55 protein-coding genes, 1 pseudogene and 1 riboswitch (1 of these 57 running past the window's edge) are annotated in these 57,671 nt (G+C 41.4%); of the genes and pseudogenes, 12 read left to right on the forward strand and 44 right to left on the reverse strand.

What is annotated here, in order from left to right; translation table 11 throughout:
* Window positions 1–49 precede the first annotated feature (49 nt).
* From ACYQ5K_RS01190 to ACYQ5K_RS01235, 10 genes are all read right to left on the reverse strand, one after another.
* Window positions 50–187, reverse strand: coding sequence for a hypothetical protein (locus ACYQ5K_RS01190; RefSeq protein ID WP_173688329.1), 138 nt, complete (start codon window positions 185–187; stop codon window positions 50–52).
* Window positions 188–443: 256 nt separating this feature from the next.
* Window positions 444–1,409, reverse strand: a complete 966-nt coding sequence (locus ACYQ5K_RS01195) for an ABC transporter permease (RefSeq protein WP_173688330.1) — start codon at window positions 1,407–1,409, stop codon at window positions 444–446.
* 11 nt (window positions 1,410–1,420) lie between these two features.
* Window positions 1,421–2,929 (reverse strand): sugar ABC transporter ATP-binding protein, encoded by a 1,509-nt coding sequence (locus tag ACYQ5K_RS01200; protein ID WP_117557295.1) that lies wholly within the window; start codon window positions 2,927–2,929, stop codon window positions 1,421–1,423.
* Between the two features lie 97 nt (window positions 2,930–3,026).
* Window positions 3,027–4,103: a substrate-binding domain-containing protein gene (locus tag ACYQ5K_RS01205; RefSeq protein WP_173688331.1), complete on the reverse strand. Its 1,077-nt coding sequence runs from the start codon at window positions 4,101–4,103 to the stop codon at window positions 3,027–3,029.
* Between the two features lie 69 nt (window positions 4,104–4,172).
* The gene (locus tag ACYQ5K_RS01210; RefSeq protein WP_173688332.1) at window positions 4,173–4,613 is read right to left on the reverse strand and encodes an RbsD/FucU family protein; all 441 of its coding nucleotides are present in this window, start codon (window positions 4,611–4,613) and stop codon (window positions 4,173–4,175) included.
* Between the two features lie 32 nt (window positions 4,614–4,645).
* Window positions 4,646–5,569 carry a ribokinase gene (gene rbsK / locus ACYQ5K_RS01215; protein ID WP_173688333.1) on the reverse strand — a complete coding sequence of 308 codons (924 nt, stop codon included), beginning with the start codon at window positions 5,567–5,569 and terminating at the stop codon, window positions 4,646–4,648.
* 360 nt (window positions 5,570–5,929) lie between these two features.
* A complete protein-coding gene (locus ACYQ5K_RS01220) occupies window positions 5,930–6,955 on the reverse strand; it encodes a LacI family DNA-binding transcriptional regulator (protein WP_173688334.1) in 1,026 nt (341 codons plus the stop codon).
* Window positions 6,956–7,252: 297 nt separating this feature from the next.
* Window positions 7,253–7,903: a deoxyribose-phosphate aldolase gene (gene deoC, locus ACYQ5K_RS01225; protein WP_173688335.1), complete on the reverse strand. Its 651-nt coding sequence runs from the start codon at window positions 7,901–7,903 to the stop codon at window positions 7,253–7,255.
* A gap of 96 nt (window positions 7,904–7,999) precedes the next feature.
* A complete protein-coding gene (locus ACYQ5K_RS01230) occupies window positions 8,000–8,959 on the reverse strand; it encodes a sugar-binding transcriptional regulator (RefSeq protein ID WP_173688336.1) in 960 nt (319 codons plus the stop codon).
* 239 nt (window positions 8,960–9,198) lie between these two features.
* Window positions 9,199–10,893 carry a carbon starvation CstA family protein gene (locus tag ACYQ5K_RS01235; protein ID WP_195231353.1) on the reverse strand — a complete coding sequence of 565 codons (1,695 nt, stop codon included), beginning with the start codon at window positions 10,891–10,893 and terminating at the stop codon, window positions 9,199–9,201.
* A gap of 300 nt (window positions 10,894–11,193) precedes the next feature.
* A riboswitch (TPP riboswitch) is annotated at window positions 11,194–11,298 on the forward strand.
* Between the two features lie 257 nt (window positions 11,299–11,555).
* On the opposite strand from ACYQ5K_RS01235, the gene thiS reads away from it, so the two are divergent.
* The 5 genes from thiS to ACYQ5K_RS01260 are packed head-to-tail and all read left to right on the forward strand — an operon-like array spanning window position 11,556 to window position 14,987.
* Window positions 11,556–11,753 carry a sulfur carrier protein ThiS gene (gene thiS, locus ACYQ5K_RS01240; protein WP_008368609.1) on the forward strand — a complete coding sequence of 66 codons (198 nt, stop codon included), beginning with the start codon at window positions 11,556–11,558 and terminating at the stop codon, window positions 11,751–11,753.
* 6 nt (window positions 11,754–11,759) lie between these two features.
* A complete protein-coding gene (gene thiF / locus ACYQ5K_RS01245) occupies window positions 11,760–12,401 on the forward strand; it encodes a sulfur carrier protein ThiS adenylyltransferase ThiF (protein ID WP_195231351.1) in 642 nt (213 codons plus the stop codon).
* Window positions 12,402–12,427: 26 nt separating this feature from the next.
* Window positions 12,428–13,204 (forward strand): thiazole synthase, encoded by a 777-nt coding sequence (locus ACYQ5K_RS01250; RefSeq protein WP_173689254.1) that lies wholly within the window; start codon window positions 12,428–12,430, stop codon window positions 13,202–13,204.
* A 12-nt stretch (window positions 13,205–13,216) separates the two neighbouring features.
* Complete coding sequence (thiH, locus tag ACYQ5K_RS01255; RefSeq protein WP_459777179.1) at window positions 13,217–14,431, forward strand: 2-iminoacetate synthase ThiH; 1,215 nt, start codon at window positions 13,217–13,219, stop codon at window positions 14,429–14,431.
* The gene (locus ACYQ5K_RS01260; RefSeq protein ID WP_459777180.1) at window positions 14,424–14,987 is read left to right on the forward strand and encodes a thiamine phosphate synthase; all 564 of its coding nucleotides are present in this window, start codon (window positions 14,424–14,426) and stop codon (window positions 14,985–14,987) included. The genes thiH and ACYQ5K_RS01260 overlap by 8 nt, the downstream gene beginning before the upstream one ends.
* A gap of 80 nt (window positions 14,988–15,067) precedes the next feature.
* Here the strand turns inward: ACYQ5K_RS01260 and ACYQ5K_RS01265 are convergent, their stop codons facing one another.
* The 5 genes from ACYQ5K_RS01265 to ACYQ5K_RS01285 all read right to left on the reverse strand — a co-directional run bounded on the left by ACYQ5K_RS01265 (window position 15,068) and on the right by ACYQ5K_RS01285 (window position 22,277).
* Window positions 15,068–15,997: an ABC transporter ATP-binding protein gene (locus tag ACYQ5K_RS01265; protein WP_173689251.1), complete on the reverse strand. Its 930-nt coding sequence runs from the start codon at window positions 15,995–15,997 to the stop codon at window positions 15,068–15,070.
* Entirely contained in the window at window positions 15,969–17,666 is a 1,698-nt protein-coding gene (locus ACYQ5K_RS01270) for an ABC transporter permease (RefSeq protein ID WP_173689250.1), read from the reverse strand. The genes ACYQ5K_RS01265 and ACYQ5K_RS01270 overlap by 29 nt, the downstream gene beginning before the upstream one ends.
* Complete coding sequence (locus ACYQ5K_RS01275) at window positions 17,656–18,729, reverse strand: ABC transporter substrate-binding protein (RefSeq protein WP_420315003.1); 1,074 nt, start codon at window positions 18,727–18,729, stop codon at window positions 17,656–17,658. The genes ACYQ5K_RS01270 and ACYQ5K_RS01275 overlap by 11 nt, the downstream gene beginning before the upstream one ends.
* 251 nt (window positions 18,730–18,980) lie before the next feature.
* Window positions 18,981–20,390, reverse strand: a complete 1,410-nt coding sequence (mgtE, locus tag ACYQ5K_RS01280; RefSeq protein ID WP_459777181.1) for a magnesium transporter — start codon at window positions 20,388–20,390, stop codon at window positions 18,981–18,983.
* A 402-nt stretch (window positions 20,391–20,792) separates the two neighbouring features.
* Window positions 20,793–22,277: a C69 family dipeptidase gene (locus ACYQ5K_RS01285; protein WP_459777182.1), complete on the reverse strand. Its 1,485-nt coding sequence runs from the start codon at window positions 22,275–22,277 to the stop codon at window positions 20,793–20,795.
* Between the two features lie 184 nt (window positions 22,278–22,461).
* Here ACYQ5K_RS01285 and ACYQ5K_RS01290 point away from each other — a divergent pair, with 184 nt between their 5' ends.
* Window positions 22,462–24,996 (forward strand): ATP-binding protein, encoded by a 2,535-nt coding sequence (locus ACYQ5K_RS01290; RefSeq protein WP_459777183.1) that lies wholly within the window; start codon window positions 22,462–22,464, stop codon window positions 24,994–24,996.
* A gap of 115 nt (window positions 24,997–25,111) precedes the next feature.
* On the opposite strand, the gene ACYQ5K_RS01295 is transcribed toward ACYQ5K_RS01290, so the two are convergent.
* From ACYQ5K_RS01295 to ACYQ5K_RS01320, 6 genes are all read right to left on the reverse strand, one after another.
* On the reverse strand, window positions 25,112–25,615 hold the full coding sequence (locus ACYQ5K_RS01295; protein WP_459777184.1) for an NUDIX hydrolase: 504 nt from the start codon (window positions 25,613–25,615) through the stop codon (window positions 25,112–25,114).
* Between the two features lie 121 nt (window positions 25,616–25,736).
* Entirely contained in the window at window positions 25,737–26,243 is a 507-nt protein-coding gene (locus tag ACYQ5K_RS01300) for a hypothetical protein (protein WP_173689244.1), read from the reverse strand.
* Between the two features lie 20 nt (window positions 26,244–26,263).
* The gene (locus ACYQ5K_RS01305; protein WP_459777185.1) at window positions 26,264–27,094 is read right to left on the reverse strand and encodes a class C sortase; all 831 of its coding nucleotides are present in this window, start codon (window positions 27,092–27,094) and stop codon (window positions 26,264–26,266) included.
* Entirely contained in the window at window positions 27,091–28,599 is a 1,509-nt protein-coding gene (locus ACYQ5K_RS01310) for a SpaA isopeptide-forming pilin-related protein (protein WP_459777186.1), read from the reverse strand. The genes ACYQ5K_RS01305 and ACYQ5K_RS01310 overlap by 4 nt, the downstream gene beginning before the upstream one ends.
* A 275-nt stretch (window positions 28,600–28,874) precedes the next feature.
* The gene (locus ACYQ5K_RS01315; RefSeq protein ID WP_459777187.1) at window positions 28,875–29,327 is read right to left on the reverse strand and encodes a hypothetical protein; all 453 of its coding nucleotides are present in this window, start codon (window positions 29,325–29,327) and stop codon (window positions 28,875–28,877) included.
* A gap of 122 nt (window positions 29,328–29,449) precedes the next feature.
* Complete coding sequence (locus tag ACYQ5K_RS01320) at window positions 29,450–29,944, reverse strand: NUDIX hydrolase (protein WP_459777188.1); 495 nt, start codon at window positions 29,942–29,944, stop codon at window positions 29,450–29,452.
* A gap of 423 nt (window positions 29,945–30,367) precedes the next feature.
* On the opposite strand from ACYQ5K_RS01320, the gene ACYQ5K_RS01325 reads away from it, so the two are divergent.
* Window positions 30,368–33,241: an HD domain-containing phosphohydrolase gene (locus ACYQ5K_RS01325; protein ID WP_459777189.1), complete on the forward strand. Its 2,874-nt coding sequence runs from the start codon at window positions 30,368–30,370 to the stop codon at window positions 33,239–33,241.
* 457 nt (window positions 33,242–33,698) lie between these two features.
* The gene (locus ACYQ5K_RS01330; RefSeq protein ID WP_195231331.1) at window positions 33,699–34,145 is read left to right on the forward strand and encodes a hypothetical protein; all 447 of its coding nucleotides are present in this window, start codon (window positions 33,699–33,701) and stop codon (window positions 34,143–34,145) included.
* 133 nt (window positions 34,146–34,278) lie between these two features.
* Here the strand turns inward: ACYQ5K_RS01330 and ACYQ5K_RS01335 are convergent, their stop codons facing one another.
* Complete coding sequence (locus tag ACYQ5K_RS01335) at window positions 34,279–35,448, reverse strand: iron-containing alcohol dehydrogenase (protein ID WP_459777190.1); 1,170 nt, start codon at window positions 35,446–35,448, stop codon at window positions 34,279–34,281.
* Between the two features lie 481 nt (window positions 35,449–35,929).
* On the opposite strand from ACYQ5K_RS01335, the gene thrH reads away from it, so the two are divergent.
* Entirely contained in the window at window positions 35,930–36,532 is a 603-nt protein-coding gene (gene thrH / locus ACYQ5K_RS01340) for a bifunctional phosphoserine phosphatase/homoserine phosphotransferase ThrH (RefSeq protein WP_008368697.1), read from the forward strand.
* A gap of 132 nt (window positions 36,533–36,664) precedes the next feature.
* Here the strand turns inward: thrH and ACYQ5K_RS01345 are convergent.
* The 5 genes and pseudogenes from ACYQ5K_RS01345 to ACYQ5K_RS01365 all read right to left on the reverse strand — a co-directional run.
* A pseudogene (locus ACYQ5K_RS01345) lies at window positions 36,665–36,910 on the reverse strand (BadF/BadG/BcrA/BcrD ATPase family protein); the annotation flags it as partial.
* Between the two features lie 65 nt (window positions 36,911–36,975).
* The gene (locus ACYQ5K_RS01350; RefSeq protein WP_459777191.1) at window positions 36,976–37,161 is read right to left on the reverse strand and encodes a hypothetical protein; all 186 of its coding nucleotides are present in this window, start codon (window positions 37,159–37,161) and stop codon (window positions 36,976–36,978) included.
* Between the two features lie 116 nt (window positions 37,162–37,277).
* Entirely contained in the window at window positions 37,278–37,901 is a 624-nt protein-coding gene (locus tag ACYQ5K_RS01355) for a hypothetical protein (protein WP_459777192.1), read from the reverse strand.
* Between the two features lie 55 nt (window positions 37,902–37,956).
* Window positions 37,957–38,358 (reverse strand): ATPase, encoded by a 402-nt coding sequence (locus tag ACYQ5K_RS01360; RefSeq protein WP_459777193.1) that lies wholly within the window; start codon window positions 38,356–38,358, stop codon window positions 37,957–37,959.
* The gene (locus ACYQ5K_RS01365; protein WP_459777194.1) at window positions 38,348–38,800 is read right to left on the reverse strand and encodes a DUF4869 domain-containing protein; all 453 of its coding nucleotides are present in this window, start codon (window positions 38,798–38,800) and stop codon (window positions 38,348–38,350) included. The genes ACYQ5K_RS01360 and ACYQ5K_RS01365 overlap by 11 nt, the downstream gene beginning before the upstream one ends.
* 290 nt (window positions 38,801–39,090) lie before the next feature.
* Between ACYQ5K_RS01365 and istA the strand changes: the two genes are divergently transcribed.
* Together istA and istB are read left to right on the forward strand one after the other, a co-directional pair.
* Window positions 39,091–40,635, forward strand: coding sequence for an IS21 family transposase (istA, locus tag ACYQ5K_RS01370; protein WP_459777195.1), 1,545 nt, complete (start codon window positions 39,091–39,093; stop codon window positions 40,633–40,635).
* A complete protein-coding gene (gene istB, locus ACYQ5K_RS01375; protein WP_173689643.1) occupies window positions 40,632–41,408 on the forward strand; it encodes an IS21-like element helper ATPase IstB in 777 nt (258 codons plus the stop codon). Before istA ends, istB begins: the two co-directional genes overlap by 4 nt.
* 26 nt (window positions 41,409–41,434) lie before the next feature.
* Here the strand turns inward: istB and ACYQ5K_RS01380 are convergent, their stop codons facing one another.
* The gene (locus ACYQ5K_RS01380; RefSeq protein ID WP_459777196.1) at window positions 41,435–41,755 is read right to left on the reverse strand and encodes a hypothetical protein; all 321 of its coding nucleotides are present in this window, start codon (window positions 41,753–41,755) and stop codon (window positions 41,435–41,437) included.
* Window positions 41,752–42,012: a hypothetical protein gene (locus ACYQ5K_RS01385; protein WP_459777197.1), complete on the reverse strand. Its 261-nt coding sequence runs from the start codon at window positions 42,010–42,012 to the stop codon at window positions 41,752–41,754. Before ACYQ5K_RS01385 ends, ACYQ5K_RS01380 begins: the two co-directional genes overlap by 4 nt.
* 126 nt (window positions 42,013–42,138) lie before the next feature.
* Between ACYQ5K_RS01385 and ACYQ5K_RS01390 the strand changes: the two genes are divergently transcribed.
* A complete protein-coding gene (locus tag ACYQ5K_RS01390) occupies window positions 42,139–42,498 on the forward strand; it encodes a helix-turn-helix domain-containing protein (protein WP_459777198.1) in 360 nt (119 codons plus the stop codon).
* A gap of 132 nt (window positions 42,499–42,630) precedes the next feature.
* Here the strand turns inward: ACYQ5K_RS01390 and ACYQ5K_RS01395 are convergent, their stop codons facing one another.
* The 15 genes from ACYQ5K_RS01395 to ACYQ5K_RS01465 form a co-directional block, all read right to left on the reverse strand.
* Window positions 42,631–43,620 carry an SseB family protein gene (locus tag ACYQ5K_RS01395; RefSeq protein ID WP_459777199.1) on the reverse strand — a complete coding sequence of 330 codons (990 nt, stop codon included), beginning with the start codon at window positions 43,618–43,620 and terminating at the stop codon, window positions 42,631–42,633.
* 65 nt (window positions 43,621–43,685) lie between these two features.
* Complete coding sequence (locus ACYQ5K_RS01400) at window positions 43,686–45,305, reverse strand: OmpA family protein (RefSeq protein WP_459777200.1); 1,620 nt, start codon at window positions 45,303–45,305, stop codon at window positions 43,686–43,688.
* 23 nt (window positions 45,306–45,328) lie between these two features.
* Window positions 45,329–46,114 carry a hypothetical protein gene (locus ACYQ5K_RS01405; RefSeq protein WP_459777201.1) on the reverse strand — a complete coding sequence of 262 codons (786 nt, stop codon included), beginning with the start codon at window positions 46,112–46,114 and terminating at the stop codon, window positions 45,329–45,331.
* Between the two features lie 61 nt (window positions 46,115–46,175).
* The gene (locus tag ACYQ5K_RS01410; protein WP_459777202.1) at window positions 46,176–47,525 is read right to left on the reverse strand and encodes a serine/threonine-protein kinase; all 1,350 of its coding nucleotides are present in this window, start codon (window positions 47,523–47,525) and stop codon (window positions 46,176–46,178) included.
* 17 nt (window positions 47,526–47,542) lie between these two features.
* The gene (locus ACYQ5K_RS01415) at window positions 47,543–48,232 is read right to left on the reverse strand and encodes a PP2C family protein-serine/threonine phosphatase (protein WP_172676438.1); all 690 of its coding nucleotides are present in this window, start codon (window positions 48,230–48,232) and stop codon (window positions 47,543–47,545) included.
* A gap of 124 nt (window positions 48,233–48,356) precedes the next feature.
* Window positions 48,357–48,647: a DUF4176 domain-containing protein gene (locus ACYQ5K_RS01420; protein ID WP_459777203.1), complete on the reverse strand. Its 291-nt coding sequence runs from the start codon at window positions 48,645–48,647 to the stop codon at window positions 48,357–48,359.
* 19 nt (window positions 48,648–48,666) lie between these two features.
* A complete protein-coding gene (locus ACYQ5K_RS01425; protein ID WP_459777204.1) occupies window positions 48,667–49,803 on the reverse strand; it encodes a WXG100 family type VII secretion target in 1,137 nt (378 codons plus the stop codon).
* A 16-nt stretch (window positions 49,804–49,819) separates the two neighbouring features.
* The gene (locus ACYQ5K_RS01430) at window positions 49,820–50,257 is read right to left on the reverse strand and encodes a hypothetical protein (RefSeq protein ID WP_044998517.1); all 438 of its coding nucleotides are present in this window, start codon (window positions 50,255–50,257) and stop codon (window positions 49,820–49,822) included.
* An 11-nt stretch (window positions 50,258–50,268) separates the two neighbouring features.
* Window positions 50,269–50,562: a WXG100 family type VII secretion target gene (locus tag ACYQ5K_RS01435; RefSeq protein WP_270202972.1), complete on the reverse strand. Its 294-nt coding sequence runs from the start codon at window positions 50,560–50,562 to the stop codon at window positions 50,269–50,271.
* Window positions 50,563–50,578: 16 nt separating this feature from the next.
* A complete protein-coding gene (locus tag ACYQ5K_RS01440) occupies window positions 50,579–50,899 on the reverse strand; it encodes a hypothetical protein (protein ID WP_008368736.1) in 321 nt (106 codons plus the stop codon).
* A gap of 4 nt (window positions 50,900–50,903) precedes the next feature.
* Window positions 50,904–51,539 (reverse strand): hypothetical protein, encoded by a 636-nt coding sequence (locus ACYQ5K_RS01445; RefSeq protein ID WP_459777205.1) that lies wholly within the window; start codon window positions 51,537–51,539, stop codon window positions 50,904–50,906.
* A 71-nt stretch (window positions 51,540–51,610) separates the two neighbouring features.
* Window positions 51,611–51,898, reverse strand: a complete 288-nt coding sequence (locus ACYQ5K_RS01450; RefSeq protein WP_044998562.1) for a WXG100 family type VII secretion target — start codon at window positions 51,896–51,898, stop codon at window positions 51,611–51,613.
* 111 nt (window positions 51,899–52,009) lie between these two features.
* On the reverse strand, window positions 52,010–52,267 hold the full coding sequence (locus ACYQ5K_RS01455; RefSeq protein ID WP_459777206.1) for an EsaB/YukD family protein: 258 nt from the start codon (window positions 52,265–52,267) through the stop codon (window positions 52,010–52,012).
* A 12-nt stretch (window positions 52,268–52,279) separates the two neighbouring features.
* Window positions 52,280–56,854 (reverse strand): type VII secretion protein EssC, encoded by a 4,575-nt coding sequence (essC, locus tag ACYQ5K_RS01460; RefSeq protein WP_459777207.1) that lies wholly within the window; start codon window positions 56,852–56,854, stop codon window positions 52,280–52,282.
* Between the two features lie 47 nt (window positions 56,855–56,901).
* Window positions 56,902–57,671: the 3' portion of an NBR1-Ig-like domain-containing protein gene (locus tag ACYQ5K_RS01465; RefSeq protein WP_459777208.1), read on the reverse strand. Its footprint extends 496 nt past the window's final position; 770 of the gene's 1,266 nt are visible here — the last part of the coding sequence; its start codon lies beyond the right edge, outside the window — the gene reads right to left on this strand; it ends in the stop codon at window positions 56,902–56,904.

Genomic DNA, 57,671 nt, shown 5'->3' on the forward strand with positions numbered 1-57,671 from the left:
GTTCCTATTTGAGTTCTTTTCATTTTTTCTAAAAAATCTTTTTTCTTTTTTACTTTTCTTCTTTCTTTATCCCAGCCTTCTCCAGAATCCCGTTCCATATCTGCTCCCGCTTTTTCTCCCGTTCTGCCTTTCCGTCATTCCACTTCTGTATAAATGCCATCTGTTCCAGATCATCTCGTTCTTCCATAAACAGCCTCTCTTTCTTACATTTATTCAGATCAATTATTTCCTGTACCTGACTATTATATGCATGTCCACAATAATTCTTTCCAAATTTATACCTGATTTCAAGTCTGTCACATCAAACGCATGCCTGCCAATAACACTGACTATGATATTCATTTCTCATAATGTAAAATAGAATGTGCTTCAGAATTTCCTATGGAACAAAAAGGAGCCACCCCAAAAGGGCAGCCCCATGAAAAAAGTTTTCTCGTATTTAATTATGCTTTCTTTCTGTTTTTCAGCATATCCATTGTTACAGCAAAGATGATCAGGACACCACTTGTAATTTCAAGTACGTGTGTATTTAATCCGAACTGTACACCGGCGTTGTTGATAAGTACCATCAGAATTGTACCAAGCACTGTACCTGTAACGGTTCCTTTACCACCTGCTAATGATGCACCACCGATTACTGCTGCTGCGATTGCGTTCATATCGTATCCTTCACCACCGGTTGGAAGAGCACTCTGGACACGGGCTGCAAGCATGATACCTGCGATACCATAGAGGAGACCAGCTCCTGCGTATGTAGCGTAGAACATTTTTCTTACTTTGATACCACTTAATTTTGCAACTTCGACACCACTACCAAGTACATAGAGGCTGCGTCCGAAGATTGCATATTTCAGGATGAACCAGATAATAATTGCTACGATTGCCCAGATAATTGCCAGAACCGGAAGTACTCCGAATACGTTTGTATTTCCCATGCTCAGGATTCTCTGATCGATACCTGTAACTGTAAGTGCGTTACTGATGATTTTTACAAAACCACGAACGATTGTCTGCATACCAAGTGTTGCGATCATTGGCGGAACCTGTAAATCATAAATGATAATTCCGTTCAGGAAACCAACTGCAATTGCAATAATAACTGCAATAAGTAATGTAATCCACATGTTCATGTGTGTATCTCTCTGCAGTAATGCGAGAACCATACAAGAAAGTCCTGTGATAGCACCACCACTGATATCGATTCCGCCTGTGATAATGATCATAGTCTGTGCAGCAGCCATAACACCGATGATTGCGCACTGTTTCATTAAGTTTGTTACATTATAGAGTGTACAGAAGTTATCTGTAAAAAATGATGCACCAACAAAAAGAATGACAATGATCAGACCTAATGTAAATTCTGTTTGCTGGAATATACTTGTCTTTTTGATTTTATTTTCCTTAGCCATAATAATCCTCCTTAGCCCTCAACAGATGCTTTCTTCAAGACATCTTCTTCCTTCAGTACTTTTATTTCATCGTAATTGAATTCTCCTGTAATTCTTCCCTGTGCCATTACGAACAGACGATCTGATAATCCCATAACTTCAGGCAGATAAGAAGAAATTAAAATGATACCTTTGCCCTGTGCAGTGAGCTCTTCCATAATCTTGTAGATCTCTTCCTTTGCTCCTACATCGACACCAACTGTCGGCTCATCAAAAATCAGAATATCTGGATTTCTGCAAAGCAGTTTTGCGATAACGACTTTCTGCTGGTTACCACCTGACAGGTTACCTGAAAGCTGCATAACACTCGGTGTTTTTACGCGGACATCTTTTGAATATTTTTCCGCTCTTTCTGTTTCTTTCTTCAGAGAAATGATTCCGCCTTTGCTGATCATTTCATAAGAGTTCATATTGATATTAGTCTTGATTGGAAGGGCAAGGGCAAGTCCGTCTGCACGTCTGTCCTCTGTCAGGAATCCAATACCATTTTTTAACGCTCCTGCCGGATCCTTGATCTCAACTTTTTTACCTTTTACATAGACATCTCCGCTTAATCTCTTTTCTACACCACAGAGGGCTCTCATGATCTCGCTTCGTCCTGCACCTACAAGTCCTGCAAAACCAATAATTTCGCCTGCATGCAGATTAAAATTGATATTTCTGAAATGCTTACTGTCTGAAAAATTCTCAACTCTGAGGATTTCTTTTCCCGGTTTCTGACGTTTGATATTGTAAATATCAGAAAGTTCACGTCCTACCATCATCTTGATCAGGGAGTCTTTTGTAACTTCCTCGATCGGTTTTGTTTCAATATAAGTTCCATCTTTCAGGATTGTAACACTGTCGCAGATATCCAGGACTTCTTCCAGACGATGTGAAATATAAATAATACTTACACCTTTAGATTTCAGTTCATCAATGAACTTATACAGCGTTTCAACCTTTTCGTTCTCCAGAAGAGCTGTCGGCTCATCGAAGATTACTATTCTCAAATCATCGCTTACAGAAATTTTACTGATTGTTACCATTGCCTGCATAGCAATCGGCAGACTCGAAATTTTCTGGCGAGGATCAACATTCATCCCAAATTTATCGATAATTTTCTGACTGTCATCATACATCTTTTTCCAGTCAACCATGCCTAATTTTGTTCTTGGCTGTCTGCCAAGGAAATAGTTCTCAGCAATGCTGAGGTCCGGCGCAATGTTTACATGCTGATAGTTCGCATATACTCCATGACTCTGCGCTTCAAGTGCGCTGGTATTTTCAATCCAGTCGCCATTGTAATTCATTAAAACTTTTCCTTCGTCCGGTCTTTCAACACCCATGATGCATTTTATCAACGTAGACTTTCCGGCACCGTTTTCACCGCAGAGTGCTCTCGCTTCACCGGCTTTGATCTCGAAACTTACGTTATTAAGTGCTGTTACACCAGGATAGAATTTACTGATATTTTGAATTTTTAAAATCGTGTCCTGCATAACCCATACCTCTTCTATAAGTAAGGGGCGATGTAAACCGCCCCTTACATCAATCCTTTATTCTTATTATTAAAGTGTAACTACTGTTCTCTAAAGACTATTTCTGAAGTCTTGTAGGATCAAGCAGATCCTGCATATCGCTGTCGTCCATGTTGTCTTTTGTGATAACAACTGGTGGGCAGTTAACCTGTTTCTTAGATTCAGGGTTCTTTCCATCGATCAGTGTACGAAGTGCATTTTCCATACATTTGTATCCCTGAGCGTATGCATCCTGAACGATGATTGCATCTAAGACACCATTTTTCAGAGCCTGGATTTCGATATCATCTGAGTCAACTGCTACGTTGATGAATTTGTCGCCTACATTAGAATCTGCAACTGCGTTGCACACACCATCACCTGTGATGTTGTTTCCTGAATACATACCGATCAGCTTGTCGCCGTATGTAGAAATAATGTTTTCTGCATTCTTCTGAGCTGTTTCAACATCGTTACCATTGTAATATGTATCTGTCAGTTCAAGATCTGGTGCGATTTCTGCGATTTTCTTTCTAAATCCATCGATTCTGTGGTTAAGAGCTTCATTTTCAACGTTTGTGTTCATACCAAGGACACCGCTTGTAACACCTTTGGCATCCATAGCGTCCTTGAATGCTTCTGCTGCCATTTCACCGATTGTATCATTTGAGCAGTAGTAGAATTCATTGTAGTAATCTTCATTTGCACCGTCATCGCCAGTTCCGATACCGCAGTTTACGAAGTTCAGAACGATTCCTGCATTTGTAGCTTCCTGAGCCTTCGGTACAGTTGCATCAATTGCAAGTGTAGCTGTAACGATTGCATCTGGCTGTTTTCCGATACACTGTTCAAATGTTGTTACATAGTCTTCTGTCTGGCTTTCTTCAGCTGGTCCGACAACTTCGTAATCAACTGTGATTCCTTCGCTCTCTTCGATATCTTTCATAGCGTTCTCAATACCGATTCCAACATATGTCCAGAACTGGGATGCTGTAGAAGGTGTTAAATAAATTACGTGATAAGATTTCTTATCTGATCCCCCATTGCTTGATGATTTGTCATCAGAAGATCCTGATGATTTTCCGCCTGAGCAAGCTGCTAATGAAAGTGTCATTGCGCCGACCAGTAACATTGATACTACCTTTTTCATTTTCATAACTTTTTTCCTCCTTAATGTTTCTTATATAAGTTACACTTTAAAACGTTTCGTTCTCACGTGCTTTATTTACATAACCCCTTTTTGTAACATAAAGCATCCATATGGTCTTGTCTCGCTTGTACAAACTGTAAGAACAGCTTTTCCTGCTTTTTCATAGAATTTTGTACGTTCGATTGGTCCTGCACAGTTCTCATAACCATTTCTCTTTGCTGCTTCGATCGCTTCATCCCATGTATCGCACTGTTCCATCTCAACTCCTGAATCAGCATCCGGAACCATGTACTCTAATGGCGTTGCGCAGTATTCTGTATCCAACGGCATAAGTTTTAAGATTGCATCGATCATTTCCGGTGCTGTGTTGCCTTTTGCCTGAATGCTTACTGCATTTGGTGATTTTGAATACGGCGGATAAAAATGATCTGCGATAACAAGAATGTCACCGTGTCCCATGTCTGCCAGTGCTTTCAATAAATCTGATCCAATAATTTCTGGTATTCCTTTTAACATCTTTCTTCCTCCTTCTATTTATAAATTCCTTCTTATTCGTGTTCTGCAAGGAATTTATCAATCTCTTCTCTTGTCGGCATAGCCGGTGTTGTTCCAAGTCTCTGTACGGAGAGTGCTGCAAGTCCATTTGCAAATCTTACTGCTTCCCAGAGTTCTTTTCCTTCGGAAAGTGCTGCAAGAAGTCCTCCGTTAAATGCATCTCCTGCACCGGTTGTATCGATTGCATCTACTTTGTATGCCGGTACGATGATTTCTTTGCCTTTTGATGATACGAACACTCCTCTTGATCCAAGGGTGATAACTACATCTGTGACACCTTTTTCTCTGAAGTAAGCAGCTGCCTGTTTTGCAGAATCAAGGTCTTTCACTTCAACGCCTGTGATTTCTTCTGCTTCTACCTCATTCGGTGTTACCATATAGCATTCAGAAAGGAATTCGTCTGTCATCGGTGCATATGGTGCTGTGTTCATGATGACCTTGCATCCATATTTATTTGCCATGTCTACGATCTTCTCGTTAGCATCCTGATTAACTTCAAGCTGTAACAGAACGTATTCACATTCTTTGATTACATTTTCAACGCTTGCTACTTCTTCAGCAGTAATGGTGTTGCATGCACCAGGTACGATGATGATCTCATTCTGGCTTGAATTTTCATCTACCAGTATCAGTGCGATTCCTGTTTCGGTTTCTTTGGTGATGAAAATGTTATCCTTTGGCATATTCAGCTCTGTCATGGTATCGAGCATTACATTTGCAAATGTATCGGTTCCAACCTTTGTCATCATCACAACGTCTGCTCCTGCTTTGTGTGCTGCAACACACTGGTTAAATCCTTTTCCACCAGGCCCCATCTTGAACATAGAACCTTTTACTGTTTCTCCCGGAACCGGAAGGTGTGGTGATCTTGCCATCAGATCTACTACGAAGCTTCCGAATACTGCAACCTTTTTCATTTTATTTTTCCTCTTTCTTTTCTCAGTCTATTTTTTGCTTTCTCGTTTTGAAAGCGGTTTCTTTTATTTGTTCTCATTCTAAACCCATTCACCTTGTACTGTCAACGTTTTTCCTGTTTATATGCACGTTTTTGTTTATTTATCTAGTTTTATTAACTATTTTTAGTGCATTTTTGCCAATATTTTTATTCATTTATTCAAGAAACCGATTGCAAGTTGATGATTATTTATCAAAAAGTATTCCTCTCTGAGAACTCAGAAACAAGACGGATATCTTTCGTCCAGTTTATTTTCATTCAAAAAAGCAAAAAAACAGAGTACCGGAAAACCAATACCCTGTTTCATGTCTCTGTTCTTCTGTTATTTTTTCAGCTTCTCAGATCCTCTGCGGATCAATTTTGTTTCTACAAGACTTGTATGCTTCAGAACCTTATTCCTGCCTTCTTCCATCGACCGGACACTCATCTCGAATAATTCCAGCGCTGCACAGCCCATCTCATAGATTGGACGGTCAACCACTGTCAGTTCCAGCTCTGTATACGTCAGCTCATGGATCTCATCAAATCCTACCAGAGAAATATCTTTTCCGATACGGATCTTGTGCTCCTTCATATATTTCAGACATCCAAGTGTTGTCAGGTTGTTTGATGAAAAGATTGCCGTCGGCGGATCCGGAAGCTCCATCAGCTTCTGACAGACTTTATAGGACATATTTTCTTTGAAATGTCCGTTCACGATATAATCAGGTTTTTCCTCAATCCCCGCCTCTTTCAAGGCTTTTCTGTATCCTTTCAACCGCTCTCTTCCAGGTCTTGTATTCTCATCACCTGTGACAATTGCGATCTTTTTATGCCCCTCTTCAATCAGGCAGTCGACCGCTTCTTTCGCTCCCTGGCAGTCATCCGAATAGACGCCGTCAAAATTCTCTCCGCGGATATCACGGTCGAGCAGTACAACCGGAATCTGATTCTTTTCCAGCCCTTTCAGCAGCTCTATTGTTTTTTCATCATTATCCGTGACAGGAATCAGCACAACTCCTTTCACCATCTCCTTACGGATCCCTTCCAGCATCCGGTGTTCTACCTCCAGATCATCATTGGTTCCGTACATGAATACGTTATAATCATACTGGCTTGCCGTATCAGAAAGTCCATGCAAAATCTTGCTGAAGAATGAGTTCTCAATATCCGGTGCCAGAAATGCAATATTTCGGATATCGCCCACACTCAGGCTCCGTGCCAGTGAATTTGGCACATAGTTGCTCTCATCTATGATCTGCTGTACCTTTTTTCTCGTTTTTTCTCTCACACTCTGGTTTCCATTCAGCACACGCGATACGGTTGCCGGTGAAACATTTGCTTTTTTTGCAATATCGTATATGTTCATTTTCCCCATTTTCTCCTCATATTGGCACTTTAGCTTTGTAACCGGTTTCTTCGCATATACCATAGCATTTCAGGCATATTTTGTCAAATATTTTCAAGAAACTTTTTCGATTTATTTCATAGATTTTATCTAAAATCTAATTTCAAGCAAGTGTAAAAACCCGATCAACTTCTCCTGTTAAACACAAAACCACTGGCAAAACTGGATTCTCTCCTTATTGTGACGTAAAAAAAGAGCCATTTATAAAATTCACTTCTAAAAATGGCTCATTTTTATTATTGTCACTTATTTATCTGTCTATTCTACGATTCCTGCCGCGCTGCTTGTACCGATTCTTGTAGCACCAGCTTCGATCATAGCCTGAGCTTTTTCAAAATCACGTACTCCACCGGAAGCTTTAACACCCATATCCGGTCCAACAGTTTCTCTCATAAGACGGATATCTTCTACTTTTGCTCCACCTGTTGAGAATCCTGTAGATGTCTTAACAAAATCTGCTCCGGCTTCTTTTGCAGCCTGGCATGCTTTTACTTTTTCTTCATCGGTAAGGAGACATGTCTCGATAATTACTTTTACAAGAGCTTTTCCTGCTGCTGCTTTCACAACTGCTTGGATATCACTCTTTACATAATCCCATTCACCTGCTTTTGCACGTCCTACGTTGATTACCATATCAACTTCGTTTGCGCCTTTTTCAATACTGTCTGTTGTCTCTGCTGCCTTTGCTTCTGATGTGCATGCTCCAAGAGGGAATCCGATTACGCAGCATGTCTTTACTTCTGATCCTGCAAGTTCCTTTGAAACAAGCGGTACATATCCTGAGTTTACACAAACAGATGCGCATCCATATGTCTTAGCTTCTTCGCAGATCTTTACAATCTGTTCCGGTGTTGCATCTGCCTTTAAAAGAGTGTCATCTAAATATTTTGCGATTTCTTTTTTATCCATGATCATATCTCCTTTTCTTATGGTTACATTTGTTAATCGCTCAGTAACTTTTGTTCATGCCTTGATATTAGCACATGGATTCCACCCTGTCAATGGCTATTCTAATCTTTCAATGACTTTTCCTGCCGTATCTTCGTCTGTGATCAGAACGTTGATAATCTTCCCTCTGATCGCCCCACAAATACATTCTACTTTACTCTGTCCTGAAGCAACTCCAATCCTCCGTTTCTTCTTTTTCAGCTCTGCCAGTGGAACCGAAACCGTCCGTTCATCCAACGCTTCATCGCAAAGTTCTCCCTGGTCATTGATCAAATGATCGCAAATGTCCCCGACTGCGCCTTTCACGATCAGCTCCTGCATCTCTTCTTCTTTCAGATATCCTGCCCGGCATACTGCATTCTGCACGCCATAGGCTCCCATGGTGATCAGGAGTGTATTGGCTTCATCTCCATATTCCAGCACCTTCTTTACATTGGAATCACTGACGAAAACGTCCTTTATCTCTTTTCTGTCTACCAGAGCCGGACACATCATTGCATACGGCTTCGCATCCCACGCCTTTGCAAAATTTTTCGCAATTTCTGTTGAATAGATATTATTCTGTAAATTGCTGACTCCACCACACAACTGCACAACTGTCACATCTGATAGATCTTCTTTCTGGCTCAGGAAATTCGACACAGAATATACCGTATTCCCCCACGAATATCCAATTATATCTCCATTTTCCACAACCGATTCCAGATATTCTGCCGCCGCCTTTGCCACCGCTGTCAGCTTTGGAAGATTACTTTTTTTCGGCACAATGATAACCTTCTCAAGGCTACCCTTTTCCCGGAGTCTTCTCTCCATCTCCAGTTCATACCCCTTTGGAGGCACAACCTTGAACTGGACGATTCCCATCTCTTTTGCATCCGTCAGAAGTCTGGATACATACGGTCTGGAACAGGCAATTTCGCTCGCGATCTCCTCCTGGCTCATGCTGTCCTCGTAATACATTCTTGCGACTTTCACCAGCAACTCCGTCTTTTTATCTCCATAATCCTTTTTTTCCATATTACATTAACCGCCATTTCATCCTTTATTTCCACGGGCATCAAATCCAGTCTCCAGATTTACCTGGATCTTCTTTGTCTGCTGCAGGACCAATTCTCTGCCACTTGCAGATAAACCCCTGTTTTACAAAATCTACCCAAATCATACCACATTTTCAAAACTGCGGTATATATTTTCATAAAAAAAGAGACAGCCCGTCATTTCGACAAGCCATCCCTTTTCGTCATATTTTATAAATCCTAAGCTTCAGACTCTTTCTTAGCTCCAAAGTAAGCCTTCAGAGAATTGATCACAATAACAAGTCCGAGTGCCATCAGCAGGATTGCGATGATCAGCTGAAGTCCTTCTACAAGGAAAGTAGCGGAACCTGCTGCATATGCTTTTACAAGTCCGATGGTTCTCTCTACCAGTGCGGTTCCTGTTACACAAAGCATGATAATCAGCGGTGCAAACAGCATCTTGTTGTTTCTTCCTGTTACCTTCATGAATACACAAAGTGTTACAAGTACCAGTGCGGAAAGTAACTGGTTGGCTGATCCGAACAGTGGCCAGATATTTGCATATCCGATACGTGTCAGAACGTAAGCACATAACAGAGTCACGATTGTTGAGAAATATGTATTGCAAAGGAGTTTTCTCCATCCTTCTGCATGTTCCATATCATCTACGCTGAAGAGTTCCTGGAAACTCATACGTCCGATACGAGAAACGGCATCCAGACTGGTAAGTGCAAGTGCAGATACACACATGGTCATGAAGCACTGTGCAATATAAACCGGGATTCCGAACATCTCGAAAAATCCTGCGACACCGCTTGAGAATACCTGGAATGGTGTTCCGGCTGCCGGTGTTCCGTCTGCCGCTGCAGCTGCACCTGCTACGCAAAGTGCGATGATTGCAAGAAGACTTTCCAGAACCATTGCTCCGTATCCGACCTTCAGCATATCCTTTTCATTGGATACAGTCTTAGATGATGTACCTGATGAAACAAGGCTGTGGAAACCAGATACAGCACCACATGCTACGGTAACGAACAGGATCGGGAACATATCTCCCAGTGTATCGTTGTGGAAACCTGTAAATACCGGAAGGTTCATGGTTGGATGTGCAACCAGAAGTCCCAGTGCAGCTCCGGCGATCATACCGATGAACATATAAGTTGTCATGGTATCACGCGGCTGTTTTAAGATCCACATCGGAAGTACTGCTGTAAAGAAGATATATACAAATGTGATGTATGTCCATGTATCTTTTGTTGCTGTGATCGGTGCCAACATACCAAGACCAAGAGCAGCTACAGTAAAGATAAGACCGACAACTGTTTCTTTCCATCCGTGGAACCGGAACTTTTTCTGTACCAGACCGAAGATCATGGCAAATACGATAAACAGCAGGGAAATGGTTCCTGCAGCTCCGTTTGTCTTTGCTGCATCTGCAAGTTTTACGACACCGTCTACTTCTGTGTAAGCGTTAAATGTACCTGCAACCATATCTGCAAATGCTGCGATTACAAGAAGTGTAAACAGCCAGCAGAAAAGCAGGAATACTTTTCGTCCGAATTTACCGATATATTTTTCGATCAGAAGTCCCATAGACTTTCCTTCGTTCTTTACACTGGCATACAGTGCACCGAAGTCTGTAACAGCACCGAAGAAGATACCTCCAACGATGATCCACAGGAATACCGGAACCCATCCAAATACTGCCGCCTGAATTGCACCGGTAACAGGACCTGCACCTGCAATTGACGAAAACTGATGGCTGAATACGGTCCATCCGTCTGTCGGAACATAATCCTTTCCATCTTCAAATTTCTTTGCCGGAGTCTCTGCTTTTGGATCGATTCCCCACTTATTAGCGAGCCAGCGGCCGTAGAATACATATGCACAGCTAAGAAGTACTGCTGCGATCAATACGATAACTAATGTATTCATACTAATCCCTCTCTTTCTCTTCCAGTTAAAATAATTAAGTTTTAATAAGATAAATAAAAATTTTATTAAATTATTATAGTGGTGTTTTAACTCTTTAAAGTTCATTTGTCAATGGACTTTGTGCAATTTCGGCACGTTCACATGATTTTTTAGAGTATACTCTGTTTTTTTGTGCATTTTTCCATGCTCCGTGTTACAAAAACATATGACCGTTCTGTAAAAGCACTCCTGTAATATGCCCGGATATATTTTTATATTGATATTGACATTTTTCCTCAACCGAACTATACTGAACTTCGTAAATGAAACGGGGAGCTTGTTTGACAGGCTGAGAGGAAGTTCAGAACTTCGACCCATATACCTGATTTGGATAATGCCAACGTAGGAACGTATATTTTGATGATAACGGGAGATACATTGGTATCTCTCTTTTTTTGATATGCGGCGTCAAATACCATCAGCATACTCTGATGGTATTTGAGAAACAGGATTTCCTAAAATAATATGAAATTCTACATTCAACCAGGGTTTACACGAAAATGAATAAGGTAAAGTTGAGATTGGGCGAGAGTTCATGAAGGGGTACACCACCACGGGTGTAATTCTTTGTGGACTCTTTTTGCATTTTTAAGAACTTTTCCGTTTTGAAAGGAGGTTTTTCCATGATTACAGTTAATGGTAAAGAAGTTACTCTGACCGGGCCGCTTAGTGTTGCGGATTATCTGGAACAGAACAATTATCAGATTAAACGGATCGCCGTTGAAATGAATGGTGATATTTTACCAAAATACAGCTATTCTGACACCATGCTCAAAGACGGGGACCGTCTGGAAGTTGTAAGTTTCGTAGGAGGAGGCTAAAAAATCATGCATCATACACTTACAAAAGAAGAAATCTACACCGCCCTTGACGAGCGACATTCCCCGGAGACGCAGAAGCTTCTCTCGGCAGGAAATGTAGCGATTGCAGGGCTTGGCGGCCTTGGCTCTAATGTTGCTTATGCGCTTGCACGGATCGGTGTTGGTCATCTTCACCTGATTGATTTTGACGTAGTTGACATTACCAATCTGAACCGCCAGCAATATTTCATGGAGCATATCGGAATGTACAAGACCGATGCCCTGAAATCCCTGCTTCTGAAGATCAATCCGTATCTGGATATCCGCACAGACTGTGTAAAAGTTACGGACGATAATCTGCAGGAATTATTTGCAGATGCCACAATTGTCTGCGAAGCTTTTGATAATCCGGAAGCCAAAGCAATGCTGGTCAATGGAATTCTGGAACATTGCCCAGAGAAAAAGCTCGTATCCGCAACCGGAATGGCCGGCTATGGAAGCAGCAATACTATTATCACAAAACGGATCATGAAAAACTTTTATCTGTGTGGTGATGGCATGACAGCACCAACTTACGGTCATGGACTGATGGCACCGCGTGTTGCCATCTGTGCCGCACATGAAGCCAACATGATCACACGGCTGATCCTCGGTGAAGAAGAAATTTAAAAACATAAGAAAGAAGGAACTTTATTATGAGTACAAATGAAGATAAGTTTATCCTGGGAGGTCATGAATTCACTTCCCGTTTTATCCTCGGATCCGGTAAATTTTCTCTGGATCTTGTAAAAGCCTGTATCGAAAAAGCAGAAGCTCAGATCATCACACTTGCCCTGCGTCGTGCAAATGAAGGCGGTCTTGCAAATATCCTGGACTATATTCCGGACAATGTAACCCTGCTCCCAAATACATCCGGTGCACGTAATGCTGAGGAAGCAGTCCGTATCGCCAGACTTTCCCGTGAAGTCGGATGTGGTGACTTTGTAAAGATTGAAGTCGTTCATGATTCCAAATACCTGCTTCCGGACAACTACGAAACCATCAAAGCAACAGAAATCCTTGCAAAAGAAGGCTTTGTTGTCATGCCGTATATGTACCCGGATCTGAATGCTGCAAGAGCACTTGCCGATGCCGGAGCTGCCTGCATTATGCCGCTCGGCTCCCCAATCGGTTCCAATAAAGGACTCAGCACAAAGGATTTCATCCAGATCCTGATTGATGAGATCGATCTGCCGATTATCGTTGATGCCGGAATCGGTCGTCCTTCCCAGGCTTGTGAAGCCATGGAAATGGGAGCTTCCGCTGTTATGGCAAATACTGCTATCGCAACTGCAGGAGATGTTCCTGCCATGGCAGAAGCTTTCAAGAAAGCCATTGAAGCCGGACGCAGCGCTTATCTTTCCGGACTGGGACGCACCATTGAAAGAGGCGCAAGTGCATCCTCACCTCTGACAGGATTCTTAGAGGATTAGGAGGCAGTCAAAATGGAAAAATCACATATCAACGAAAGTATTTTAAGTGAGGAAATTCTGGAGGACCAGAAAAAGAACCGGATCGATCATATGACCTATCTTCCGGGTATGGAGGATATTGGTTCTGACGTAATGGATCAGGTAGTGGGCGCCATGAATGCTTATGATTATGACAAATATACGGAAGCAGATGTAAAGCGTGCTCTTGCACACGACATCCGTACACCGGAAGATTTTGCTGCTCTTCTTTCTCCTGCTGCTCTTCCGCTTCTGGAGGAGATTGCACAGGCTGCCCAGGAAGAGACGCGTAAGCATTTTGGCAACAGCGTTTATATGTTCACACCGATCTACATTGCCAACTACTGTGAAAACTACTGCATTTACTGTGGTTTCAACTGCCACAACAAGATCAACCGTGCCCAGTTAAATGACGAAGAGATTGAAAAAGAGATGGCTGCAATTGCCAAGACAGGACTTCAGGAAATCCTGATCCTGACCGGTGAAAGCCGTAATAAATCTACTGTCGAATATATTGGAAATGCCTGCAAGATCGCAAGAAAATATTTCAAAGTCATCGGTCTGGAAATTTATCCGGTTAACTCAGATGAGTATGCATATCTTCATGAATGTGGTGCAGACTATGTAACCGTTTTCCAGGAAACCTATAATTCCGATAAATACGAAACTCTGCATCTTGCCGGTCATAAGCGGATCTTCCCTTATCGTGTTAATGCACAGGAACGTGCACTGATGGGCGGAATGCGTGGTGTCGGCTTTGGCGCCCTACTTGGTCTGGACGATTTCAGAAAAGATGCTTTTGCAACCGGATACCATGCTTATCTTCTCCAGAGAAAATACCCGCATGCTGAAATCGCATTCTCCTGTCCTAGACTTCGCCCGATCATCAACAACGACCGGATCAATCCGATGGATGTCCATGAGCCACAGCTTCTCCAGGTAGTCTGTGCTTACCGTCTGTTCATGCCATTTGCAAGCATTACGGTATCTACCAGAGAATGTGCTCGTGTAAGAGACAATCTGACACAGATTGCTGCAACCAAGATTTCTGCCGGAGTCAGCACCGGAATCGGAAGCCATGTGGATGATATTGAGGATAAGGGAGATGACCAGTTCGAGATTTCTGACGGACGTTCCGTAGATGAGGTTTATCAGGCACTTCTTTCCAACAATATGCAGCCGGTTATGAGTGATTATATCTATGTATAGAGATCTTATTGCCGTAACAAACCGCCATCTCTGTTCCCGTCCTTTTACAGAACAGATTACCCGTGTCTGTCAGCTGCATCCGAAAGCTCTGATCCTGCGTGAAAAAGATCTGCCGGAAGAGGAATATTTTTCTCTTGCCCGGCAGGTGAAAGAAATCTGTGAACAGTTCGAAGTTCCGTTTATTCCGCATTTTTATCCAGCTGTTGCGAGAAAGCTCGGCTGTGACAGGCTGCATTTACCGCTTCCACTTTTGCTTGAAAATCCGAAAGTGGTTTCCAGCTTTCATACTATTGGGACTTCCATCCATTCTGTTTCTGAAGCAGTCGAAGCGGAAAAGCTGGGAGCTTCCTATCTCACAGCAGGACATATTTATGTTACCGACTGCAAGAAAGGGCTCCCGCCACGGGGACTTCCATTTCTGCAGAATGTATGCCAAGCTGTGCAGATTCCGGTTTATGGCATTGGCGGAATCAAAATTGATGAAGCACAACTGCACGAACTGAAAAATGCCGGTGCTGCAGGAGGTTGTGTGATGTCAGGGATGATGCACGTCTGACCGGTCATTCCTCAAAATAAAAAGGCACTATGCAGGGTAGCACATCAAACTGATATTGTCACCTTGCACAGTGTCTTTCTTTATTTCACCCGAAGCTGCACTTCTTTTCCAGCTTCTACTTTTATATCTCTGTCTGTCCGTACAATAATATGTTCATGGTTCATCGTTTCAATGTAATACTGCCTGTAAAATCCCAGAAATTCTTCCTGTCTTACAATTCCTTTCACAGAACCTTCTGCTACAAATTCCAGTTCCTCCGGTCTGCAGCATATCGTATTTCCCCGGATATCGGTAAACCGGTTCGATATTCCAAGAAAATCTCTTGCGAAATCATTCTGCGGATGCAGATATACCTCTTCCGGCTTTCCAATCTGAACCAGCTTTCCCTGATCCATAATAGCGATCTGATCTCCAAGAACCATTGCCTCTTCCTGGTCATGCGTTACAAAAACCATTGTGATCTCATATTTCTTCTGGATCTCCCGGATTTCTTCCCTCATTTTTACCCGGAGTTTCGCATCCAGATTACTAAGTGGTTCATCCAGAAGAAGTACCTTCGGCTTTGTGATCAGCGATCTGACCAGTGCAACTCTCTGCTGCTGTCCTCCGGAAATTTCCCCAATTGATGCCCCGGCATATTCTTCCATATCTACTATTTTCAGATATTCCATACCCATTTCTCTGGCTTCTTTTTTCCGGATACCGCGGAACTTCAGTCCGTATATCACATTTTCCAGGACACTCATATGTGGAAATAATGCATAGGACTGAAAAACAGTCGATACCGGGCGTTTTTCCGGGGCCAGTGTAGTGATATCCTGACCATCAACCAAAATCTGTCCTTTATCTGTTTTTAAAAATCCACTTATCATTTTGAGTGTTGTCGTTTTCCCACAACCGGATGCCCCTAACAGACACAACAGTTCTCCCTTTGGAAGGGAAAGTGATAAATCTTTTACTACTTCTTTTTCACCAAAACTTTTACTTATGTTTTTCAGTTCTAAATACACGTTTCTTTCGCCCTTTCCATGCAACAATTATCGAAAACAGCACATTTACTGAAATTGTGATCACAATAATAAATGTCGCAATCATAGATGCTTCTCCATACCGACCTGTGTTAATGCAATCAAATAATGTAAATACTGCAATCTTCTGTCCCGGTGTCACCAGGAAAATAACTGCTCCTGCCGTAACCATCGCACTTGTAAAATTATTGATAAATCCCGTTGCAAATGCCTGCTTTACATTCGGAAGAATGACATCTTTCATTACCAGAAATTTATTCGCTCCAAGATCCCGCGCTGCAGCATCAAGCTCTGTACTGATCTGCAAAAGAGAGGACGCCGAAGCCTTCGTTGTAATTGACATCTGTTTATAGATCATATTCAGAATGACGATGACCGCTGTTCCGGTAAGTTTTAGCGGCTCATGATTAAAAGCCAGAATATATCCGATTCCAAAACAACTTCCCGGAAGCATATACGGAAGTGTGATAATAAAATCCAGCACCCCGCCAAATTTTATTTTTCGTCTCTCGATATAATACGAAAGTAAAATACCGATCATACTTCCGACTATTGCTACGATAAGTGCATATTCCACACTCCGGATAAATGTATCCATATTTCGCTCCAGCAGGGCATCCAGATACATCGTTGTAAATGTAATTTTTCCGCGCAGGTTTCTGCTGAAGCTGTTCAGGAAGATAGATCCATATTCAAGAGTCATCATCACAAAAAAGATGCCCGCCCCCAGCCATACGACCATTGCAGACAGGCCACGAACCCGGAATGTATCTCCCGCTTCTACTGTCTTATTACTGTTTCCACTGATGACTTTTTCATTTTTCTGCATCAGATACCGATACAGGATAAAAACAAGAATCGTCGGGATCAGAAGCAGTACATTAAGCGCCGCACTCTTATCCAGTCTGGAATATCCGATTACCTGCATATAAATTTCGGTCGAAACTGTTTCAAAACGCCCACCTATCACAACAGGCGTTCCGAAATCAGCGATTGACCGGATAAACGAAAGCAAAAAGCAGCTGAGCAGTACCGGTTTCAATAATGGCACAACAATTCTCCATAATGTATAACCAGAGGAGGCTCCAAGGTCAAAGGAGGCCCGTACAAGCGACATATCCATCTTCCGAAGCATTCCGATAATCATCAGTGCATTTAACGAAGAAAAGAATAACGTCTGCATTACAACAACACCAAGCCATCCATACGGGTTCAGCGAAAGACCGAAAACTCCTTTTGTGATCAGACCGTTCCTTCCAAAAAGCTGGATATAAGCGAGCGAAGCAATAAACGGCGGCGAAACCATACTGATAAGTAAAATGGCTTCCAGAAATTTGCCCGGTTTCTTCCCTGCTGTCCATACGCAAATGGATACGAGCAGTCCCAGAATCGTTGAAAAGAATGCAGATAATACACCTACAAAAACACTGTTTTTTACAAGCAGCAGATTGTCACTGAAAATACTTTTGTAAACTTCTGTTGAAAATCCTTCTTCTCCCACAAAACTCTGTCTGATCATACAAAGAAGTGGATACAGAATAAAAATCAATACACCTGCTACCAGTACTGCCAATATGAAATAATCCAATATATTATAAAAATGGGCATCATAAAATGATGCCCGTTTTTCTCTAGGTTTTCTATTCTTCACCTTTATCTCCCATCAGAGTGCTCCACTTGTCAAGGATCTCTGTTCTCTTTGATCCGAACAGAGAAAGATCTTCTTTCATAAGCTGATCCTTGTCAAAGTTCAGTTCAAGTCCTTTCAAACTTGGTTTTACCAGAAGACACGTATTATTCTTGTCAATTTCAGCCATCATCTTCATGTTCTCATCATCAGAGAAGAACCATTCGATAAATGCTTTTGCAGCTTCTGTATTGTCTGCATTTGCAAATGCTGCAACGCCTTCCGGAACGTATGGCATTCCGTCTGAAGGATAGATTACATCAACATCTGCCTGTTCTTTCAGTTCATCCAGTGTACCATTGATATATGTGATACCAATACCAACTTCACCAGCTGCTGTCTTCGTACTTGGATCTGAACCACGTTTTGAATAGTAATCTACGTTCTTGTTAAGAGCTTCAAAATACTTCCATCCTTCTTCGTCTCCCTTTGTCTGAAGAAGAGCGTTTACTACTGCGTAGTTTGTTCCTGAGATAGCCGGGTTAGACATCAGGACTTCTCCCTGATATTCTTCTTTTGTAAGGTCATCCCATGACTTTGGAGCTTCGAGTCCTTTTTCTTTTAAAATATCATTGTTAACAATAAATCCTACAACAGTAACACCTTTTGAGAACCAGTAGTTATCACTGTCTTTGAATTCTGGTGCAAGTTCATCTGCTGCATCAAAATCTACTTTTTCAAGAAGGTTATTGTCTTTTGCATCCATAAATGCATCGATTCCGCCCCCGAACCACAGGTCAGCTGCAGGTGTTCCACCTTCTGCTTTAAGCTTTGATAAAACTTCTCCTGAAGACATGGAAATGAATTCGACCTTCGGTCCTACTTCTTCTGTAAACTTATCAAATAACGGCTGATAAGCATCCCCTGTTGTAACAACCTTCAGAGTTCCTTCCAGTTTCTTTGTCTCTTTGTCGTCTTTCTTGGTTTCTTCTTTTTTTGTAGTCTCTTCCTTTTTATCTGAGCTTCCACAGGCTACCATACCTGCTGCCATTGATACTGCAAGGAGAAGAGCTGCAAATTTTTTCATTTTTTTCATAGTGTTCCTCCCTTTAACATATCTCTGATATTATTCCGACATGCTTTTTACATTCTAGCACCAGATATTTTAATTTTCAAATTGTTTTTCTCTATAGGTAATCTATCCCATAGTTTTCATCTATATTTTTATTTTTATTTTCTATAAAAAGAAATGCATGTAGGATACTGCACTGTCTTTACCGGTTTATTCAGTAAAAGCATTTATATCCTACACGCACTTCTTTTTACTCTCTTTTATAATTATCCTGCCAGATGAAGCACTCCAATCAGCAGAATACCACACAGTCCATAGTAAGCTACAACCGCAACAAGGTCGTTGATGGTCGTAATAAGTGGTCCGGACGCTACCGCCGGGTCGATATTGATCTTCTTGAAGAACAGCGGAATCAGTGTACCCACCGCACCGGAAATTACCATTGCCACCATCAGAGACAGACCGATGCAGCCTGATACCGCATACGCGAACGCCCAGGTCTTTCCTTTGAAGAGTGCAATATAAAGTCCTAATACGAGGAATGACAAAATTCCAAGAATCGCACCATTTGAAAATGCGATCCGCATCTCTTTGAATACCAGTTCTACTTTCTGCTTTCCTGTCAGAGATTCATCCATCAGAACACGGATCGTTACCGCAAGTGACTGGGTACCGACGTTACCTGCCATGTCCAGGATCAGTGACTGGAAACACATAATGATCGTCAGCTGGCTTACTACCTGCTCAAATACACCTACAACAGAAGATACAACTGTTCCCAGTGCCAGCAAAACAAGCAGCCAAGGGAGACGTTTTTTCATACTCTCTTTGAGTGGCTCTTTCAAATCTTCTTCTGCAGTCAGACCAGCGAACATCGCATAATCTTCACCCATCTCATCATCGACCAGATCGACAATGCTCTGGGATGTGATAACACCGAGAAGTTTATTATCGTTATTCAGGATCGGAATAGAATTTTCCGAATAATCTTTCAATTTTTCGATACAGTCATCAATCAGCTCATGACCGTATACATATGGATATGATGTCACGATCAGATCCTCAAGACGTGTATCCTGTCTTGCCGTGATCAGATCCTTCAGATCCATCGCACCGTAGAAGGTGTGATCCGCTGTCACCATAAAAATTGTAGAAATATTGTCATTTTTTGCTGCCTGACTGACAAGTTCGGTCATCGCCTGCTTTACAGTAAGATTCTCTCTGATCTCAATGTAATTCGTGGTCATTCTGGAACCGATCTCTTCATCATCGAATGCAGCAATAACTGCCATATCCTTTCTGGCTTCATCATCCATCAGCTCTAATAAAAGAGCTCTCTTTTCTTTTGGAATCATCCGCAGTACATCTACAACCGCATCTGTTTCCATTCTGGAAAGAATTGCTGCTGCTTTCCGCACATCCATCTCATCCAGATATTCAGCCGCCTGCTTTTCATCGATATACTCGAAGATATCCGCAAGCATGTCCAGATTCAGAATCCGGCACAATTTCCGCCGCTCCGCAACGGAGAGATCCGGGAATACATCTGCAAGGTCATTCTCATGGTAGTCTTCCAGTTTGTTTCTCATAATTCCCGGAGAGGCATTGCTTCTTACAATGCCCAGGATCTCAGCTCTGTAGTCCTGGTAGTCCTGATAATCCTGTGTATTTTCCATCACTTTCGCCCTCCTTATCCTTTTTCCAGCACAAAAACATGCAGAATCAAAGTCTAAAATCCTCCACATTTCTGTCTTTCATCCAATATTCAATTATGAATGTCAATACGGGAAAACAGGATAAGAAATGCTATACGAACAAACAGAATGAACTGCTGCCATTTTCCCATCCTGCGTATATACTTCGCCCATGACTATCACAACTGTCCATTCTGTTCACCTGCCTTTTGTTTGAATTTGATTAAGAAGTTTTCAACTTCCTACGCTATTATAATACCTTAGTCTACAAAATTCAAACCTTTCTGTTTATAAAATTATTTTTTTATCAACTTTTTTCTTATTTTTAACACTTACATCATTTTATGATTTTTCTGCCGACTTCATTTCCCACTCGCATTTTATTTATGCATCCGATCTCGCATAAGAATTCTTCATCTGATTGCTCAGTTCGTACAAAACCTTGGACAATGTATCCGAAGTTTCCTTCTTCACCATCTTCGCAATCTCCCGGTTCGCTTCCCGTTTGATCTGCATACGCTTTGCTATATCACTTTCCTTCGTAAGATTGTCATCATACCGGTTTATGATCTGATGTGCCTTTGCCATCACATGTTCCTGGTAACGCTCAATATGGAAAACAGACTTTTTATAAGAAGCATCTGCCATCGCAGCGATCATTCTGCTTGACCAGTAGAAGTTCTCTGTTGAAACTTCCCCTGTCGTATTTGCAAAATATTCCGGTGTCTCATCAATATCTGCATAGAATGGAGCCATTACATTAAATGCATTGGATGCAAATGCCACCCATTCAATTGCGCGTGAATCTTCCGGCTGCTCCGGTCTCATCTGGATCAAAGACATAAAATCATTTCGATTGATACCAATGGAACGATATGCACCATTCATTGATTTGTCCCCGTAAGCTCCATACGGATCATAAGGTGTTCCCTGATAATGTGAAGACAGAACATATTTTACATCTTCTACTGTAACCTTCTTTTCCGGAACCATACACCACGGAATATCATCGGATACTGGTGTATAATCTGCATCCGGCCCGTCCCAGTTGTATGAATTTGGATTCAGGTAACGTTCCATAAACCAGGCTCTCGGTGTATTGTATACATGATCCGAATCATCATGGCTTCCAAAAGTATCTCTTGGATTTAAGGTTCCATCCATGGATGGGTTCAGATGATATTTCTCAATGAATTCCTTCATATCCGGAGAACACATATAATTTTTCTGCTCACCAAGTGCATCTTCCAGATCAAATTCATCCATTCCAAGCTGGTTCGGCATCACCACATAAACCTCATCCGGCACTTTTCTGGCAATCCAGTGATGTCCGCCGATTGTTTCCAGCCACCAGATCTCATTTACATCCGCGAATGCAATTCCATTCATCTCATAAGTACCATATTTCTCGAGAATACTTCCAAGTCTCTGCACGCCTTCTCTTGCGCTGTGGATATAAGGAAGCACGATATATACAATATCCTCTTCCCCGATTCCACCTGCAATTTCTTCCTGGTCGTCTGACTTCGGCTGATATGTAACCAGCGGATCCGCTCCAAGCACACGTGGATTGGATGTGATCGTTTCGGTTGCTGTCATTCCTACCTGCGCTTCATTTACCCCGCTTGCCGCCCAGATTCCTTCCCCCTTGACTGCGTTCGGCATGGCGGTATAACGCATCGGATTCTCCGGTAATTCTATTTTCACATGCGAAATCACCGATTCATATACCTTCGGCTGATCCTCCGGATGGATCACCACAAATTTTTTCGGCATATAAGCGCCTGACGGTGAATCATCATTCCTTGCGATCATCGTAGAGCCGTCATACGATGCCTTTTTTCCAACCAGTATTGTTGTACAAGCCATTTTATTTTCCTCCTGTTATCTCCTGACAAAATTTTTTTCGTCTAATTGAAATTATAGAATCATTCCTTCTTTTTGTAAACCACCGGACAATTTGTTTGTATGTTAAATTTTTCGTAGACGAATTCGCAAAAACAAGGTAAAGTAATTTTATAAACTTTACACTTTACTTGAGAGGAATTTCCTTATGAATAATGACAAGGATCATGCAACTTTATATGCTGAGCTGGAAGCCGAACGTTTTATGACAGATCAGATTTCCCTGCTTCATGAAGCAGAGGATCTGGCTGACAGTATCAATTTTATGCTCAAATCGATCGGAGAATTTACAGACGCCGACCGTGCTTATGTATTTGAAACCAGTGAAAATCATACTTCTACCAATACTTATGAGTGGTGCGCCGCAGGAGTCACCCCGCAGATCCGGAATCTGCGTGATATTCCTTTTGAAAGTATGCCAAAATGGATCGAGGTTTTTCTTCATGGTGAAAATATTCTGATCGAAGATCTGGAGGCTTACCGTGAATCTATGCCTCTGGAATATGAACTGTTAAAAGTTCAGAACGTTTCTACCCTGATCGCCTTTCCTATTTCTGTACACGAAAAGCTGATTGGTTTCGTTGGCGTAGATAATCCGGATATGGAGAAATCCAGCCTGATCCACCGCCTGCTGTCCCTTCTTGGAAAATATGTCGGAACCATGATCAAAGATCATAAGAATGAGCAGATGCGCCTGGAGGTTGTTGCCTCCAAATCCCGTTTGGATTATCAGCTGGAGATGGACGAAATTCTTCGTGGCGCACAAATCGGTATCTGGACGCTTGAGATGGATGGCGTTAAAGCTCCCAGGCTGCACCCAAATCCTACAATGTGTACTCTTCTTGGTGTGTCACAAGAGATGTCTCCTGAAGAAGTTTATCAGTTCTGGTATCACAGGATTCCTCCCAAATACGTAACCCCGGTGCTTGATTATGTGCAAAAAGTCATTCACGAAAGTTACTCAGAAATCACATACCCATGGAATCATCCGTTACTTGGACAGATCTGGATACGATGTGGCGGTATCCTCTATCCGGATTATAAGGGAAATGGCATATGCATCCGTGGATACCATCAGGATGTCACCCGTAATATCGAAAATGAACGTAAATATCAGAACCTGACCGCTGCAACCAGTCAGATTTATCATGCAATTTACCATATCGATCTAATTCAAGACCGGATTGAAAAGCTTGCCGGTGCCAACCAGAACTATACACCGACCGGAGTTGTCACTTCCGCCACTGCGCAGTTAAACGATATCCTTGAGAAACTGGTTGCACCGTCACATCACGAGATCATGCAGTATTTCTTTGATCTGACAACGGTAAATGACCGGCTGCACGGAAAGCTTTTTATAAGCCGGGAGTATCCATCTCCACAGGGGATCTGGCGCCGTGCCACCTTTATCGTCCAGAACCGCGACACTGATGACGATGTTACAGAAATTCTTTATGTAACCCAGATCATCGATGATTACAAGCAGAAAGAACTGGCTTACCAGCAGGAGCTGGTTAAGGCGGTCGAATCCGCAAATCAGGCAAATACAGCCAAGACCGACTTCCTCAGCCGGATGTCCCATGATATCCGCACCCCTCTTAACGGAATTCTTGGAATGCTTGATATTGCACAGAAAAATAAAACAAATCCCAAAACACTGCTGGAGTGTCATGAGAAAATGCGTACTGCTGCTTTTCACTTAAAAGCTCTTGTCAACGATGTCCTGGATATGCAGCGGATGGAAACAGACCGGTTCTTCCTTGAACAGATACCATTCGACATCCGTGATATCCTTGACAATTGCTGGAGTATGCTGGAAGCACAGGCTTCCCAGCTTGATATCACTCTGAAAAAAATAAAACCGGGCAGTTTAAAATATCCTTATCTGATCGGAAGTCCATTACATATCCGTCAGATTTTCATGAATCTTTTAAGCAATGCAATTAAATACAATAAGCCCGGTGGTTCGATCTCTGTACACGCAGAGATCATCAGGCAGGTCCACCAGAATGTTATTTACAAATTTATAATTTCTGATACCGGTATCGGTATGAGTCCGGAATTTCAGAAGCACATTTTTGAACCTTTTGCACAGGAAGATACCGGTGCCCGGACGATTTACAAAGGGACCGGGCTCGGCATGACGATCGTTCACAGACTGGTACAGGAAATGGGCGGTACGATCCAGCTGAAAAGTGAAAAAAATGTCGGCTCAACTTTTTCTCTGATCCTGCCATTTACCATTGACGAGCATCAACCTTCCGCCTCTGCGGAAACTGCCACTGATACTCCGGCAGATCTTACGGATCTTCATATTCTTGTTGTAGAGGATAATGAACTGAACCTTGAGATTGCTGTTTTCTCTCTGGAAGCCGCAGGACTTAATGTATCCACAGCCATCAACGGACTGGAAGCCGTCCGGCTTTTTGAAAAATCAAAGCCATATGAATACGACATCATTCTTATGGATATTATGATGCCGGTTATGAATGGTCTGGATGCCGCAAAGGCGATCCGCGGACTTTCCCGCCCTGATGCCACAACGGTTCCAATCATTGCCCTCAGTGCCAATGCTTTTGCGGAAGATATCCAGAAGTCGAAGAATGCCGGAATCAATGAGCATCTCGCAAAGCCACTGGAAATGGATAAGGTGTTGAAAGTGATTGCATCATATTGCAAGTAGCAGAAAGAAACAGATACTCGCTATGTATTGCATATTTTTTCAGAGTTTCTGTTTTATAAAAAATCGGATTATCAGGCGATCTGTCATTTCCCCGATAATCCGATTTTTATTTTACTTACATCTCAAATGCTTTCTTTATACTGTTATAATGCAGAAACTTTCCTTCTGCCGCAAATGCCTTAATCTCATCTAATGTTGCAAACATATAACCATCTGTCTCTGCCTCCTGAAGATGGAGATCTTTTTCATCAATATCCATCACGAAACGATACACATCTACAAAATAATTATCTCCTTCCCCCGGATTTTCTCTCTTGTAAGTGAAAAGATAGCCTCCATCAGCCTGACTTGCGTCCAGTCCTGTCTCTTCTCTGACTTCTCTTAACACCGCGTCATAAGATGCCTCTCCTGCCTGAGCTGCACCGCCGGATACCTCCCACCAGCCAGGTGCCCAGGCTTTCGTCATTACCCTTTTAGTGATCAGAAATTTTCCGTCTGTTCTTGCTACAACTCCAAGAACGGTAAGATGGTACTCCCCGTCCTTCAGACACCAGTCATTGCGCTTCATCGTTCTTCCTGTTGGTTTCTTATCTGCATCATAAATATCCCATAATTCCATCGTCTGCATCTCCTGTCCGTCTTGTCTGTAGTTTCTTATGCCATTATAATATGTCTTTTAAGACTTCACAATCCTTTGCAAACGAAAAAATCATTTTGCAAAATATTATTTGCAATATTCATCAACAGATTCTCGCCGCCATCCAGTTTCTTCTTGTCCCCCGCCTCTCTGTAAATCCTACAATATCTTTCAGCAGAATAATCAGTTCAAATCCACTCCGATACGGATAATCCCTTCCCCAGATGTGGACGATTCCCTGAAACGAGGCAAACTCTCTTCCCATCACCTTTAACCAGAAGATTGCTGCGTGCCCCGATTTTTTCATCTGTTCCATGTCCGGCACGTTCCCAGTCTCCAGATAACGTCTTCTTTTCTGACATCGTCTGACCTGCGCTTTTCTCAGCAGCACGCCATTTTGTTCACAGGTTTCATCCAGATACAGCAAAAGCCCGTCAAATCCTGTGAAATTGATCTGTGCATCCTCTCTTTTGGCATCCTTCCAGTACAGAATATTTCCGGAGGGCGTTTTCCCTGTCTCCCAATACATTCGGATGAAGAAAAGCTCTCCGATATGCCGGTTATCTTCCAGTGACCGGCTGTCTGTTTTTTCAGCAAATACTGCCTGCATGTTTTATCCCCCTCATTTGTCTATAAACCTCTTCTTTTTCTCTTCCTTTTTCTATGCACGATCACACCTGCCACAAACAGATTCAGTCCGATCACAGCATACCATCCCCGATAAGATTTCTCTCCTGTCCGGATCGGCTCCGCTTTCTCCGTCACCTCACAGCGTACGCCCCGCACCAGAAGCCGTTTTGTATTGATACCGTAAGGCGTACATGTCAGTAATGTGCAGTAATCCTTCTCCTTATCCAGCGCAAGCAGTTCTGTTTCTTCCGGTTCTACAATATCGATCCGATCGATTCGATAGAAAAGCGTCCGCCGGAGCACTGTTATTTTAAAATAGTCTCCCACCTTCAGCTTATCCAGATCTGAGAAAAGTTTCGCCCCCGGCAGTCCTCTGTGGGAAGAAAGCACCGCATGTGTTCCCTTTCCGCCTATCGGGAAACTGCTTCCTTCCACATGTCCTGCGCCATTGCAGATTGCGAAATCACCCGTTCCATGGTAAATCGGAAGTTTCAACCGGATTGCCGGAATTTCCAGATATCCCATCACACCGTCAGATGTCATATTCAAAAGTGCTCCATAACTATCAGCATTTTTGTCATTCGGCACTGGGTTATTCTGTTTCAGAAGCATCACATTATACGCTCTTGTCTGTGCGATCATTTCCTCTTCCTTCCTGGCATCCAGCTTCTCCACTGACCTTTCATATCCATCTACCACCCTGCTTTGCCGACCGGCATTCCAGATCTTTCCGACTTTTGGATAGAGCATGACCGCGATTCCCGCAAGAAGGATTCCTGTCCATATAAAAAAGAAAAGTCTTCCCCTTCGTTTCGGCTCATTCACTATCATACAATTCGTTTTCGTCTTTTTGTATTCAACAGGACAACTCCTGCAACAATTGCAATCAGTACTCCACTGACCGTAAAGATCATTTCACCTGTTCCACCTGTCCCCGGAAGAAGTTTTCCTGATTTATTTACAACAACTTTTACCTTTGCTGCAAAATTTTCATTTGTATAAGTTACCTTTGTCTCAGTCTCGCTTTCTGTAACATTTCCGTTTTCATCAAGATATGTGCTGGCGTCCGTCCTTGTCGCCCTGACCTTTTCGGCACTTACCAGAAATGACTCTGTCAGCTTGTTATATCCTTCTGGTGCTTTTGTTTCTGTAACCCTGTAATCACCCATCTTCAGGCCTTTGATCACCACAGTTCCATCACTTCCGGCTTTCACCTTTCCGGTTCCGGTCTGTCCGCCTTTTACAGTATACACACCGCTTTCTTCTTCTGCCTGAACCGGGAACGGCACTTCAAATTCCACTCCGGTAAGCGCCTCTCCTTTTTCATTGACCTTCTGGATCACAACCGCATAAGTATCTGTTGTTGTAGAATCCTCTATCGAGCTTTTTCCCGGTTCCTCTGTCGTATAATTCCATGAAAATCTGGCACTGTTCTTATTTCCTTCCCCGTCGATCACTGCTTTATCATTTAACACAGCCGTATAATCAATGGTAATTCTTGCCCCGGTATCATAAAGATTTTTCCAGCCACCCTCTCCTTCATCCGCTGCCCAAGGGATCGTAACCGGGAAAGTTGTATTTTCAAACTGTTCCAGCGGTTCTTCTTCAATCATCACAGATGTGATCTTCGCTGCATCAAATCCGTCCGGAAGAGTATCTTCAACGATGAATTCCTTGATCTGCTTGTCTGCAACATAATTCGAGGTGTTGATCTGTAAACGGAAATGAACCGTTTCACCGATACTGACATTGTTTTCCTTTACCTGTTTACCATCGTCAAGTACAATACTTTTCCCTCCGGCATTCCCGTCATTCTCCGGAGTCCACTGCGGCTCCTTACTGTTTTTGTCCACGATCTGCGCGTCTTTTGCAACACTCGTTACCATGATCATACCGCCATCTTTTAAAGTGCTGGTGACATAATAGTAGCCGTATGGAAGACCAGTAAATTTTAATATAGAACCATCTGATGTCACACTCGATATTTCTGTACCATTTTTCTTAATCCATTCAATTGCACCTTCGGATAATTGTTCTTTTGACTCTGGCCGATAAGCTTCCTCTTTTGTAAATACATTCCCTGCAGAATCTTTCTCAAAATACGGATTATCAACAAGATTCTTTCTGGTATACGCCACTGAAGTTCCATCAGCATTTACTTTCGCATCAAACACCTTGTAAACTGAATACACCACTCCTTTTGATGCATTCGCTATCGTCAGACTTCCAAGCCCTCCTACCCCTGAATCTTTTTCCTGTGCAAACGCCGTCGCCGACATCCCCACCATCGTTACCGCCATTACCAAAACGGATAACAGCCTTCTCAATTGTCTCATTCTTTTTCCTCTCTTTCTTTTTATTTTCGGATCCTTTCCCCATTCTACACATCTATACAATCGGTTCTCGTTTCTTTTCCGTCCAAAAACCGTTTCTTTTTCATCCTTTTTTCGTTTCTTTTACAAATTCTTTTGGACCATTCAATTTTTATTCCTTTTACAGCAGACATTCACAATCAAAAAACTGTACAAAGAATGTGTAGTCCAATAGAATCTCTTCAAAAAAATCGGGAGGCTGTCTGATAACAGTCTCCCGATTTTTGTTATATTCTCCATTATTCTTTTTGATTCAGCAACGTTCCCAAAGTGTTTTCCGCCCAGCTGTAATTCGTCATATACACTCCTTTAAACAGCTTTTTATGTTTTTCCTCGTCCTCCAGGTAGTCATACAGATCACACTCCACATGCTCTGTACGGATACGGCTCTCCTGATTTACCCGATGCAGGACCCTTTCGATTCCGTATGCATTTAACGTTCCCCGAAGCTCTTTTACCACTTTGCGGAATTTATCTTTTATTCTTTTTTCTGTACATTCATCCTCCCATAAATAACTGATCGCATCCCCCGTCGTCACAAATCCTCCTCTTCTGTCAACCAGAAGTGCCAACAGTTCTTTGGCTTTCTTACATGAAAAAGGAATCGTTTCCCCATCCACAAAAATATCAAAATAACCGAATGTGCGGATTACAATCCTTTTCCCTTCCATCTTTGTCAACTCACTGTACATTCTCTTTTCCCCCTTCATTTAATGAGAATCTTTATCATCATACACTATCCAAATGAGCAGACTCAACATTCCATGCTAAAACATTACTTTCGTAACTTTTCCACACTATTCGATATTTCACTTTAACACTCTCTTCTTCTGAAATCTTTCATCTTTTTTCCATCTAACGCTGCATATTCCAGAACATCATCTGTGTTATATACAAGCTTTAATGAGAAAAACGGCTGCTCATTTTCAAGGAGTTCAAAAAAGATCCGATCCCCTTCCCATAATTCCAGTTCTCCGATTTTAGACTTTTCTACCCATTCCAGTTCCCCTTCATCACACGCAATCGGTGTTCCTGTAAAACCGTCTGCCGTATAAAGTGACATATATTCTACTACATCTTCGCCATATACAAAGGTTACAATCCCACGATATCTCCAGGATGTCAGCGAGTATCCCGTCTCTTCCCATACCTCACGAAGAAGACATTCCTCCGGGCTTTCCCCTTTTTCAAAATGACCGCCTACTCCGATCCACTTGTCTTTATTGATATCATTTTCTTTGACAGTCCGGTGAAGCATCAGATATTTTCCATCCTGTTCAATATAACAAAGTGTGCTTAATTCTACCATTTTACGTTCCCTTTCATACACAAAATATTTTACAAAAATTATAATCTATCTTCTAGTATTTCTCAACTGCCATGACCTGGTTACTGTTCACTCCCGTGTCAATCACTACGCTGATTGGCACGGAGGATGCACGTTTTATCTTGAATGGCATCTCGCCCATCGCCAAAGGCGATTTAAAATGGCGAGATGCGTTGCTGGTCACAGATACTGTGAACAGTACCATGACCTGTCTTTTTCCACCATTCCTCCTTCTCTTTAATTGCAAATATTGTCAGCAAATAGTATAATGATGTTTAAGGATTGCGGAAATTGCGTAGCAATAGAGCAATCCGGTTACATCAGTAAGTGGCAAAATTTGCTTTTGACACTCACATCGTATAATATCTTCAAATAGACCAAAATTGTAGATAAGGAGTCTCTGTTTTGACAAAAGAAAACTATAAAATAAGCAAAATCCAGATCGGATTTTACTATCTTCTGATGTTCCTGATACTTATCTGGTTTCTGGTAATACAATTCACAGGAATTAACAATCACAATACCGGAATCCAATCCAGCGACATCACATATCATGGTACTTTTACCTGGATTCACTCCGATGGAAGCAAAGAACAGATTACCGTCCCCGGACATTACAATGTTCCTGCGAAAGAGACTATGGTCATTACCACAACACTTCCTGAAAATTATACACAAAGTTCGCTGGCTCTACGTTCCTCTCTGCAGGATATCCGTTTCTATATTGACGGAGTGCTTCGCACTGAATACTCAACCAAAGACCAGCGGCTGGCTGGGAAAAATTCTGCCAGCTGTTATGTTTTCTGTCCTACTTCAGCAGCAGATGCAGGAAAAGAACTCCGTATTGAGCTGACTACCAATACCTCTAACTATTCCGGTGTAGTCAATGAGATCTATTCCGGAGACAAGAGTGATATCTGGGAATATATTTTTGAATCTTACGGGCTTGAGACTATTATTGCTTTCTTCATCTTGTTCGCCGGTATCATTACCATCCTTTTCAGTATCGCACTCGGAATTGTCTATGACAGAAAATTTGATATGGAATATCTTGGATGGTGCATGACCATGGGTGCTGTATGGATGCTCGGCGAATCCAAACTCAGACAGCTTATTGTTCCGAATCCATCTGCACTGGGGACTTTATGCTTTGTGATGATCATGCTCGTTCCGATCCCGGTACTTTTTTATGCAGATCTCATTCAGCAGGGTCGTTATAAAAAGCCTTACTTTTACCTTGGCTGTGCGGCATTTGGTAACTTTTTGATCTGTCTGGTTCTTCATCTGACTGGCACTGCTGATTTTATCGAAACTCTGCCGGGCGCCCATGTGATTCTTGCAGTCACCTTCCTTCTGGTTTTCCTGACTTTCTGTCTGGATATGCGAAAGAAAGAATATCGAAAAAACAAACTGGTACTGATTAGCCTGATCATTGCAATGCTTGCCATCGCCATCGAATCCATTTCTACATATTTTGTAGTTTTGATTTCCGGTCTTTTTATTGGTGTCAGCATGTTGATCCTTCTTTTCATTAGCATTATCCGTACAATAAAGAATTTGCATACCATTGAAATGCATCGTCAAAAAGAGGAGCTTTTGAAACGTAAGCGGCAGATGGAAAAGATTTCCTTACAGATGATGCAGACTCTCTCTACAACCATCGAGGCAAAGGACGAATACACCAGAGGGCATTCCCATCGTGTTGCAGAATACTCTGCACTGATTGCGCAGGAAATGGGTTGGAATCGCTCTGAAATCGTCAATCTCCGACATGCAGCTCATCTGCATGATATCGGAAAAGTCGGCATCCCTGATATTATTTTAAACAAGCCATCCAGACTGACAAACGAAGAGTACGCTGTTATTAAGGAACATACGGTTATCGGCGCTGAGATTTTGAAAAATGTTTCGATCATCAATCATGTAACCGAAGTCGCCCGTTCTCATCATGAGCGTTATGATGGCCATGGTTATCCGGACGGTCTAAAAGGGGAAGAGATTCCGATCCATGCGCGGATCGTTGCTGTTGTCGACAGCTATGATGCAATGAATTCCCGCCGTATTTACCGTAATTCTCTTCCAAAAGAAACAATTTATGAAGAAATACGCAAAAACAGAGGAACTCAGTTCGATCCTGAAATCGCAGATATTTTTCTTAGACTGTTAGATGAGAATCGTCTGACGATCACAGATACTTATCTGGAAATTGATGACGAGCCAGTTCTTCCTGGCATGGAATTTGAAATCAGCAACTTCATTTCCAATGTTATGAATACGATGAAGAGCCAGGAAGAAGCAGAAAATTTTGATCTTCTTACCGGACTCCCTATGCGAAATACCGGTCAGAAAATGATTGCACAGCTGATGCAGGAGCACAATGGCTGTCTGATCTTTATGGATATGGATAATCTGAAAAAGATAAATGATATCTACGGTCATAAAGCCGGAGACCGTGCACTGAAAGCACTTGGAGCTCTCCTCTCCGAGCATATCGGAAATTTGGTTGGCTGCAGGCTTGGTGGCGATGAATTCCTTCTTTTTGTACCGGATGCCGGTAAAAATGAAATAACCGAGCTTATGGAAACTCTGTTTTCCCGCTTTGATTCCGAGAAGAAAAAAGATCTTGAGATCCGTGTTGCATCCATTTCTGCCGGACTTTGCATGTGTACCAAGGGAGATTCCTTTGACGAGTGTTCTTCCAAAGCAGATAAAGCACTCTATTATGTCAAGCAAAACGGAAAACACAACTTCTTTTTCTATCAGCAGATGGGCAATACCGTATTCCCGGTTTCCAGCGTGGCAAAAGATCTTTCCCTTGTGGCAAAAGTACTTCGTAACAGCGGAAACTATTCCGGAGCACTTAATCTTAATTACCGTGAATTTTCTAAGATTTATGAGTACATCAACCAGCTTGGAGAACGACATAAATACCATTGTTTCCTGGTCATGGTCACAATGGAAACCACTCCGGATTCTATGATGTATATTGAAAATATTGAACAGGCACTGGAATACATGGAGGAAGCGATCCGTCACAAGATCCGTAAGATTGACGTGTGTACACGGTATAGTGCCATGCAGTATCTGATCATTTTATTTGAACCAGATGAAAGTCAGATTCCAAAAGTTATGGACCGTATTTTTATTCAGTATTATAAACTGTACGATAAACACAATTTCATTCCGAAGTATGAATATCTTCCGGTGAATGAACACTCAGAGGAAACAAATCCTCAAAACACTTCAGATCACCTTAACCAAAATATCCATCCAGTATAGGAATTTTACTACCTGAGACTTTTATCTGCTGTGAAATGCAATTTTCCAAACTTATTAAAAAATGAGGAAAACAACCGGTTTTCACTTCGGTGTTTTCCTCATTTTTCTGTATTACTTGTTTATTCTTTTCTTCCTCTGACCTTTCCGGTCAGCAGTGCCACCACGATCACTGCGCCTGTAATGATTGTCTATAGAAATCCCAACGAAATTTTTCGACTGCTTTCGAGATTGCTGTTTCAACAGACTTATGCTACGATATCCATACGCAAACAAACTTCTTCTTGTTTGCAACCTTATCTATTCAACCCAATCTCATTTTCGGAGCCAGTTTCCGGCAACTTTTTCCGACAATGAACGACAACTGAAAATATCCGGATTGAGATCGCCTCTTTTACATATTTCCGTCATATGTTAATATAATCATATAGACTTTCTCCTTTCGGAACATTTTTATCTAATGAAAGGCGAAGAATGTCCAGATCTTGATCTGCAAGATGAAGCAACACGTATTTTTCTAAACTGCCATGGCACGCATCCTGAAATGGTATCACCGGAACTGATAGAGTTACTTCATTACATGGAAAAATCAACGAATGAGGTCGCGGGTTCGTGCACAAGCCAGAAGATTAAATTGCTCCATCAGAAAGTCTGTCAGATCAGGTCGAACAAGAAAATGGAGGCGAAATTCATGCGCGCATGGGAAGAAAGAGAAATAGAACGTCAAAAAGCCTTTGCTGAAGGTGCGGAAGCTGGAATCGAGACCGGAAAAACTCAAGGAAAAAATGACCTTTTAAAAAGTCAGGTCAAAAAGAAATTAGAAAAAAAATATTCCAAAGAACAAATCGCAGATATGCTGGAAGAAGATGTCGCAACCATTGAAGCAATTATTAACGAATTACAATAGCTAAATGCCGGTCAGAAAGAGAAAAACTATCACTGATATCTTTTCCTGCATACCAGATCACGACAGCAAGAGATCCCTGCACCATTTACGGCACAGGGATCTCTTTAATCTCTTTCCGTTCCATTCCAATTAGCTAGAAGCACTCCAGAAATATTTCCAGAATCTCCTCATGTGTCATCTTCTTATAACTTCCATCCACCAGATAACAAGAATCCGCAATCTCTTTCAGATCCTCTTTTTTCTCCACGCCTACTTCCCGAAGTGTTGTCGGAAGTCCGATCTCTCTGATAAAATCAGCCAATGCCTCTACGCCAGCTTCAGCCATCTCTTCATCGGTACGTCCATTTCTCGGAATCTTCCATACATTTTCCGCAAAGCGGGCAAATTTCTTTGCGCCTGCCTGACAGATATGCCGATAATAAACCGGATGCAGCACAGCAAGTCCACATCCATGACTGCAGTTGGTATAAGCACTGATCTGATGCTCCATCTGATGGCATTCAAAATCACATTTTTTGCCAAGCTTGATGATCCGGTTCTCTGCCATGGTAGACAGCCACATCAGATTACTTCTTGCTGTATAATTCTCCGGATTTACCAATGCCGCACGAAGGCTTGTTATCACGCCGCGCATCAGAGCTTCCGAAATATCATCCGATACGTTATCCTCGTCCGGCTCACTGAAATAAGTCTCCATAATGTGAGACAGAATATCAAAGCTTCCTGCCACCATCTGTTTTGTCGGCACTGTATAAGTGTAAGTCGGATCCATTAATGCAAATTCCGGATTGCATTTCGGGTAATCCCGGTCTGTCTTGATCATGACCTCTTCATTGGTAATGACTGCTCCCCCGTTGCACTCACTGCCTGTTCCTGACGCTGTTACGATCACGCCAAGTGGCATCGGTTCAAAATCCACAACACCCTTCTTCGCCCAGTACTCATCCCACACATCTTTCTCACTAACCGCTGCCATGGAAATTGCCTTGCTGCAGTCCATAACCGAGCCACCGCCGACTGCAAGGATCCAGTCCACCTGTTTTTCCTTTACCAGCTTTGTGCCTTCCAGCACCTTCTTATAAGTCGGATTTTCCATGATCCCCGGAAATTCGATGATTGTTTTTCCGGCTTTTTCAAGTGCCGCTGTAACTTCCTCATAAACTCCATTTTTCTTGATCGAGCCGCCGCCATAGGCAAGCAGAACCTTATCCCCATGCGCCGCAGCGATTTCCGGCAGATACTCGCCGACACATCCTTTCCCGAAATATACTTTCGTTTTATTTTCAAAAATAAAGTTATTCATCCTTTTTCTCCTTTATGTAATTTAAGCAAAATATGTTTCGGCAGATTTTCTTTTTTCAATGATCTATTCCGAAACATCCCTCTTTTGCTACAGATACTTATATTATAGTCCCTGAAAAAATTTATCGTCAATATCTTTCCGGTTTGTGCACATTCCAAAATGGAACCCGCAATTTTCCCAAATGACTTCTTTACATGGTTTTCCATGCTATCATGTAGTTTATACAGGTTTCTCGTTACTGTTCACAGTACCTGTGACCAGCAACGCATCTCGCCATTTTAAATCGCCTTTGGCGATGGGCGAGATGCCGTTCAAGATAAAACGTGCATCCTCCGTGCCAATCAGCGTAGTGATTGACACGGGAGTGAACAGTAACGTTTTCTCGCCAGCAGTTTTTAATCAATTGCAAAAAAACATGCAAAATAAACAGATATATGGTATTATAGAAAGCAAAAAACAGAAAGTACAGGAGGGTTAACATATGTATATTACATGTCTGGATGTCGAAGGAGTACTTGTACCGGAAATCTGGGTTGCATTTGCAGAAGCAAGCGGAATTCCGGAACTGAAAAGAACCACAAGAGATGAACCTGATTATAACAAACTGATGCGTTGGAGACTGGATACTTTAAAAGCTCATGGTCTCGGAATCAAAGAAATTCAAGAAACAATTTCCAAGATCGATCCGCTTCCGGGCGCAAAAGACTTCCTGGATGAGCTACGTTCCTTCACCCAGGTAATCCTTCTCAGTGATACCTTCACCGAATTTGCAATGCCACTCATGGAAAAGCTTGGTCATCCGACGCTTTTCTGCAACAGTCTGGAAATTGCGGAAAATGGCGAAATCACAGACTTCAAGATGCGTGTGGAAAATTCCAAACTAACAACCGTAAAGGCACTGCAGTCCATCGGATTTGAAACGATCGCAAGTGGCGATTCTTACAACGATCTGGGTATGATCCAGGCAAGTAAGGCAGGATTTTTATTCCGTTCAACCGACAAGATCAAAGCGGATTATCCGCAGATCCCGGCCTATGAAACCTATGAAGAGCTGCTTGGCGCAATTAAAGATGCAATGAAATAAAAGATAATTGCATATTGCATGGCGATATGCGTAAAAAACCTTACCGGTTTTCAGTTTTTACGTCTGAAAATTGGTAAGGTTTCTCTTTTTTATGCAATATAAAATAATGTCCGGTGATTACAAACACAGCCTCTACACACTGCACTTCTCATATGCAAACAATGCAGCTCCAAGCGCACCACAAAGCTGTGCCTCGTCGCAAATATACAATTTCGCATCCAGCTTTTCTTCCAGTGCTTTGATGATTCCAGGATTCTTTGCCACTCCGCCTGTCATCATATATTCTCCCGGATTCTTTTTCCCAAGACGTGCCGCCAGTGCTCCTACTTTCGAAGCAACCGACACATTCAGACCATGGATGATATCTGCCACATATTTTACAGAATCTTCGATCTTGTCATACGGTACATCTATAAAAAATCCCGGAAGCATATTTTTCTGCTTCAGATACGGTCTTCTTCTGTTTTTCTCAGAAATATCTGTTCACATCTTGTTCCCGCGAGAAAACAGGACATTGCTTCTACCGAATACGGAGTCAGACCTGCCGCCGTCAAAAGCTCTCCCGGAACAAAGATGCTGACCATCGCTGAATTTTCAGGCTTTGAAAGTGCCTGGATGATATTTTTCATAACAATTTCTGCTACATACTGCCCACTGCGTTACCAAATTTTTGTATAATGTCCATTATAGAAATCCTCTCTGTTTTGTCTTCACTTGCTGTTTGATATATTACAAATCTATTTTATCACAACTGTATCTCTCTTAATACCTCCTGTACTGCATCTGACTTTATCAATGCTTTTATTTTCTTCTCACCCTCCTTAACTTCGGGTTTTCCACATTTAATATTATCTGGATATTCAGATGAACAACAGTCTTTATACCAGCATTCTCCCATATAGATGCTCTTTATTGACCATTTCTCATTCTCCGTCAGCTCTCCTGCCAGAGACTTCATTACACGCTCTGTAGAAAATCTTTTAAATCCAGATATATACCTCAATGTCTTTTCATCTGTAATTTTTGACAAATTGATTCTATGGTCTTCAATAACAGCAAGTATATCCTCTCGCATCTTTATTTTATCCTTTTTCCCTGTACCAGTCCATTCTATCAACTTGTCAAATGCTAAAATCAAATATTCAAAACATATCATATCCAGAATTACAATCTGATTTTTCGATTTTTCTGCAAACTCTTTTAACATACGATACTTATTCCGAATATCCTGATTATCAACTACGCAATCAAATGCAATATAATATTTATCTCCTTCTTCAAGTTTTAGTTCTGCAACTGCATCTATAATTCCCTGATTGCTCCCCTTACTTTCAACAATAAGCTTATCGTCAAAGAAAAGCTGATTCACCAGTTTCCAAAAATGGAGTCTTGCTCCGGTATCTTCTGTCCACAGATATTTCATATTATACTTCCTCTTCTAAAGTTATCCTGTTATTCATCATTTTCAAAACTTTAAAGCTTTTATCGGAAACATTTAATCCATCACAATTCCTTAAAAATAACAGATATTGATTTGAAAATTCAAAATTAATAAATTTTCTGACTTCATCATTTATCAAAATATCCGCATTATCAATTACAATAAAACAGTTCCTGCATTTTTCTAACTCTTCTGTCATATGATCTGATTGATAATTAAATAATTTAATTGCATTATATTCTTCTGTCAAGCGCAAATCCGCAAGCATCTCATATAATACAGTTTTACCCGTACCACTGTCTCCGCCTACAAGTGTTATTCTGTCGTCAAAAAATAATTCATACGAAAATGGAGCTGCCTGAAATGTAATCTTCTTATAAATCATCCTGTTCTCTCCTTTCATATTCCTTACTCCACCATGCATGATACCCCTTATTTCCAATAACAATTTCTCCATTATTAAATCTCAATTTTGTATTATCTGGAATATTTACAAAGCTAGGTCTTGACATATATATTTTAATATTGTCCATCTGAAATATACACTTCGTAACATTTTCTCCACACTCGTCAATACATACCACTTTGTCTGGATGCTTTACAATATTAAGTAATGTCTTACATCCCGTAGACAGGTTGCGAATTGTGCCTAATCCATATGATGTTTGAATATGTTTATCTAAAGTTAAGACAGCATTATCAATTTGTTTCATGATTTCAGCATCCTTTTTTGTCATCTCTTCATTGCTCGTATTAAGATTAAAATAAAGGTCATTTTTTAATATCCAGTCTTTAGAATTTTTCTTTTCCGTATATATATCTATCATGCTATTCACTCCTTTCGGACTTCTTGCCAAATGTAATCTCCATCAGCTCACTTGCAATTTCTTTATTTTGAACTCTCATCATACTATCTTCAAATTTAATAGCTATAATGCATGATTATTCCGGGGCTCTCTGAGCCACCTGTCCGGACTTTGAGAGCCACCATTCCGGAGAATGAGAGCCATATATTCCGGTAATTCAGAGCCACCTTATTGGGCTCTATTACATATATTTCCTTTATACTGTAAATACACACCTTTGGTGTGAATACAGATAAAGGAGGTCGTAAGTTATGACCAAGTATCGTGAAATCCTACGCTTGAAAAGCTTGGGATTCAGTGAGAGGAACATCGCACAGAGTTGCGGTGTATCCAGAAACACAGTCGCTAAGGTTTTGAAAAAGGCAGCGGAAATCAATCTTTCATGGCCGCTGGATTTCAACATGACCGACAGCGCACTAGAGGAGCTGATGTTTCCTAAGGATAAGTCGGCAATGAATAAACGCATGCCAAACTTTGACTACATCCGCAAAGAACTCCTGCGGAACGGCGTAAACAAAAAGCTTCTCTGGGTAGAATACTGTGAGGAGTGCCGCATGAACAGCGAAGAGCCTCTAATGTATTCTCAGTTCTGCTATTACATCCAGAAGGATGAAGAAAAACGCAGGGCTACCATGCATATCCCCAGAAAACCAGGTGAACAGATTGAAGTTGACTGGGCCGGTGATCCTGCCCACATCATTGATCCGGACACCGGAGAAATCACAGATGCATGGATATTTGTAGGTGTATTAACTTACAGTCAGTATGCTTTTGTAAAAGCATATATGAATGAGAAAACCGACAACTGGATCAAAGCTCATGTCCAGATGTTTGATTTCTTTGGCGGTGTCACACCTATGCTCGTTTCTGATAACTGTACAACCGCAGTGAATCATAAGAAGAGTGACTGGTACAACACTACCTTAAACACAACTTATCATGAAATGGCAGAACATTACAATCTTGCCATCCTTCCGGCCAGAGTCCGGAAGCCCAAGGATAAACCGAATGTAGAGGGATCAGTAAGAAAGATATCCACATGGATAACAGCAGCCCTTCGCAATGAGCAGTTTTTTTCTCTTGCAGAATTGAATGCTTCAATCCGTGAAAAACTGGATGCCTACAACGCCCGTAAATTCCAGAAAAAGGAATGTAGCAGACTCAGTTTATTTCTTGGGGAAGAAATGCCATTACTGGCTCCGTTGCCTGCTACACCTTTTGAACTGGCTGAATGGAAACAAGCCACCGTCCAGTTTAACTATCACATCGCAGTAGACAGAATGTTCTACTCCGTGCCTTATCAGTATATCAAAAATAAGGTTGATGTGCGTATAACAGATACAACGGTTGAAATATTTTATAATCACAATCGTATTGCCTCTCACAGACGACTCTATGGAAGAAGCGGTCAGTATTCTACAGTGACAGAACATATGCCGCAGGAACACCAGAAATATCTGGAATGGAACGGTGACCGGTTCCGTAAGTGGGCTGATTCGATTGGAATTAACACAAGTAAGGTTGTCGATGCAATACTTACCTCCGGCAGGATTGAACAGCAATCCTACAGAAGCTGCATGGGATTATTGAAACTGGCAGAAAAACATTCGCCAGAAAAACTGGAACAGGTCTGCGCCACGGCGCTCACTTATTCCGGTAAACCCAGCTATAAAAGTATCAAAAATCTATTGGCTGCAACAAAAGATGCATCTGATACCGAATCAGAATCATCTCAGGCAGTAAAACCACACGGCATAACCAGAGGAGCCAGATACTATGGAGGTAAACAAGCATGACAAATCAAAGTACAATCGATAAACTTATTGAAATGCGTCTGACTGCTATGGCAGATGCATTCCACATCCAGATGGATGATCCTGCAATGAAGGAAGTTCCATTCGAAGATCGGTTCGGCATGCTTGTTGATGTCGAATACAGCAACCGTAAAAACAATCGTCTGAAAAGACTGATCCGTCAGGCTGAGTTTGAACAACCAGATGCCAGCATCGCAGCGATCGATTACCATTCTGGACGAAAGCTGAACAAAGCACTGATCAACCGTTTGGCAACCTGTGAATACATTACAGAATACCGGAACATCTTTATTACTGGAGCAACCGGAAGTGGTAAAACTTACATGGCCTGTGCCTTTGGAATGGAAGCATGCAAGCACTATTACTCAGTACGGTATGTACGACTTCCTGATCTATTATTGGACTTACAGGCTGCCAGGGACAATGGAACTTTCTCGACTGTCCTGAAGAAATACACCAAGCCAATAGTACTGATCCTTGATGAGTGGCTGCTTCTTAAACTGACAGAAGCTGAAGCCAGAAATCTTTTTGAACTGATACATAAAAGACGTAAAAAATCTTCAACAATCTTTTGTTCTCAGTTCCGTGAAAATGAGTGGTACCAGCAAATCTGTGATGGTGAAAGTACTCTTGCCGATGCCATCATGGATCGCATATCGTATGATTCCTATAAGATCGATATTGAAAGTGTTGACCCAGCTAAAGACCTCTCTATGAGAGAAGTATATGGACTGGATCCAGCAATGGCAAAGTAACATAATAAAAAAATGGGGTGGCTCCGTTAGTCCGGACAGATGGCTCTCGCCACACCGGACTGGCGGCTCTGCCGCACCGTAATATTCAATGCATGTGTTTTTACAATGTAAACATATCCTGTCACATCACCATTTCCCATGACTGCTACCGGATTTTGCTTTGTAGCATGCTCAATATAATCTTCACCATAATCATCAATAAATTCTTTTATTATTTCTTCGCTTCTTTCCTTAGCCTTCGCAAAAGAAGAAAAAAGTTCTAATGATAACATCTCAGGATCCTCATCTTCAGGAAACAATATCATATTTACAACACCGTATATTTCACGCATTTTATTCATCATCATTCACACTCCTCGTACTGTTCACATAAACTCAAAACATTTCTAATATTTTCCATATTATCATCCCAATATTTGTCTGCTACTCCTGGTGGCACACCATTAAGCAACTCTAATCGAAATTTGGCTAAATTATAGCCTTCTCTCATACCGTCATAGTATATTTCTTTAATAATGTTTCCAAGTTTGTCATCTCCGTAGCATCGCATCGTTTTACTAAATTTCTTACTGTCAATCTGTTTTCCAATCTCTTCTTTTCCCATTCTTCGCCCCCAGAATATACCATTGGTATATTTTATATTAACCATATACAAATGGTATTGTCAAGTTATTTATGATAAAATATAAATATCATTATTCCAACAATAACAGGAGTATTAGTAAACGTAATGGATATTTTAGATAAAGAACGATTAAAAGAATGTAGACTAAAACTGGGAATAACCAAACAAGAAGCTGCTAAAAGGGTACAAATTTCTCAGCCCGCATATCTGCGATATGAAGCAGGCTCACGTAATCCTTCTATACAAACTATTGCTAAAATGGCTGAAGTTTTTTCAACATCTACAGATTACCTCGTTGGGAAATCTGCTGATCCGACTCCAAATAGAATAGTAGTTGAGCAAAATGAATCCCCTTCTCTGTTTTTTCTCATCGAAACATGCAAAAACCTAAACGCATCTCAATTAACACGACTTACAGCTTATGCAAAAGCATTATCAAATGCTGCTCCAGATAGCGAAAAATAGGTTTATAAATATAATGCAAGAAGTATACAAACTGACTTATTTTACAAATAATAATTCAAAATAGGTCTTACGTAAAAAACCTTACCGATCTTCAGTTTTTTACTTCTGAATATCAGTAAGGTTTCTTTGCAACTATCTCGTATACATAGTTTCTTCTTCTTCGTCATCGCCACCAGGATTTATCGTGCCGAGCTGATTCCAGTCCAAAATAACAGAATCAGTAAACGCATTGATGACAAGACCTGTTAATGTATATTGTGATCTCTTTGCCATATCCATCACATCAGAAAAGCGTAACTCTCTTTGAGAAAATTTCTTTCCATATTCTTTCATTTCCGCTCTACTTGTAAACACTGGAAGATAATATCTTTCTCCATTTTTCAGAATATCCAGCTGATTTTTTTCACTAATGTATGGAACCCATACTTTGCTGTTCTTCAAAGTCTCTATCATATCATTTTCTGCAGACCAGCTTTTTTCTTTTTTATAAATGTTCAGTGTTTCCTCCAGACTTTTATGGCTGTCAGCTGATACAAAATCATTATTTTTTTCTGCCTGCTGCCAGGAGCTTCCATTATTAGCAGTTTCGGATGTGTGAATTTCTGTATATGTGTTGTTCTGTGTTGTTCTGCCTGTGGTATTCCCAGTATGGTTTAACTGATTACTTCCACCTGATACTTCCTGATATTGTTTCCATTTTTTATCAATCCGAATTGCACCGGCTAAAGCAAGCAATAAGGCTATAGCCCCAGTACCTATCGTCCCGCCTAATACAAGTACCAGAACTACATAGACCAATTCTGTTATAGCAAGAATATACGCCATTTTTGTTGTTTTCTTTTTTAGCAGAAGAATTCCCATAACAATATCAAAAATCATAAACAACGTATTAAGCTTTACTGCCCATAGCCGGCTCATATCATCATAGCTTCCACCAGCCCGAAATACGCTTTCCGCTGTCTTTCCTATCTCTGAACAAATCAATATCCCTGATGCAATAGATACCACACCGGCCCAGGTAAAAAAAGAACGTATCTTTTTAAAATTAGGCAAAGCTGTAAATTCTTCCTTTGTAAGTCCCTTCGGAAGTGTATTGAGATCAATTTTTTGATTTTCCGCCATTCTTATCTTCTCCTTATGTATCTGCTCTTTTTCCTATTATATTATTTTATGTTTGATTTTTATCACTACTCTGTCTTCAGGACATATCTGACTTCTACACGTCTTGATGCTGCAGCGTCTTCTTTTCCTTCTCCATCCAGAATCAGCTTATTTGCTCCATTACCGACAACCTCGATAGCATTCGTAAGTTCCGGATAACCTGCTTTGATATAATCTGCAACAGTCTTTGCTCTTTCCTCAGAGAGTTTTAAATTGTAAGCCTCGTCTCCTGCTGAATCGGTATAACCCTCCACTACGATTGTTGATACCTTTCCATCTTCTATCGCACTGGATATTACCGGTACATAGGCTGCAAGGAATTGATCCAGATAAGCTTTTCCCTCTTCTGACAAATCTGCCTTATCCCAGGCAAAAAGCACATTATTATCCATCTGTACTGTTCCCGTCGACTCGTCTATCTTCGTAGAATCAAGTCCCTGCTCTTTGAAGGCTCCCATGAGTCCGCTTGAGACTGCTGTCTGGTTTTCTTTTAACTCTCCCAGCTCATCTTCACTCATACTGCTCACATCAGCATCTGTCTCTAAATTATCACTTAATTCACCATTCCAATATGCAGTGGAATCATAAACATAAGGATACCATTTTCCATCAACACAGATGGACAAGCCTCCATCCATTCCTCCATTTGGTCGGTTAGTAATCAGGAAAATCCCCGTGATTTTTCCACCTTCGCCTTCCTCAGATTCTCCAAGATCATAATTGTAACGATAGGTGCTGTCCCAGGTAAGAGTAAACTGATTGCCATCAATCTGTGTTTTTACATTCTCACCTGTTCTTCCATCTGCCCACTCAATATAAGAATCATAACCGTCTTCCGTATTCAAAGACAAATGAACTATCCCATCATATCCGGAACTAGAATTTTGGGCATATCCCCATTCATAAAGTCCTTCATTCTTTTTTTCTGCGTAAAGTATATCCGCAGATTTAAGTCTTGTACTTTTTCCGTCCTTAGACAAAATTAAATCCAGTCCATCAAAGCCATAAGAGTATTCAACCCAATCCTTGCGATCCTGTACATGATATCCCAGATTAGTTTCATCCTCATCATCCATAATCAAAGCTTCCAATCCCATATAGAGTTTGTCTCCTACTACTTCGTAGGCAAATGTGAAGAGAGTATTTACCGAATAAGAATATTCTCCATCCTCACTATATTTTTTTCTTTCGACAAAAGAGGCACGAATGTGATCATATTGCCAATATTCATGCAATGCGCCAATCTGCTGGTCTGTCAGACCTTCCTCTTCTTTCAGTTCTTTGTCTGTTTTTCCAGACAGGTCATAAATCAGGAAATCAGTGTCTGCATATATCTGTATCGGAAGAATCTGCACCTCATATTTTTCCGAATCCTCAATCTGCAGAGTCATATAGTCATAATCATCCGCATGCTCATTCGCATAGGAACCATCTTCATCTTTATAATTTTCTTCATTCCGATAAGTCCCGTAAAGCATATAAGCCTGCGGATCTGATCCTAAATCCACCAGCTCTGCATTTTTAGTTTGCTTACTACCACTACTATTACTACTATTACTGTCACTATTATACTTAATGCCAGCTCCACATGCTGTAAACACCATTGTGGACATCAAAAAGCTAAACAATACACAAAACTTTTTCATACCTTTCTTTTTTCCCCTTCACCTTACTCCGTATATACACTAAAGAACTGATCCGCCTGATCTACTACATTCAGATCTACTCCAATTATATTGACAGCTAACATATACCGTGAATCCTGCTCATTCACCAAAAACACAGTCACACCATAATACGAAACATCATAGTTCTTAAATGTATATTGTGCCGCATAATGTTTCTCACCCAAAAATGTGATTTCTTCCACATTATTTTGAAATTCAGTAACCTGTGCATCTTCTCCCATCAATTCTTTAGCATCATCCTCAGTCATCACTGAATTTTCCGCTATATTCTTCTCTTCATCCCATGTAGCTGTTTTATCTAAAACCGCTGCATTTTGAATGTTCAGTTCAATATATGTATTCCCATCCTCTGCCGAAAAAACTACCGCACTTCCCAACGAAATTAAAGATTTTAAATAATCATAAGTGCCTTCTGAATTAGAAGATTCTACAATGTCCGCATCGTTTAGTACGACATTGTTTCTATTTTCCAATGTATAAGTATCCGGGAGATTAATTGCAAATCCAAAGGAAGGATTTTCATATCCCTGGGATACATACCGCCCAATCATATCATCACTTATTTTATCCTCTTCATCGGCAGAATCTGCTTCTGATTCATCACTTTTTTCTGCTTCTTTTTTTGCAGATCCCATCAATCCGCTATCTGATTTGGACGATGTATCGTCAGTTGTCATCTTAATTCCACCGCCGCATCCTGTTAATCCAGATAAACTCAGGCAACCTGCCAAAACAAGTGCAAAAATTTTAACTTTTCGATTCCTCATACTCTCTCTTCCTTTCTTTTCCTGTTTCTCTTATGATTGGACAACTTTCCAGCCACTTTAATTAAATATCTTCATTTACAAGAAGTAACAGCCCCGGTATAAGTCCGATCATAGTAGCCGCTATCTTTAATCCGTCACTGAGTGGCTCTCGCCTGTCTATTCTGTTTAGAATTTTCTTTCTGATAGGAATACACCATAACAAAGCAATTCCAAACGTACAGATTCCCATTATAACTGTGCAGATATTTAAAACCTTCTTTATTGTTTTAAGTTCCTTCTCATCCGGATAAGCTCCTTCTAAAACTACAGGTCCTTCTTCTATTTTCTCTTTATCTTCAGTGACATGTACAGAGCTCCACTCATCCTTATCATCTAAATTCTTTCCATTCTCCTTACCATCTTCTGCTGAAAGCCATCCTCCCGGCAGCCCGCCTTCATCATCCGGCAGTTTCGGTTTTCCGGGTGGTTCAGGCTTCGGCAGTTCTGGTATACTTCCACCTGATTGTAATACCTCCAACGCCTGGTACATTTCTCTGGCAGAAGAGAATCTGTCTTTTGGTGCATATGCACAAGCTTTCAAAACGATATTCTGTAAATCCCTGCTTCCATATTTAGGTCGTGGCAAGGGATCCCCTTTTTCTCTCCTTGCCTGTGCCAGTTCAATTTCATCATGAGTTGGTAAATGATCCGCATCGATAAACGGACGCTTACGGTTATTCAGCATCCAGTAAAGCACCAGTCCAAGACTGTAAATATCTACCTCTTTTCCGTATTCTTCTCTTTTAATCACTTCCGGTGCCATATAACGCTCTGATCCTACTGTCGTTGCCTGGGTTGTATGATCCATAGTTCTGGCAATTCCGAAATCACCTAATTTATAATCGCCAAATTCCGATACCATAATATTTTCCGGCTTAATATCTCTATGTACGATATTTTTAGAATCACAAAGCATCAGCGCCGAACAGATATCTTTTCCGACTTTTATAACCATTTCCTCAGGAATAATTCCTGCATACTGTTTGATCAATGTTGTCAATGGGGTCAGCAGTTCCATACGGATAAAAACATCCCATCCAATTCCGTCTTTATGCGGTTTTGCTTCAAAATCATCGCAGCTGACAATATTGGTCTGCCCTTTAAATGCCAGCATGATCTGATACTCATCTACGTATCTGTGAAGCATATTTTTATACTTATTTCTTACACTGACAAGATCATATCCATCTGTAAAATCAGCTTCAATGTCTTCTTCATTTTTTGGGAAAGAAATCACCTTTACAGCAGCATCTTCCATGACACCCGCCGAATTCCGCTGTGCCAGATACACACTGCCATAACCGCCTCGTCCCAGCCTTTTTACAATCTTCCATCCCTGCCAGGGCAGAGCTGGATATCTCTCCTCATCCATTTACATCTCCTGTAATTCTATCTGTTTATTTCCAAAACAATTGCTGTAATATTGTCCTTACCGCCTGCATCTAACGCTGCTGTGAGAATTGCATCGACACACTTCGCCGTACTTTGCGTTTGCTGCATCATGGTTTCCAGAAAATCTACCGGCACCATGTCACTCACGCCATCGCTACAGATAAGAAAACGATCTCCCCTTTTCGTCTGCAGGCAATCCATATAGGGAAGTACGCGCACTTCCTCCGGATTCATTCCCATATACTGGGTCAAATAAGGCTTTCGTCCCTGAATACCGTTTTCTTTCATATAGGCTTCGTCTGTCTGATCTTCGGAAATCTGCCGAAGCTTCCCATCTCGCAGGAGAAAACATCTGCTATCCCCCACATTTACAGTCCAAACCTGGTTTCCTGTAAAATAAAGTCCTGCCAAAGTAGATCCCATCATCTCCGCATCCAAACGAAGGGTTTCCTTAAATATCCTGTCATTTACATGCGTACACATTTTTTCCAGATAGCCTTTTTTACCTGCAATATCATCTGCTTCTTCTGCATTCAAGTATTCCTCTGTTGCCTTTGCACCCATATAGGAAGCAATCTCGCCATATTCTCCGCCTCCCATGCCATCAAAAACAGCAAAGAATCTGTCCTTTTTTAGCGGAAAATTTTTCTCTAAAATACTTCCGAGTCCATTGTTACAGCTTGCCATATAGCGTCCCGCAAAGAAAAAATTGTCCTCGTTATTTTTTCTTCGCTTTCCTATATGACAGCTACAGGCAGCGGAGATTCTCATTATGCTCCGATTACGTGCCAAATAAATGTCGCTGATCATACTATGAATCACTTTCTTTCTCAGCATCGTTTTCATCTGTTTCTTCTAATGCAGCTCGAAAAACCTGCATTTCTGCATCTACAAAACCTACGAAAGAAACGTTCTCGATATCCTCCTGCATAAAAAGAAACATGGTTTCCGAATCGATATACCCCTCCGGATAGGGAACTGCGATATAATCGTAGGTTTTTTCATCCCCTTCCATTTCAACCTCAACGCCTATTGTCATTAACTTTTTTGTCGCACCTTTTAAGGTTACAACACTTCCATTTGGTAGTAATTGCTTTGCCATTTTATTTTCCTTTCTCGTCCTAACCAACGGCCAGATCTGCTATAGTATTGCCAAGTTTTCCTGCTGACTTTATAGATTTAATCGTACCTGTGACGACGTCATATCCAAAATTAGCTACAGAGTTGGGGTCTATATTAAGTATAGTCTTAATAATTCCATCTTTGCTGAGATATTTAAGATCATTGTCGATCACGTCATCCATGTGAATTTCTCCCCATACCTTTGACGTTTCTGCGGTGCCGCTTGTTATAGTTTGAAGCTTACCAAAAGATTTTCCAAGTTTATCTACACCATTTAAGAAAGAAACAACGTCCAATCCTGTGTAGGCCCAACTGCCCATTTTTTCTCCCAGCTTCTCATCTCCAAAGAGGATTTCTCCTGTCTCTCCACCTTTTTTTACAAGAAAATCCTTTAATGCATTTGTATTACCAACCTTGTTATAGTCACCGGTATAGGTGTATGTTGCATCCATCATGCCATTATAAATATCATTGCAGGCACTTAAAGTAATACAAGCAGCTACAGGAAGTGCTGCACCACCGGAGCCTGCTACCAGAGCTACCGCACCGGCAATTTTGACAACACCTGCACCAACTTTTACAGCAGATTTTCCATATTGAAGTGCCTTATAAACAAATCCTTTTTCATCATAGGATTTTTTTATTTTTGCAACAGTCTTCTTTCCTTTTTTTACAATTGCTTTCGACACTCCTGCCATATCTGCTTTCAAAGAATCCAAAAAACCGTCTTTTTTCTTTTTACTTTTTGCTTTTACTTTTTTAGATTTCTTTTCCCAATTTCTGTAATCCTCTATGACATCAGTCATCCCCTGTACCTGTCCGGGACTAATTCCCTCACCAGCTTCTCCTCCGAACACCTTAAAAAGAGACTGGTCTACCGACTGCATGGTTGTAGCACTGTTTTTCGCTGCTGCCGCCCCACTGGAAAGAAGCTCTGTAATACTTGCAAAGCTTTGCTGGGCGCTGCTTATTTTCCCTGCAAAATTATGTGCTAACAGTTCACTCCAATTATTGTTGGTGTCATTCAGAGTACCCGTAACCTTCGAAAACAGGGATTCATATTCTGCTGTCAGGCTCTGCATTTCACCAGCCTGCGCCAACAGAGTTTCCGGATCTAATATAATTCTGGATGCCATTCTTCTCCTCCTGTCCCTACAACTTCATGCTTGCCAGATCGATCACAGAAGAAAGATTGATATCTCCTGCTCCGATTGATTTATTAATTGGCATTACACCCTCCGGGATATTGCTTGTCGTAGTCCCACTTCCGATCGGCTGGATCGTAAGCATGGATGCAATGATACTCTCTACACTGGTAAACATTTCTGATATATTTTTCTCATCTGTCGTAAAATTCTCTGCAACCACCTTCATGACATTTGCAAAATTTCCGGATTTTTCACTGATTTTCAAAATCTCCTGGGCATTCGAACGGGTATAGTCATTGATAGCATCCCTCTCTTTGCAATTCCAGTTATTATGTTCCGTGATGGATGTCAAAATTCTTGCTGCCTCTTCCACTTCTCCATAGGCATTTGCAATCGTCTGGGCAATTCCCGTAATTGTCTGTGGATTCACATCTATAATCATCTTCTCATCTCCTAGCATCCCCTGATAGAGTACGAACTTTCCTGATCTCTTGACACAAATTTTGTCCTGGCAGATTCCATATAGGATATAAATTCCTGTAAAAGCTCTTTCATCTGCCCTGCTTTTTGAATTCTCTCTGTCATGATATTAATATAAGCCGTGCTTGCCTCTCCCTCCCAGGAAGAAGCAATCTGTGTCATAAGCGTCTGTGTCCGTGCATTCAAAGAATCCAGTTCATTTATATAGGCTCGCATAGATGAAATATTGTTCTGCAATCCATCTGCGTCAATTCTAATATTAGCCATGTTGGATACCTCCACTCTAATTCATGTTTTGTGCTGCTGCCATAATCTCCTTGAGCATTTCATCCTTCGCCTTATAAACAGCAAGCACATGACGAATATAATTTGTCGTTTCCTCCAAATTACTATCAAGCCTTTGAATCTGGTTGATCAGTTCCTGGGATTTATCATAAATAGCCTGGGCTGTCTCACCTTTCGAATTTGCCCCTTCTGTCTGAGCTGCTCTCAGACTCTGCAACGCATTTTGCAGGATAGACTGTGCCCGCTCGATTTTCCTGATATCCTCTCCGGCTGCGACATCATCAATTGTTATTTTTCCATTTTCATCTTTGTATGCCATTTTCTCAGTCTCCCATCAGAATCTTTTTTGCCTGCTCACAAACGACATTTTTTTCAACCAGGTGAAGTATCGTTTCTTCTTTTTGTTCCAGATCCATCTCATAGAAAGAACCACCTTTTTCTGCATAGAAATAGAGACAGGTATCCTTTCCGATATGAGTACCTTTCAGAATGATGCTCCTTTCTGCCTGGTCAATCGCAATGTATGCTTCTCTTTCCTCTGTATGCACATCTTCCTCCAAAAGAGAATAAAGCATCTTTTCTATTCCTTCTTTGTCCTGCGCCCTGACACGGTACTCCTGTGCCCGGCACTCTACAGATGTAATCCGATTCTCCATATGATGAAATTTATAATGTACAGATGCTCCTGACTCTTCCCATAAAATCAGCTCAGATTCATACATCCCCTGATAAACCGGCTGAAGCATTTCTATACATGCCGGCTCTACTTCCAGATTGCCTAAGAAATCCTCCTCGGCATATCCCTTTCTTTCAAGACCATCCAGAATTTCCTGCGCTTTTATTTTCCCCCGTTTTCCAATATCCTGCATAGCGGCAATATAATCATAATCCAGATATTTTCCGCCATTTACCTTTCCGATATAATAAATTTCTTCCGGGGATAGTATTAGTTCTTTCATTCTTTTCATCACTCATTTCTGTCTCAGCACATCTTTGTGCGAGGACGCATCCCCGCACAAATTGCCTTTTCTTACTGTCCCATAGATGCAGCAAGTCCTCCGTCAGTTTCTTCCATAGTATTGGCAGCTGTATCCAGCTTCTGTGCAAAGCTTTCCAGAAGTTCTCCAAAAGATGTAAACTGGGCATTGTAGCTTTCGAAATTTGATACAAAAGCTGTTGCAGCCTCACCTTCGAATACGCCACTCATACTGTTTACGATTGTGCGCATGCTGCTGATACACTGTTCAAAATTAGCCTTTTCAGTGCGGATATTTGTTGCGTTACTTCTCATTTCCTCTGGAGTTACAATAATTTTCATTTGATTTCCACCTTTCCTTAATACATCATTTCTGACTTTTTTATCTTTAAAAACATACATCGTTTTTAAGATCGTTTTATTTCGTAATCTCTTTATTTTAGATACATTCTTCTATTTATACCCCTGTATTTCCAGGATATCTCCGTTCCATACACACTCTTCCAGCAAGGAATTCTCTGCGTTTAATCTTCTTCCATTCCTCTGATCCACAAGACTGACCTGTTCCGGGTCAAAACATGCCAAAGGATCCAGTCCTTCCAGAGAATCTGAAATATCCTGCATCAAGTCTTTGATCTTCTGATTTACAGGAAGTTCCAAATCATATTCTTTTTTTTGCTTTATTCTTATTGTGACTATGATTCGATTCATCTTCCCATCCTCCTAACTATCTATGCACTTGATCTTCTTGCTGCCATTGCCTGCAAAAAAGATTCCAAAGCCTTTTTCCAGCTCTGCATTTCTTTGGCTTTGCGTAAAATTATTTTTATAAAAGCCTTCATAATGCACTGCCGTATCTGACAAAGCCAGAGCAACACCGGAAGATTTGAGGTCCACACCAAGCTGATCCTGCGTATAAAAATTGAAAAGATCACCCTGACGGATTCCACAGAGGACCAGCACACCATAACCTTTTGTCTTTGTCATAATCCTGTGTAACTGCAGCTGTATATCATCCGGTAACTTGCTGCATTCTTTTATGTCATCGATAAGCAGGATCATCCAAGGCTCTTCCGTGATTTCGGTCGCAGCTTCTTTTCTTTTTCGCATGCGATCTGTCAGTTCTTTGAATATCTGGGAAAATAAATCCTGTACTTTCTCAGTTTCTGAAAGCTGCGCATAAGCAGTTCCCTTCTCCTGCAAGTCCGCCAGAGATTTTCTTTCTGAGTCCAGGCAATATAAAAGTGTATTTCCATTCACTTCCAGTACCATCTTTCCTATTCTGCGAAGCATTGCGCTCTTTCCACATCCAACTCTTCCGGTAACTGCCATTGCTGTCGTTTCTCCGGGCATTACATGAACCGCTTCTATGCTTTCTGCATCCAGTCCAACGGCAATTCCCTGCTCGTTGCTGCTGAGATCTGCCATACTTTTCACAGAAATGCTTTCCGGAAGAACCGGTATTCTCAAAGCAGGCTTTCCTTTCCATGTTCTCGTCATGCTCTCTGCTTCTGCTTTCAAAGCCAGTTCACGCTCTTTATCATTTTCCCCAGGTTCATACATTGCCTTCTGGAAATTGATCAGTTCCTGATTTACTTTGATCAGCGCATTACCTGCTCTGTCCGGTAATCTTGCTTCTCTCACCTGTCCTATTAAAGTGCTGTATTCACTTCGGTCAGACTGCATGAAAGAAATAGCCCCGGAAACATTTGCCGTCAGCTTATAAGGCACGCCTGTATTGTTCACACCTGTATAAACAAAATAGATTCCTTTTGATGGACCCTCGCTAAAGAGACGGACAAACACATCTTTATAATCCTGGTTCGATTCCAGAATACCACTGAAGCGATCAATCAAAACAAAAACAGCCGGCATCTCTTCACTAACCAGTTCCCGGTAAGCTTTCAGAGAATCCACTCTCTCCTGATTGAAGATTTTTCTTCTCTCGTTCAGGAAACTGATCAGCATATTTATAAGCTTACCCAGCTTCTCTTCCTGTCCGGATCCCACAACGCCTCCCACCTGCGGGAAGGCCTCCATACCTGCCATATCCGCAATGATATAAAGATGCATATCCCGCGGAGAATACATACGGCATAAAGATGTTGCAATCGTCCGGAGCAGTGATGTCTTTCCTGTCTGCGAGCTTCCAAAGACACCGAAATTACCTTCCTTCAGGAAATCCATATACTGTATTCCCTGCACCTGAAGCTCCGGTCTGTCAAAAATACCTATCGGCACTGATAACCAAGGAGCATCTGTCATTTCCCATTTTTCTCCGTCAAAGCCCCCCTCAACCGGCAGTTTCTTCCAGCTGAAGAGATCTGGAAGTTCTGTTTTCCACGGCGATGGCTGCTTCTCTATACCTGCTGCTTCTGCTGTTCTTGCTATATAAGCTATCACCGCCTCAATTTCTTTCTTATCCGAAACAAATCGGGTGTGGTTTTCTTCTACTGTTTTGATACGCGATCCATCTACTTCTACATAGCGCACTTCCAAAGCACCCTGCTCTTTATTTTCCTGATAAGGAGCTCCGGACCAGGCAGATTGAATCAACGCGAAAATTTCTGCCTTTTCGGAGGTTCCGACTCTTACATAAGCTCTTCCTGCCTGTGTGATCATCGCCGCATCCGGTTCATGGATCATCACCTTGCTGGCGGCAGCATTTTGCACCTTCATACAAATCTGATATTGGGTATTATTCCAGGTTCCCTCATCTACTGCGTCTGCCGGACTTTGGGTAGCCAGAATCAGATGTACGCCCAGGGAACTTCCTTTTGCAGCTATGGAGTCAACCATTTTTTTGACAACCGGTCTTTCCTTGATCAGCTCTTTAAATTCATCAAATACAATCAGAAGTCTTGGCACCGCTTCTTTAAACTCACCCTTGTGATATCCTTTTATGTACTCCTTGATATCCTTTGCACCTACCGAAGCAAAAATGGCTTCTCTTCGCCTCAGCTCATGCTCCAGCGATTGAAAACATCTGTCAATCCCACTGCCAACATCCGTGATAATTCCACAGACATGTGGAAGCTTTTCAAGCGATGTTGCCGTACTTCCGCCTTTATAATCAATCACTACAAAAGAAACATCCTCCGGATGATAATTACATGCAATAGATAAAAGCCATGAAATAAGCAGTTCACTCTTTCCTGATCCCGTCATACCTGCGACAAGACCATGAGAACAGTGTCTGTGAAGGGATAATGAAAACAGCTTGCCGCCTTCACCTTCCCCTAACGGCGCAGTGATATTCACAGCGCTATCATTCTTTTTCCATCTTTCCAACACGTTCAGGTCGCGTACCTTGTTTGTATCCATGCATTGCAGGAAGGTAAGCGAAACCGGGATCTGTCCCTTGACAGCATCTTCAACCTCGATAGCCGACATCTGTCTGCAAAATGCATCAAACTTTCTCTGTGGAATCGGCTGATCCATGGTAAACCACATTTTCTCATCCGCTCTGTATTTATAAAAAGCAGTGGCCGTTCTGTCATCATACGGATCATCCACATTTACAATATACTGGCAGAAATTCGGCAGATAATACTGTTCATCATATAAAAAGATTGTTGATATCCCCATAGCAGGATCATTTTCGGAGAGCATTGATAAAAAGCACTCCGTTTTTTTCCTGGAAGCGAAAAGAAAAATATAATGTGGAATCGGACTCGTCCCATTTTTCCACTTCGCCTGAAAATCCGGATCCTTTCGTTCCGCAATGATACTGTTTACTTTCTCACGGAATTTGGCATAAGAATCTACATCTCCTTTTTCACTATTCAGCGAAAGACTTGCAAGAGATTCTTCTGTAAGCGGATCAAAATTCAAATATCTGGTCTGCAATTCATCGTCCCAGATATGAGGAAGCCAGCGCAAAGATTTCCATTCTTCCTCTTCTTCCGGATCAAAAACGCCTACAATACGAACATCTCTGAAAAAGTGCAATGTAGAAAGCGAAACCAGTATATTCTTTAATAAGTCTGTCACCTTGCCCCTGTTTCCGATCACACCAACAGAACTATACTTTAAAAGATCCAGTCTGGCAGGGACATCATCTACCAAATGAGTCTCCTGTATAATACGGTCTGTCAGCTCCTCCAGTTCATCCCTTTCCATATGGAAATCGTTGACATCTGTAGGCGGCTTTACATCTACACAAAGAGGGGCATACCCGGCGCCCATTCTGACCTGCAGAAAATCAGAGTCTGTCGCTGTTCTCTCCCATAAAGAAGTCGACATCTTATTCAGAATTGTTTCGCATATTTCCGGCGAAGGATTCTCCTGGTTTATGATTTCCTTTTGTTTTTTTCCGATAGCATGAATATGCGCTTTTTCTCCTGCAATATAGTCTGCATATTTCTGGAAACGTTCTTCCTCTTCGACCATAAGCATCTTACGCGCTTTTTTATTGCTATTTCCAATCAGGCTTCCAACAGGGGAAATCATCATTGCTGCACGCATAGCAAGCATAGCAGGAGAAAAACTCGACATTGCAAGCGAAGCTCCCGCCATGGCACCACTACTTAAAAGTGGCAAAAAGTTGGCTTTCCTGATAGAAAATCTTTGTGGTTTATTAGGTAAATGCGACAATCTCACCTCATCCACAGGCAAGGATTCTCTGATTCTCGGCGAACGATGGTATACCGGATATCCTTTCTGCATAGAGACAATATTCGTCGCCATCCCAGGATGATTTATCTCTTTCTGATATTTGAGTTCCGGTGTTTCATGAAGATTATAAAAATATAACGTGTTCTCTTTGCAAATAATGCGCAAATCACAAATATCAATTTCATCACCGGATTTCAGCATTGCTTTTTTAAGGGGACTTCCATTCAGATAAGTACCATATTTACTCCCCAAATCCTCTATTCGTATTTTTCCTCTTTCAGATGTAATGAGCAGGTGATTTCTGCTCACATAAGAATCATTTAACACAATATCATTTTTTTTAGATCTTCCGATATGAATCTGACACTCATACGGAATAGGATATGATTCTGAATGTTCTCCGGTATCCCTGGTAAACCTTACTTCTATTTTTGGAAATTCACAAATATTAACTAACTTAGCTTCTTCTTTCATTTCCTTTACTGCCAAAGGGATTTTTTTTGCATTCAACTTCAGGATTTGTTTTTTTGCATGAAAACAGATCCCAAGTTGCCCGTCTACGCCAAGCTCTGACATCGGAAATGCATCTTTTTCACCAGATCCAATGGTATATTTTGTTCCTTCTTCAATATTCATCCGATATAAATGCTTTTCAGTGAAAATTGTAACTACATAACTCATACTGTTCCTCTGATTCCTTCCTCTAAACAAATGGCTTCCGACATCTTTTACATCAGATTCAACAGAACCTCCAGTCTCCTGTTTTTTTCAAACGCCGGTGTTCCGTCTTTTTTCATAATTTGCCAGACCATAGTATAGATACCTTCTATCGGTGGCGTTGCGAATTCCACTTTAACGGAGATTTTTTCTCCCGGCATAACATGCGCTTTAAGTGGTACGCATAATTCCTTTCTCACATACGAAAAGTTATCTCCATTGATACACTCCAAATAATACTCATTCCAAATAGTTGTTCCTGTATTTTGAATAATCCAGGTGTGAGAATACAAATTTCCTGCAATAATCGGTACAGGAAGTCGAGGTATTTCTTCTATCACATTATAATTTTCACCCCGGATTGCTTTATCCTCTTCAAAATCCATTACCATGAAATGCAATCCTATTCCCAATTTGTCCGGGAAAACAATCTTTCCTTTGCTATCCTTCATTTTCCAGTTCATGACATAAGTTCCCGGTTTGTCCGGTGCATAAAATGATACACTTGGAGACACTTTATCTCCCGGGTAAACAAATTTCGGAATCCGAAGAATTCTGTTTTTTTCATCTAATTCCATCATAGACTGATTACATTCATAATATCGATTCTCCCATAGAGTATCCCCTACATTTTTGATTACCCATGTATGATTTATTTTTTCTCCCGGCGATACAATGCTCATATCCGGTGGATATTCATATTGAAATAATGCAGCATCTTTTATCGCTGCACCATTACTGTCCTCTTCTTCCTTAAGATGCGCACTCTGTTCTTGATTAT

This window comes from Allocoprococcus similis (assembly GCF_054660775.1).

Coding starts and splice junctions, on each gene's coding strand:
- ACYQ5K_RS01260 (WP_459777180.1), top strand. CDS start 14,424: ATGTATAGAGATCTTATTGCCGTAACAAACCGCCATCTCTGTTCCCGT.
- ACYQ5K_RS01410 (WP_459777202.1), bottom strand. CDS start 47,525: ATGGATGAGGAGAGATATCCAGCTCTGCCCTGGCAGGGATGGAAGATT.
- ACYQ5K_RS01390 (WP_459777198.1), top strand. CDS start 42,139: ATGGATATTTTAGATAAAGAACGATTAAAAGAATGTAGACTAAAACTG.
- ACYQ5K_RS01405 (WP_459777201.1), bottom strand. CDS start 46,114: ATGAGGAATCGAAAAGTTAAAATTTTTGCACTTGTTTTGGCAGGTTGC.
- ACYQ5K_RS01395 (WP_459777199.1), bottom strand. CDS start 43,620: ATGGCGGAAAATCAAAAAATTGATCTCAATACACTTCCGAAGGGACTT.
- ACYQ5K_RS01430 (WP_044998517.1), bottom strand. CDS start 50,257: ATGATTATAGATGTGAATCCACAGACAATTACGGGAATTGCCCAGACG.
- thiF (WP_195231351.1), top strand. CDS start 11,760: ATGCATCATACACTTACAAAAGAAGAAATCTACACCGCCCTTGACGAG.
- ACYQ5K_RS01310 (WP_459777186.1), bottom strand. CDS start 28,599: ATGAGACAATTGAGAAGGCTGTTATCCGTTTTGGTAATGGCGGTAACG.
- ACYQ5K_RS01195 (WP_173688330.1), bottom strand. CDS start 1,409: ATGGCTAAGGAAAATAAAATCAAAAAGACAAGTATATTCCAGCAAACA.
- ACYQ5K_RS01210 (WP_173688332.1), bottom strand. CDS start 4,613: ATGTTAAAAGGAATACCAGAAATTATTGGATCAGATTTATTGAAAGCA.
- ACYQ5K_RS01320 (WP_459777188.1), bottom strand. CDS start 29,944: ATGGTAGAATTAAGCACACTTTGTTATATTGAACAGGATGGAAAATAT.
- ACYQ5K_RS01295 (WP_459777184.1), bottom strand. CDS start 25,615: ATGGAATTATGGGATATTTATGATGCAGATAAGAAACCAACAGGAAGA.
- mgtE (WP_459777181.1), bottom strand. CDS start 20,390: ATGGAAAATACACAGGATTATCAGGACTACCAGGACTACAGAGCTGAG.
- ACYQ5K_RS01275 (WP_420315003.1), bottom strand. CDS start 18,729: ATGAAAAAATTTGCAGCTCTTCTCCTTGCAGTATCAATGGCAGCAGGT.
- ACYQ5K_RS01190 (WP_173688329.1), bottom strand. CDS start 187: ATGGAAGAACGAGATGATCTGGAACAGATGGCATTTATACAGAAGTGG.
- ACYQ5K_RS01285 (WP_459777182.1), bottom strand. CDS start 22,277: ATGGCTTGTACAACAATACTGGTTGGAAAAAAGGCATCGTATGACGGC.
- istA (WP_459777195.1), top strand. CDS start 39,091: ATGACCAAGTATCGTGAAATCCTACGCTTGAAAAGCTTGGGATTCAGT.
- ACYQ5K_RS01380 (WP_459777196.1), bottom strand. CDS start 41,755: ATGATGATGAATAAAATGCGTGAAATATACGGTGTTGTAAATATGATA.
- ACYQ5K_RS01250 (WP_173689254.1), top strand. CDS start 12,428: ATGAGTACAAATGAAGATAAGTTTATCCTGGGAGGTCATGAATTCACT.
- ACYQ5K_RS01330 (WP_195231331.1), top strand. CDS start 33,699: ATGAAAGGCGAAGAATGTCCAGATCTTGATCTGCAAGATGAAGCAACA.
- ACYQ5K_RS01420 (WP_459777203.1), bottom strand. CDS start 48,647: ATGGCAAAGCAATTACTACCAAATGGAAGTGTTGTAACCTTAAAAGGT.
- ACYQ5K_RS01450 (WP_044998562.1), bottom strand. CDS start 51,898: ATGAAAATTATTGTAACTCCAGAGGAAATGAGAAGTAACGCAACAAAT.
- ACYQ5K_RS01300 (WP_173689244.1), bottom strand. CDS start 26,243: ATGCAGGCAGTATTTGCTGAAAAAACAGACAGCCGGTCACTGGAAGAT.
- ACYQ5K_RS01360 (WP_459777193.1), bottom strand. CDS start 38,358: ATGATTTATAAGAAGATTACATTTCAGGCAGCTCCATTTTCGTATGAA.
- ACYQ5K_RS01455 (WP_459777206.1), bottom strand. CDS start 52,267: ATGAATCGAATCATAGTCACAATAAGAATAAAGCAAAAAAAAGAATAT.
- thiS (WP_008368609.1), top strand. CDS start 11,556: ATGATTACAGTTAATGGTAAAGAAGTTACTCTGACCGGGCCGCTTAGT.
- ACYQ5K_RS01365 (WP_459777194.1), bottom strand. CDS start 38,800: ATGATAGATATATATACGGAAAAGAAAAATTCTAAAGACTGGATATTA.
- ACYQ5K_RS01335 (WP_459777190.1), bottom strand. CDS start 35,448: ATGAATAACTTTATTTTTGAAAATAAAACGAAAGTATATTTCGGGAAA.
- thrH (WP_008368697.1), top strand. CDS start 35,930: ATGTATATTACATGTCTGGATGTCGAAGGAGTACTTGTACCGGAAATC.
- ACYQ5K_RS01425 (WP_459777204.1), bottom strand. CDS start 49,803: ATGGCATCCAGAATTATATTAGATCCGGAAACTCTGTTGGCGCAGGCT.
- ACYQ5K_RS01315 (WP_459777187.1), bottom strand. CDS start 29,327: ATGTACAGTGAGTTGACAAAGATGGAAGGGAAAAGGATTGTAATCCGC.
- ACYQ5K_RS01290 (WP_459777183.1), top strand. CDS start 22,462: ATGAATAATGACAAGGATCATGCAACTTTATATGCTGAGCTGGAAGCC.
- ACYQ5K_RS01385 (WP_459777197.1), bottom strand. CDS start 42,012: ATGGGAAAAGAAGAGATTGGAAAACAGATTGACAGTAAGAAATTTAGT.
- ACYQ5K_RS01205 (WP_173688331.1), bottom strand. CDS start 4,103: ATGAAAATGAAAAAGGTAGTATCAATGTTACTGGTCGGCGCAATGACA.
- essC (WP_459777207.1), bottom strand. CDS start 56,854: ATGAGTTATGTAGTTACAATTTTCACTGAAAAGCATTTATATCGGATG.
- ACYQ5K_RS01235 (WP_195231353.1), bottom strand. CDS start 10,893: ATGAATACATTAGTTATCGTATTGATCGCAGCAGTACTTCTTAGCTGT.
- rbsK (WP_173688333.1), bottom strand. CDS start 5,569: ATGAAAAAGGTTGCAGTATTCGGAAGCTTCGTAGTAGATCTGATGGCA.
- deoC (WP_173688335.1), bottom strand. CDS start 7,903: ATGGATAAAAAAGAAATCGCAAAATATTTAGATGACACTCTTTTAAAG.
- ACYQ5K_RS01305 (WP_459777185.1), bottom strand. CDS start 27,094: ATGATAGTGAATGAGCCGAAACGAAGGGGAAGACTTTTCTTTTTTATA.
- ACYQ5K_RS01445 (WP_459777205.1), bottom strand. CDS start 51,539: ATGAAAGAACTAATACTATCCCCGGAAGAAATTTATTATATCGGAAAG.
- ACYQ5K_RS01400 (WP_459777200.1), bottom strand. CDS start 45,305: ATGAAAAAGTTTTGTGTATTGTTTAGCTTTTTGATGTCCACAATGGTG.
- ACYQ5K_RS01230 (WP_173688336.1), bottom strand. CDS start 8,959: ATGGAAAAAAAGGATTATGGAGATAAAAAGACGGAGTTGCTGGTGAAA.
- ACYQ5K_RS01220 (WP_173688334.1), bottom strand. CDS start 6,955: ATGAACATATACGATATTGCAAAAAAAGCAAATGTTTCACCGGCAACC.
- ACYQ5K_RS01200 (WP_117557295.1), bottom strand. CDS start 2,929: ATGCAGGACACGATTTTAAAAATTCAAAATATCAGTAAATTCTATCCT.
- ACYQ5K_RS01415 (WP_172676438.1), bottom strand. CDS start 48,232: ATGGCAAGCTGTAACAATGGACTCGGAAGTATTTTAGAGAAAAATTTT.
- ACYQ5K_RS01435 (WP_270202972.1), bottom strand. CDS start 50,562: ATGGCTAATATTAGAATTGACGCAGATGGATTGCAGAACAATATTTCA.
- ACYQ5K_RS01350 (WP_459777191.1), bottom strand. CDS start 37,161: ATGAAAAATATCATCCAGGCACTTTCAAAGCCTGAAAATTCAGCGATG.
- thiH (WP_459777179.1), top strand. CDS start 13,217: ATGGAAAAATCACATATCAACGAAAGTATTTTAAGTGAGGAAATTCTG.
- ACYQ5K_RS01440 (WP_008368736.1), bottom strand. CDS start 50,899: ATGGCATACAAAGATGAAAATGGAAAAATAACAATTGATGATGTCGCA.
- istB (WP_173689643.1), top strand. CDS start 40,632: ATGACAAATCAAAGTACAATCGATAAACTTATTGAAATGCGTCTGACT.